The 55,287-nt window shown below is 68.1% G+C and carries 57 protein-coding genes and 2 pseudogenes (1 of these 59 only partly in view); 25 read left to right on the top strand and 34 right to left on the bottom strand.

Going from position 1 to position 55,287, the window contains the following annotated elements:
- Both WS89_RS34420 and WS89_RS34575 read left to right on the top strand, forming a co-directional pair.
- Positions 1-79: the 3' portion of a hypothetical protein gene (locus tag WS89_RS34420; RefSeq protein WP_257128146.1), read on the top strand. Its footprint begins 71 nt before the window's first position; the window shows 79 of its 150 coding nt (coding positions 72-150); the start codon falls outside the window, past its left edge; the stop codon is at positions 77-79.
- A 63-nt stretch (positions 80-142) separates the two neighbouring features.
- Positions 143-304 (top strand): annotated as a pseudogene (locus tag WS89_RS34575) (LysR family transcriptional regulator); the annotation flags it as partial.
- On the opposite strand, the gene shc reads toward WS89_RS34575, so the two are convergent.
- Positions 298-2,334, bottom strand: coding sequence for a squalene--hopene cyclase (gene shc / locus WS89_RS07090; protein WP_059790160.1), 2,037 nt, complete (start codon positions 2,332-2,334; stop codon positions 298-300). The pseudogene WS89_RS34575 and the gene shc sit on opposite strands and share 7 nt — an antisense overlap.
- 52 nt (positions 2,335-2,386) lie before the next feature.
- Between shc and WS89_RS07085 the strand changes: the two genes are divergently transcribed.
- Complete coding sequence (locus WS89_RS07085; protein ID WP_059790158.1) at positions 2,387-3,073, top strand: TetR/AcrR family transcriptional regulator; 687 nt, start codon at positions 2,387-2,389, stop codon at positions 3,071-3,073.
- A gap of 61 nt (positions 3,074-3,134) precedes the next feature.
- Here WS89_RS07085 and WS89_RS07080 read toward each other — a convergent pair whose 3' ends face one another.
- Positions 3,135-4,043 (bottom strand): LysR family transcriptional regulator, encoded by a 909-nt coding sequence (locus tag WS89_RS07080; protein WP_059790156.1) that lies wholly within the window; start codon positions 4,041-4,043, stop codon positions 3,135-3,137.
- A 130-nt stretch (positions 4,044-4,173) separates the two neighbouring features.
- On the opposite strand from WS89_RS07080, the gene WS89_RS07075 reads away from it, so the two are divergent.
- Entirely contained in the window at positions 4,174-4,584 is a 411-nt protein-coding gene (locus WS89_RS07075; protein WP_059790155.1) for a (R)-mandelonitrile lyase, read from the top strand.
- A 206-nt stretch (positions 4,585-4,790) separates the two neighbouring features.
- Positions 4,791-5,492 (top strand): carboxymuconolactone decarboxylase family protein, encoded by a 702-nt coding sequence (locus WS89_RS07070; RefSeq protein ID WP_373558380.1) that lies wholly within the window; start codon positions 4,791-4,793, stop codon positions 5,490-5,492.
- Between the two features lie 198 nt (positions 5,493-5,690).
- Here the strand turns inward: WS89_RS07070 and WS89_RS07065 are convergent, their stop codons facing one another.
- Together WS89_RS07065 and WS89_RS07060 are read right to left on the bottom strand one after the other, a co-directional pair.
- Entirely contained in the window at positions 5,691-6,746 is a 1,056-nt protein-coding gene (locus tag WS89_RS07065; protein ID WP_059790152.1) for an aldo/keto reductase, read from the bottom strand.
- A gap of 74 nt (positions 6,747-6,820) precedes the next feature.
- Positions 6,821-7,411 (bottom strand): flavodoxin family protein, encoded by a 591-nt coding sequence (locus WS89_RS07060; protein WP_059790150.1) that lies wholly within the window; start codon positions 7,409-7,411, stop codon positions 6,821-6,823.
- Between the two features lie 116 nt (positions 7,412-7,527).
- Here WS89_RS07060 and WS89_RS07055 point away from each other — a divergent pair, with 116 nt between their 5' ends.
- Positions 7,528-8,433 carry a LysR family transcriptional regulator gene (locus tag WS89_RS07055; protein WP_059781872.1) on the top strand — a complete coding sequence of 302 codons (906 nt, stop codon included), beginning with the start codon at positions 7,528-7,530 and terminating at the stop codon, positions 8,431-8,433.
- A 96-nt stretch (positions 8,434-8,529) separates the two neighbouring features.
- On the opposite strand, the gene WS89_RS07050 is transcribed toward WS89_RS07055, so the two are convergent.
- Positions 8,530-9,423, bottom strand: a complete 894-nt coding sequence (locus WS89_RS07050) for a LysR substrate-binding domain-containing protein (protein ID WP_059790148.1) — start codon at positions 9,421-9,423, stop codon at positions 8,530-8,532.
- Positions 9,424-9,593: 170 nt separating this feature from the next.
- Between WS89_RS07050 and WS89_RS07045 the strand changes: the two genes are divergently transcribed.
- The 5 genes from WS89_RS07045 (at position 9,594) to WS89_RS07025 (ending at position 13,578) form a co-directional block, all read left to right on the top strand.
- Positions 9,594-10,124 (top strand): hypothetical protein, encoded by a 531-nt coding sequence (locus WS89_RS07045; protein WP_059790146.1) that lies wholly within the window; start codon positions 9,594-9,596, stop codon positions 10,122-10,124.
- Positions 10,117-10,443, top strand: a complete 327-nt coding sequence (locus tag WS89_RS07040; protein ID WP_034208937.1) for a hypothetical protein — start codon at positions 10,117-10,119, stop codon at positions 10,441-10,443. The genes WS89_RS07045 and WS89_RS07040 overlap by 8 nt, the downstream gene beginning before the upstream one ends.
- An 18-nt stretch (positions 10,444-10,461) precedes the next feature.
- The gene (locus WS89_RS07035) at positions 10,462-11,307 is read left to right on the top strand and encodes an MBL fold metallo-hydrolase (RefSeq protein WP_059790291.1); all 846 of its coding nucleotides are present in this window, start codon (positions 10,462-10,464) and stop codon (positions 11,305-11,307) included.
- Positions 11,308-11,410: 103 nt separating this feature from the next.
- Positions 11,411-11,821 (top strand): VOC family protein, encoded by a 411-nt coding sequence (locus tag WS89_RS34570; RefSeq protein ID WP_059790144.1) that lies wholly within the window; start codon positions 11,411-11,413, stop codon positions 11,819-11,821.
- A 191-nt stretch (positions 11,822-12,012) separates the two neighbouring features.
- The gene (locus tag WS89_RS07025; RefSeq protein WP_059790141.1) at positions 12,013-13,578 is read left to right on the top strand and encodes a methyl-accepting chemotaxis protein; all 1,566 of its coding nucleotides are present in this window, start codon (positions 12,013-12,015) and stop codon (positions 13,576-13,578) included.
- Positions 13,579-13,587: 9 nt separating this feature from the next.
- Here WS89_RS07025 and WS89_RS07020 read toward each other — a convergent pair whose 3' ends face one another.
- Entirely contained in the window at positions 13,588-13,995 is a 408-nt protein-coding gene (locus WS89_RS07020; protein WP_059790139.1) for a DUF3224 domain-containing protein, read from the bottom strand.
- 244 nt (positions 13,996-14,239) lie between these two features.
- Here WS89_RS07020 and WS89_RS07015 point away from each other — a divergent pair, with 244 nt between their 5' ends.
- Together WS89_RS07015 and WS89_RS07010 are read left to right on the top strand one after the other, a co-directional pair.
- Complete coding sequence (locus WS89_RS07015) at positions 14,240-15,157, top strand: acetoacetate decarboxylase family protein (RefSeq protein WP_179949853.1); 918 nt, start codon at positions 14,240-14,242, stop codon at positions 15,155-15,157.
- 43 nt (positions 15,158-15,200) lie between these two features.
- A complete protein-coding gene (locus tag WS89_RS07010) occupies positions 15,201-16,463 on the top strand; it encodes a saccharopine dehydrogenase family protein (protein ID WP_059790288.1) in 1,263 nt (420 codons plus the stop codon).
- Between the two features lie 6 nt (positions 16,464-16,469).
- Here WS89_RS07010 and WS89_RS07005 read toward each other — a convergent pair whose 3' ends face one another.
- Complete coding sequence (locus WS89_RS07005) at positions 16,470-17,393, bottom strand: LysR substrate-binding domain-containing protein (protein WP_059790135.1); 924 nt, start codon at positions 17,391-17,393, stop codon at positions 16,470-16,472.
- 132 nt (positions 17,394-17,525) lie between these two features.
- Between WS89_RS07005 and WS89_RS07000 the strand changes: the two genes are divergently transcribed.
- Positions 17,526-18,158, top strand: coding sequence for an FMN-dependent NADH-azoreductase (locus WS89_RS07000; RefSeq protein WP_059790133.1), 633 nt, complete (start codon positions 17,526-17,528; stop codon positions 18,156-18,158).
- Positions 18,159-18,192: 34 nt separating this feature from the next.
- Here WS89_RS07000 and WS89_RS06995 read toward each other — a convergent pair whose 3' ends face one another.
- Positions 18,193-18,810 carry a LysE family translocator gene (locus tag WS89_RS06995; protein WP_059790131.1) on the bottom strand — a complete coding sequence of 206 codons (618 nt, stop codon included), beginning with the start codon at positions 18,808-18,810 and terminating at the stop codon, positions 18,193-18,195.
- Positions 18,811-18,877: 67 nt separating this feature from the next.
- Between WS89_RS06995 and WS89_RS06990 the strand changes: the two genes are divergently transcribed.
- Together WS89_RS06990 and WS89_RS06985 are read left to right on the top strand one after the other, a co-directional pair.
- Positions 18,878-19,804 carry a LysR family transcriptional regulator gene (locus tag WS89_RS06990; protein ID WP_059790130.1) on the top strand — a complete coding sequence of 309 codons (927 nt, stop codon included), beginning with the start codon at positions 18,878-18,880 and terminating at the stop codon, positions 19,802-19,804.
- 560 nt (positions 19,805-20,364) lie between these two features.
- Positions 20,365-20,697 carry a cupin domain-containing protein gene (locus tag WS89_RS06985; RefSeq protein ID WP_059790128.1) on the top strand — a complete coding sequence of 111 codons (333 nt, stop codon included), beginning with the start codon at positions 20,365-20,367 and terminating at the stop codon, positions 20,695-20,697.
- 172 nt (positions 20,698-20,869) lie between these two features.
- Here WS89_RS06985 and WS89_RS06980 read toward each other — a convergent pair whose 3' ends face one another.
- Positions 20,870-21,169, bottom strand: coding sequence for an H-NS histone family protein (locus tag WS89_RS06980; RefSeq protein ID WP_059498710.1), 300 nt, complete (start codon positions 21,167-21,169; stop codon positions 20,870-20,872).
- A gap of 227 nt (positions 21,170-21,396) precedes the next feature.
- Between WS89_RS06980 and WS89_RS06975 the strand changes: the two genes are divergently transcribed.
- On the top strand, positions 21,397-21,885 hold the full coding sequence (locus tag WS89_RS06975; RefSeq protein WP_059790125.1) for a RidA family protein: 489 nt from the start codon (positions 21,397-21,399) through the stop codon (positions 21,883-21,885).
- Positions 21,886-22,151: 266 nt separating this feature from the next.
- Here WS89_RS06975 and WS89_RS06970 read toward each other — a convergent pair whose 3' ends face one another.
- Complete coding sequence (locus WS89_RS06970) at positions 22,152-23,210, bottom strand: NAD-dependent epimerase/dehydratase family protein (protein WP_257128145.1); 1,059 nt, start codon at positions 23,208-23,210, stop codon at positions 22,152-22,154.
- Between the two features lie 248 nt (positions 23,211-23,458).
- Here WS89_RS06970 and WS89_RS34185 point away from each other — a divergent pair, with 248 nt between their 5' ends.
- The 3 genes from WS89_RS34185 to WS89_RS06955 all read left to right on the top strand — a co-directional run bounded on the left by WS89_RS34185 (position 23,459) and on the right by WS89_RS06955 (position 26,204).
- A complete protein-coding gene (locus WS89_RS34185; RefSeq protein WP_179949852.1) occupies positions 23,459-23,863 on the top strand; it encodes a hypothetical protein in 405 nt (134 codons plus the stop codon).
- Between the two features lie 723 nt (positions 23,864-24,586).
- On the top strand, positions 24,587-24,838 hold the full coding sequence (locus WS89_RS06960) for a hypothetical protein (RefSeq protein ID WP_059790122.1): 252 nt from the start codon (positions 24,587-24,589) through the stop codon (positions 24,836-24,838).
- Between the two features lie 280 nt (positions 24,839-25,118).
- A complete protein-coding gene (locus tag WS89_RS06955) occupies positions 25,119-26,204 on the top strand; it encodes a helix-turn-helix transcriptional regulator (RefSeq protein ID WP_257128144.1) in 1,086 nt (361 codons plus the stop codon).
- A gap of 35 nt (positions 26,205-26,239) precedes the next feature.
- Here the strand turns inward: WS89_RS06955 and WS89_RS31970 are convergent, their stop codons facing one another.
- On the bottom strand, positions 26,240-26,434 hold the full coding sequence (locus WS89_RS31970) for a hypothetical protein (protein ID WP_082741815.1): 195 nt from the start codon (positions 26,432-26,434) through the stop codon (positions 26,240-26,242).
- A 564-nt stretch (positions 26,435-26,998) separates the two neighbouring features.
- On the opposite strand from WS89_RS31970, the gene WS89_RS06950 reads away from it, so the two are divergent.
- From WS89_RS06950 to WS89_RS06940, 3 genes are read left to right on the top strand one after another with little or no spacing between them, the layout of a single operon-like run.
- A complete protein-coding gene (locus tag WS89_RS06950) occupies positions 26,999-27,985 on the top strand; it encodes a TRAP transporter substrate-binding protein (protein WP_059498704.1) in 987 nt (328 codons plus the stop codon).
- Positions 27,982-28,560, top strand: a complete 579-nt coding sequence (locus WS89_RS06945; RefSeq protein WP_059790118.1) for a TRAP transporter small permease — start codon at positions 27,982-27,984, stop codon at positions 28,558-28,560. The genes WS89_RS06950 and WS89_RS06945 overlap by 4 nt, the downstream gene beginning before the upstream one ends.
- Before the next feature lie 4 nt (positions 28,561-28,564).
- Complete coding sequence (locus WS89_RS06940) at positions 28,565-29,917, top strand: TRAP transporter large permease (protein ID WP_059498702.1); 1,353 nt, start codon at positions 28,565-28,567, stop codon at positions 29,915-29,917.
- Between the two features lie 97 nt (positions 29,918-30,014).
- On the opposite strand, the gene WS89_RS06935 is transcribed toward WS89_RS06940, so the two are convergent.
- The 23 genes from WS89_RS06935 to WS89_RS06825 are packed head-to-tail and all read right to left on the bottom strand — an operon-like array spanning position 30,015 to position 53,752.
- On the bottom strand, positions 30,015-30,260 hold the full coding sequence (locus WS89_RS06935) for a hypothetical protein (protein ID WP_059498701.1): 246 nt from the start codon (positions 30,258-30,260) through the stop codon (positions 30,015-30,017).
- A gap of 32 nt (positions 30,261-30,292) precedes the next feature.
- On the bottom strand, positions 30,293-31,711 hold the full coding sequence (locus WS89_RS06930) for an FAD-binding oxidoreductase (RefSeq protein ID WP_059790116.1): 1,419 nt from the start codon (positions 31,709-31,711) through the stop codon (positions 30,293-30,295).
- 2 nt (positions 31,712-31,713) lie between these two features.
- Positions 31,714-32,256, bottom strand: coding sequence for a hypothetical protein (locus tag WS89_RS06925; RefSeq protein ID WP_059498699.1), 543 nt, complete (start codon positions 32,254-32,256; stop codon positions 31,714-31,716).
- A 37-nt stretch (positions 32,257-32,293) separates the two neighbouring features.
- Positions 32,294-33,373 (bottom strand): ABC transporter permease, encoded by a 1,080-nt coding sequence (locus WS89_RS06920; protein WP_059781843.1) that lies wholly within the window; start codon positions 33,371-33,373, stop codon positions 32,294-32,296.
- Positions 33,366-34,379 (bottom strand): ATP-binding cassette domain-containing protein, encoded by a 1,014-nt coding sequence (locus WS89_RS06915; protein WP_059790284.1) that lies wholly within the window; start codon positions 34,377-34,379, stop codon positions 33,366-33,368. Before WS89_RS06915 ends, WS89_RS06920 begins: the two co-directional genes overlap by 8 nt.
- Before the next feature lie 11 nt (positions 34,380-34,390).
- Positions 34,391-35,464 (bottom strand): TauD/TfdA family dioxygenase, encoded by a 1,074-nt coding sequence (locus tag WS89_RS06910; RefSeq protein WP_059790114.1) that lies wholly within the window; start codon positions 35,462-35,464, stop codon positions 34,391-34,393.
- 3 nt (positions 35,465-35,467) lie between these two features.
- Positions 35,468-36,130, bottom strand: a complete 663-nt coding sequence (locus WS89_RS06905) for a class I SAM-dependent methyltransferase (RefSeq protein WP_027786439.1) — start codon at positions 36,128-36,130, stop codon at positions 35,468-35,470.
- 28 nt (positions 36,131-36,158) lie between these two features.
- A complete protein-coding gene (locus WS89_RS06900) occupies positions 36,159-37,397 on the bottom strand; it encodes a citrate/2-methylcitrate synthase (RefSeq protein ID WP_059790112.1) in 1,239 nt (412 codons plus the stop codon).
- Position 37,398: 1 nt separating this feature from the next.
- On the bottom strand, positions 37,399-39,246 hold the full coding sequence (locus WS89_RS06895) for an acyl-CoA dehydrogenase (protein ID WP_059790110.1): 1,848 nt from the start codon (positions 39,244-39,246) through the stop codon (positions 37,399-37,401).
- The gene (locus WS89_RS06890; protein WP_059790107.1) at positions 39,246-40,337 is read right to left on the bottom strand and encodes a hypothetical protein; all 1,092 of its coding nucleotides are present in this window, start codon (positions 40,335-40,337) and stop codon (positions 39,246-39,248) included. Before WS89_RS06890 ends, WS89_RS06895 begins: the two co-directional genes overlap by 1 nt.
- The gene (locus WS89_RS06885; protein ID WP_059790105.1) at positions 40,334-41,917 is read right to left on the bottom strand and encodes an acyl-CoA ligase (AMP-forming), exosortase A system-associated; all 1,584 of its coding nucleotides are present in this window, start codon (positions 41,915-41,917) and stop codon (positions 40,334-40,336) included. The genes WS89_RS06890 and WS89_RS06885 overlap by 4 nt, the downstream gene beginning before the upstream one ends.
- Before the next feature lie 20 nt (positions 41,918-41,937).
- Complete coding sequence (locus tag WS89_RS06880) at positions 41,938-43,113, bottom strand: PLP-dependent decarboxylase (RefSeq protein ID WP_059790102.1); 1,176 nt, start codon at positions 43,111-43,113, stop codon at positions 41,938-41,940.
- Positions 43,103-44,092, bottom strand: coding sequence for a 3-oxoacyl-ACP synthase (locus tag WS89_RS06875; protein ID WP_059790100.1), 990 nt, complete (start codon positions 44,090-44,092; stop codon positions 43,103-43,105). Before WS89_RS06875 ends, WS89_RS06880 begins: the two co-directional genes overlap by 11 nt.
- A gap of 1 nt (position 44,093) precedes the next feature.
- Positions 44,094-45,077 carry a ferritin-like domain-containing protein gene (locus tag WS89_RS06870; RefSeq protein ID WP_059790097.1) on the bottom strand — a complete coding sequence of 328 codons (984 nt, stop codon included), beginning with the start codon at positions 45,075-45,077 and terminating at the stop codon, positions 44,094-44,096.
- 1 nt (position 45,078) lies between these two features.
- Entirely contained in the window at positions 45,079-45,708 is a 630-nt protein-coding gene (locus WS89_RS06865; protein WP_059790095.1) for a hypothetical protein, read from the bottom strand.
- Position 45,709: 1 nt separating this feature from the next.
- Complete coding sequence (locus WS89_RS06860) at positions 45,710-46,585, bottom strand: hypothetical protein (protein WP_059790093.1); 876 nt, start codon at positions 46,583-46,585, stop codon at positions 45,710-45,712.
- Positions 46,586-46,592: 7 nt separating this feature from the next.
- The gene (locus WS89_RS06855) at positions 46,593-46,847 is read right to left on the bottom strand and encodes an acyl carrier protein (RefSeq protein WP_011350104.1); all 255 of its coding nucleotides are present in this window, start codon (positions 46,845-46,847) and stop codon (positions 46,593-46,595) included.
- A gap of 58 nt (positions 46,848-46,905) precedes the next feature.
- The gene (locus WS89_RS06850) at positions 46,906-48,009 is read right to left on the bottom strand and encodes a hypothetical protein (RefSeq protein WP_059498687.1); all 1,104 of its coding nucleotides are present in this window, start codon (positions 48,007-48,009) and stop codon (positions 46,906-46,908) included.
- A gap of 13 nt (positions 48,010-48,022) precedes the next feature.
- Positions 48,023-49,351, bottom strand: coding sequence for a hypothetical protein (locus WS89_RS06845; protein WP_059790091.1), 1,329 nt, complete (start codon positions 49,349-49,351; stop codon positions 48,023-48,025).
- Complete coding sequence (locus WS89_RS06840; RefSeq protein WP_059790089.1) at positions 49,341-50,084, bottom strand: outer membrane lipoprotein-sorting protein; 744 nt, start codon at positions 50,082-50,084, stop codon at positions 49,341-49,343. The genes WS89_RS06845 and WS89_RS06840 overlap by 11 nt, the downstream gene beginning before the upstream one ends.
- Entirely contained in the window at positions 50,081-51,298 is a 1,218-nt protein-coding gene (locus tag WS89_RS06835) for an ABC transporter permease (RefSeq protein WP_059790087.1), read from the bottom strand. The genes WS89_RS06840 and WS89_RS06835 overlap by 4 nt, the downstream gene beginning before the upstream one ends.
- Positions 51,270-51,980, bottom strand: a complete 711-nt coding sequence (locus WS89_RS06830; protein ID WP_059498683.1) for an ABC transporter ATP-binding protein — start codon at positions 51,978-51,980, stop codon at positions 51,270-51,272. Before WS89_RS06830 ends, WS89_RS06835 begins: the two co-directional genes overlap by 29 nt.
- Entirely contained in the window at positions 51,977-53,752 is a 1,776-nt protein-coding gene (locus tag WS89_RS06825) for a fatty acyl-AMP ligase (RefSeq protein WP_257128143.1), read from the bottom strand. The genes WS89_RS06830 and WS89_RS06825 overlap by 4 nt, the downstream gene beginning before the upstream one ends.
- A gap of 430 nt (positions 53,753-54,182) precedes the next feature.
- On the opposite strand from WS89_RS06825, the gene WS89_RS06820 reads away from it, so the two are divergent.
- Positions 54,183-55,130, top strand: a complete 948-nt coding sequence (locus WS89_RS06820) for a fatty acid desaturase family protein (protein ID WP_059790084.1) — start codon at positions 54,183-54,185, stop codon at positions 55,128-55,130.
- Positions 55,131-55,159: 29 nt separating this feature from the next.
- Positions 55,160-55,287: pseudogene (locus tag WS89_RS06815) on the top strand (ferritin-like domain-containing protein); the annotation flags it as partial.

Raw genomic sequence — 55,287 nt, 5'->3', positions numbered from 1 at the left:
CCGCGTGGTCGGCGGCTCGGGCCAGCGGCACGAGATCACGGCCCACGGCTGCACGCTGGTCGAAGAGGGTTTCGTCTGATCCGGCCGATCGTCTCGCCGGGCGCAAGACCGCACCACGTCGAAGTCGCCGAGCCCGTCCCGCATGCGGCTCGCGCAAAACGCGATGTGCTGCATCGTGCCGCGCGGGCAGCGGCGCGCGCACAAGTGCGTCGCGCGGCGGGCCGACCTGCGCGATGAATCATTTGTCTCGTTTCCGCCGGGTTTCGACGCGCGCAGCGCGATCGAGCACGTGGTCGTTCAAGCGATAGCTGTGCCGTCCGCTTCGACGGCAGCCGGCGCCGCCGCCGCGGCGCCCGCCAGCCGCCGGTAACGCGCGAGCGCCCACAGCGGGAAGTACGCGGTATAGCCGTGATACTTCAGGTAGAAGATGCGCGGAAAGCCCGGCGCATTGTGCGAACGGTGCCACCAGAAGCCGTCTTCCTGCTGCACCGACTGCAGATACGCGATGCCGCGTTTCACCGAATCGGATTCGCAGTCGCCGAACGCCATCTGCGCGAGCAGTGCCCACGCGGTGCAGTTCGACGTGCTCTCGCCGCCGTTCGTGCCGGCCAGCTTCGGGTCGATGTAGCTGTCGTTCGTCTCGCCCCAGCCGCCGTCCGCATGCTGCCGTGCGCGCAGCCAGTCGAGCGCGCGTGCGATATAGGGCTGCGACTTGTCCTCGCCGGCGAGCGCGAGGCCGGCCAGCACGCTCCACGTGCCGTACAGGTAGTTCGTGCCCCAGCGGCCCCACCAGCTGCCGTCGGGCTGCTGCGTGCGCTTCACGTAGTCGATGCAGCGCGCGAGCGACGCGCGGTCTTCCGCGCGCTTCGTCACGCCGAAGCACAGCAGCACGCGGCCCGATACGTCCTCGGTCGGCGGATCGAGCAGCGCGCCGTGATCGGCGAACGGGATCGCGTTCAGGTACATGCGGTCGCAGTCCGCATCGAACGCCGCGAAGCCGCCGTTGCGCGATTGCAGCCCGCGCATCCAGTCCAGTGCGCGCGCGACGCGCGATGCATACGGGTTCGTGCCGTCCGCGTGGCGGCGCGTACGGCCGCGCCGATCGAGCATCGCGGTGACGAGCGCGCTGTCGTCGATGTCCGGGTAATACGGGTTCGCGTACTGGAACGCCCATCCGCCCGGCTCGACGTCGGCCGGGACGTTCTCGACCCAGTCGCCGCGCAGGTCGTTCACTTGCCGTTCGGCCAGCCAGTCGTACGCGCGGGCGATGCGTGCATCGAGCTCGCGCAGCGCGCCGGCCGACTCGCCGGTTTCCGGCGCCGCGACACCACGCGCCTGCTCGAGCGCCATCGTGCTCCACGCGGTATCCCACACCGGCGACAGGCACGGCTGGCAATACACGCTGCCGTCCGGCCGCGTGACCAGCAGCTTCTCCAGCGCGTTTTCGCAATCGCGCCGCAGTGGATGGTCGTCCGGGTAGCCGAGCACCTGCATCATCTGGTAGCTGTACACGATCGGCGGGAAAATGCCGCCGAGCCCGTCCTCGCCGTTCATCCGTTCCGCACACCACGCTTGCGCATGCCGGATCGCGCGTTGCCGCAGGCGCTTCGGTATCAGCGGCTCGATATGGCGGACCGTGCGGTCGAGTGCGAGGAACAGCCGACGCATGCCGCGCGCGGGCGGGAAGTACCGGCGCTCTTCGTCCGGCGGCGTGACGAACAGCTCGCGGATCGAGACGTTACGCGGATTGCGCGCCCGCGCCTTCAGCGAGCACAGCACCAGCAGCGGCACCATCGTCGTGCGCGCCCAGTACGCGACCTTGTACATCGAGATCGGCACCCACTTCGGGAACAGCACGAATTCGACCGGCATGAACGGCGTCGCGCGCCACGGCACCTGACCGAACGTCGCGAGCAGGATGCGCGTGAACACGTTCGAGCGTGCCGCGCCGCCGAGCTTCAGGATCGCATCGCGCGCGCGGACCATGTGCGGCGCCTGTTCGCTGTCGCCGGCCGCCTTCAGCGCGAAATACGCCTTCACGCTGCACGACACGTCCGGCGCGCCGTCGACGTACAGGTCCCATGCGCCGTGCGTGTCGAGCCGCTGGTTCGCGCGCAGGTAGCGCGCCATCTTCTCCTGGCGCACGTCGTCGATCCGGTCCATGAAATGCATCATCAGGATGTATTCCGCGGTGATCGTCGCGTCGGATTCGAGTTCGAAACACCAACTGCCGTCGGGCTGCTGAAGGCGCACGAGTGCGTCGCGTCCACGGGCGATGGCAGTGTCGAGCGTGGACCAGGGGGAGGGGGCCGATTTGTTCATGCGGCGGATCATACCATCCAGACGGAATGTTTATATCGAGACGTGCGGTGCTACCATCCGCACCATGAAAAAACGCCTCGAACCCGCGCCGCGCGACGTGTCCGCGCCCGTCGAATCGGCTGAAACGCCCGCTGCACGGGCCTCTGAAGGATCAGCGGCGCCGCCGGCTACCGCCGCGACCGGCGTGCGGCGGAAAAAAGCGCCGGATCAGGTGCGCGCGCAATTGCTGGCGGCCGCGTCGGAGATCGCGACGCATCACGGCGTGGCCGCGTTGACGCTCGATGCAGTGGCCGAGCGCGCCGGCGTGACGAAAGGCGCGCTGCAATATCACTTCGCGAACAAGCAGGGGCTGCTGGACGCGCTGTTCGGGCAGGCGACCGAGCGGTTCGGCGCGCAACTGGCCGCGCGGCTCGCGGCGGATTCCGACGGCGACGGCGCGGCGGCGCGCGCGTATCTGCATGCGGTGCTCGATGCGGCCAATCCGGCCGCGAGTACCGACGTGCTGCGCGTGCTGGTCGCGTCGATGATCACAGAGACGGACACGCGCGCGCGATGGTCGGTGCCGATGCGCGAATGGACGCGGCCCGACCCGGTGCCGCTCGAGCGGGCCGCGATGCTGATGATTTGCCGGCTCGCGGCCGACGGGTTGTGGATTTCGGAGTTGCTCGACAGCGTCGACGTATCGGCCGACTTGCGCGCCGAGATCGTCCGGCAGCTCGATGCGATGAGCCGAGGCGTGTTTCCGAAGTGATGCGCGACGCAGGAGCGATGTCGTCACGGGCGGAGCGCTGTCGATATACCGGAGTCACGGCTCATGCCGATCGTGTGGCGCGTCGATACCCGGCCCTGAGCGCGTCGACCACGAGTTCCACGGCTCGCGACGATTTGTGCCGGCTCGGATAATAGACGTGGTGCCCGACGAACGTCGGAAACCAGTCCTCCAGCACCCAGCCGAGCCGTCCGGCTTCGACGTGATGCGCGATCAGATCCTTCGGCACATAGGCGAGCCCGAAGCCGGCAAGCGCCGCGTCGACCATCTGATAGACGTTGTTGAACGTCAACTGCCCTTCGACGCGGACCTGCAAGTGGCGGCGCCCCTTGCTCAATTCCCACGACAGCAGCGCGTTTCTGGTCGGCAGCCGAAGATTGATGCAGTTGTGCCGGGTCAGGTCCTGGGGCGTCTTCGCCGTGGGGCGGGACGCAAGGTAATCTGGAGAACCAATGATCGACATCGTCATGTCCGGCCCGATACGCTGCGCGATCATGTCCTTGGCGACCTGGTCGCCGAGCCGCACGCCGATGTCGTAGCGGCCGGCGACGAGGTCGGTCAGTCCATAGTCGTTCACCAGCTCGACCTTGAGCGCCGGATATCGACGTAGCAGCGGTTGCAGCTGCGGCCACACGTACTCGTTCGCCGCATAGTCGGTCGCGGTGATCCGGACGTTGCCGGCTGGCTGGTCCGTCATCGCGCGCAGCGATTCCAGTTCCGCCTCGATTTCCTGAAAGCGCGGGGCGATCGATGCCAGCAACCTCTCGCCGGCCTCGGTCGGCGACACGCTGCGCGTCGTGCGCGTCAGCAACGGAATGCCCATGCGGGCTTCCAGCGCGCGCACCGTTCGGCTCAACGCCGATTGAGACACGCCGAGCTGCGCGGCCGCACGGGTGAAATTGCGCTCGCGCGCGACGGCCATGAACGCCACCAGATCGTTGAAGTCTTCCATTGATTCATGCACCACGGCATAGGTCCATGCCGATTTTGCCATCTAGTCGCATGAATCGCGAGTCATTAAAGTGGGATGGCCGACCGCTGGAGCGATCCATGCGGCACCTTTTTCGATAGAGGAAGACATCATGGAACTGAAGCGCGCGGGCTCGCAGCCCTCGATCAAAGGCCCCGACGAATGGTTCACCGGCACGGTCCGCATCGACCCGCTGAACGCACCGTCGCCGCCGGCGCGCGTGTCGTGCGCCAGCGTGACGTTCGAGCCGGGCGCACGCACCGCGTGGCACACGCATCCGCTCGGCCAGACGCTGCTCGTGACCGCCGGCTGCGGCTGGACGCAATGCGACGGCGAGCCGCGCGTCGAGATCCGCGCGGGCGACGTGATCTGGTGTCCGCCCGGCCACAAGCACTGGCACGGCGCGACGTCGACCACCGCGATGACGCATATCGCGATTCAGGAAGCGCTCGATGGCAAGAACGTCGACTGGCTGGACAAGGTGACGGACGAGCAATACCTCGGCAGCGGTGAGCCGCAATGAACGCGCCCGCTGCCGCTGCGTTGGCCTCGATGCCGGCCAGCGCGGACATCGCGGTTGCGTACAGCGGCACGCGATCCTCGAACACGTCACCGATGCGCAGTACGGCGCACGGTGACGATCGCACGCGTCGCCCGTTGCGGCCCGTTACCGCGACGGGCCTGGCCCTGCTCGCCGCCGCGTGCACTCACATGCAAAGGACCGACACCATGCAGGAACCCTTGTCTTCCCCCGATTTGAGAGCGGTCGCCCCGGCCTTCGAGCGATACACGACGCACACCGTGTTCGATGGCCTGTGGAAGCGGCCGCACCTGTCGCCGCGCGATCGCAGCATCGTGACGCTGTCGGTGCTGATCGCCCGCGGCCAGACCGTCGAGATGCCGCTGCAGGTCCGCCTCGCGCTGGATCACGGCGTGAAGCCCACGGAAATATCGGAAACGATCGCGCACCTGGCCTTTTACGCGGGATGGGCCAACGCGAGCGCCGCGTCGATTGTCGTCAAGCACGTCTATGACGAACGCGGCATCGGCCCCGATCAGCTCGCACCGGCGGACGTCACGCCGCTGCCGCTGAACGAGGCGGCCGAAGCGCAGCGCGCACGGACGGTCGCGGAAAACTTCGGCGCCGTCGCGCCGGGCGTGGTCGAGTACACGACCGACGCGCTGTTTCGCGACTTGTGGCTCCGCCCGGGGCTCGCGCCGCGCGACCGCAGCCTGGTGACGGTGAGTGCGCTCGTCGCCAACGGCCAGGTGGCGCAGATCCCGTATCACCTGAACCGTGCGATGGACAACGGGCTCACGCTGGCCGAAGCATCCGAGACGTTGACTCAACTGGCGTTCTACGCGGGATGGCCGAACGTCTTTTCGGCGATGCCCGTGTTCAAGGACGTATTTTCGCGGCGCGAGGCGTGACGCGCGCGCAACCTGAAGAGAGAACATCATGACCGACAACATCGATGTCAGTCTATCGTCCGGACGTTGAGGCGCGTTCCGCAACGCTGTACAAGAAACCGGACTACCGGATGCAAGCGCGCATCGCAGGCACGGCCTGCTCGACACGGGCGGTTTCGGCACCGCCCGTGCCGAACCGCCGATGAAGTGCCGCCGGTCCTATTGCGCCGTGGTGCGTGTGAACAGCCCGGGAATCCTGCCCGCTTCCTGACGCGCGATCATCCAGCCGGGATAGCACGGCGGCAACGCGCTCACGGCATCGAGGCGCGCCAGTTCTTCGTCGGTCAGGACGACGTCGACCGCGCCGAGATTGTCGTCGAGCTGATCGATCCGCTTGGCGCCGATGATGACGCTGGTGACGGCCGGCCTGGCGAGCAACCACGCGAGCGCAATCCGCGCGACCGAGACGCCGTGCGCGCCGGCGATCGCGCGCATCTCCGCCACGCACGGCCAGGCCCGATCCGGATCGACCGGCGGAAAATCGAAATGACCGCGCCGCGAACCTGCTTCGGTCGACGCGCCGGGGCCGAACTTGCCCGACAGCAATCCGCCGGCGAGCGGCGACCAGACGAGCAGCCCCATTTGCTCGTCGACGGCAAGCGGAACCAGCTCGCGCTCCACGTCGCGCCCGGCGATCGAGTAGTAGGCCTGAAGCGTCTCGAAGCGCGTGGCGTGAAGCGCGGCACTCAGGCCGAGCGCCTTGCCGATCTTGCCCGCGCGCCAGTTCGACACGCCGACGTAACGGACCAGCCCCTGTCGCGTCAGATCGTCGAGCGCGCGCAGCGTCTCCTCGATCGGCGTGACGGGGTCGCTCGCGTGAATCTGGTACAGGTCGATATGGTTGACCTGGAGCCGTTCCAGGCTTCGCTGCACCGAATCCATGATGTGACCGCGCGACGCGCCCTGGTCGTTGGGGCCTGTGCCCATCACGCCGGCCGTCTTCGTCGCCAGCACGATCTCGTGGCGCGGGACGCCGAGGTCGCGCAGCGCCTGCCCGACCACGCGTTCGGACTGCCCGAACGAGTAAATATCGGCGGTGTCGATGAAGTTGATGCCGGCGTCGAGCGCACGGGCGATCAGACGGTTCGCGTCGTCCTGGCCGACCGCACCGATCGCCGCCCACATGCCGGCATCCGCGTTGCCGCCCATCGTCATCGTGCCGAGGCACAGCTCGGAGACGTACAGGCCGGTGCGGCCCAATTGCTTGTATTTCATTGTTGCGCCCTTCGGAATCGGCCGGACACAATACGAGGCGTCGGCCGGTGGCGCCCCGCACGAACGTCGGAATGTCAGTTGGAGCGTGATGTGCCGGCCCGCAACTGCCCGGCAATCGCCGCGACGCGTGCGCCATAGCGGCGGGCCGTTTCGAGGTCGCCCGGCGACATCTCTTCCGGCGACGCATCGGCCGGAGTTTGCGCCATCGGCGCGATGTAGGCGCCCATGCGGTTCAGGTCGTCGCGCGCCGACGTTTTCAGATTGGCCGGCTTGATGTCCATGCTGACCCAGATGCCGCCGTGCTGTCCGGCCAGCAGGAAGAAGTATTCGAGCGTATTGAGCTTGTCGCCGTTGAGGCTTGCGCTATTGGTGAAGCCGCCGAAGATCTTGTTCCGCCATCCGCTTTCGAACCAGACCTTCGACGACGCATCCGCGAACTTCTTGAACTGCCAGCTCGGGCCGCCCATGTAGGTTGGCGAGCCGAACAGGATCGCGTCGGCGTCGGCCAATGTGTGCCACGCGTCGTCGGCGAGGTTGCCGTCGGCGTCGATCGCGACGAGCGCGGCGCCGGCGCCGTCCGCGACAGCGGCGGCCATCCGTTGCGTATGGCCGTAGCCGGAGTGGTAGACGACGACCGTTTTTGCCGGCGGGGAGAGTTGATCCATGATGGTTTCCTTTCGTTCGGGTTGTCGTTCAGACGACGTGGGAAGCCACTCTACCGAGCCGCAATCGGGTTATAAACAACGACAGATTGAACGTTCCGTTACTTTCCGGATGAACAATGCAGAACCTTGATGCGCTTTTGATTTTTGCCCGTGTCGCCGAAATGGCGAGCTTCACGCGTGCCGCCGAAAGCCTCGGCATTCAGAAAGGACGGGTATCCACGGTCATCCGTGCGCTCGAACGGGACATGGGTGTCGCACTCCTGCATCGGACCACGAGGCGCGTGCAGCTCACCGAGGACGGCCGCGCGTTCTATGCGCGTGCGACCGACCTGCTCGCCGAAGTGCAGGAATTGCAGTCGATGTTCTCGGGGCGCGGCGCGTCGCTGCGCGGCAGGTTGCGCGTGGACATGCCCACGGAATTGGCGCGCAGCGTCGTGGTGCCGGCGCTGCCGCAACTGATGGCCGCGCATCCGGATCTGGAGCTGGAGCTGTCCAGCACCGACCGGCGTGTCGATCTCGTTCGGGAAGGGTTCGATTGCGTGATCCGGCTGGGCCCGATCGCCGACGAGACGCTGATTGCCCGGCCGCTTGGCAGGCTGCGCATGACGAATGCGGCGAGCCCTGCCTATCTCGCGCGGCATGGCGTGCCGCATACGCTCGCCGATCTGCACAGCCAGGGGCACAAGATGATCCACTACACGCTGACGCTCGGCGCGCGGCATCCCGGATGGGAATATCCGGATGGCGACGGCTATGCGTGGTTGCCGTTGCCCAGCGCGATGCAGGTCAACAGCGTGCAGACCTATCACGCGGCGGGGCTGGCGGGCATCGGGCTGATACAGGCCGGCTATTCGGCGCTCGCGCATCACCTCGAAAGCGGCGCGCTCGTGGAGGTGTTGCCGGACTTGCGTCCCGAGCCGCTTGCCGCGTCGCTCGTCGTCGCGCATCGGCGCAATCTGTCGCCGCGCGTGCGGGCTTTCATGGACTGGATCGGGGGCGTATTGAAGCCGTACCTGGATTAGCGGGGTGGTGGAGCGGTTCGACGTGCCGGCGGATGCGGTTCCTTTGCCGCGCTCCCTTTGCGTTACGCAAACTTGCCGAAATCCACCGCAACGGCATCAACGCGCCGCGTCCCGCGCGTCGTCCAGCAACCACTCCGCAAACGTCCGCACCGGCGCCGCGCTCAATTCGATCGGCTCGGGAAGCACGAGGCAAAAGTTTTTCGTCACCGCCTTGCCGTCCGGCCAGGGCGCAACCAGCCGCCCTTGCTCGAGCTCCGTCCCGATGTAAAGGCGCGGCACCAGTGCGACACCCAGACCGGCCAGCGCGGCCTCGATCAGCATCGAATGAAGATCGTATCGCGGGCCGATCGCCGGATTGGTCAGCACGATGCCGGTTTCCTGCGCATAGACCTGCCACGCATCCGGATTCTGTCGCCGATGAAGGCGCGGCAGCGCATCCAGCGACGGATTCGCGCCGGCGTGTTCGATGAGCGCCGGACTGCAGACGGGCACCAGCACCTCTTCCAGCAGCGGATGCAGATGCATGCCGGCCCACGCGGGATGGTCGAAATGAATGGCGGCGTCGAACCCGCTGCCGGCCAGCAGGAACGGTTCCATCCGTTCGGCGATGTGCACGGTGACGTTCGGATGGCGCGCCTGAAAGCGCTTCAACCGCGGGATCAGCCAGCGGGTCGCGAAGGTCGGGATCGCGGCGATGTCGATGCTCGCGCCTTCGACGGGCTGCCCCATCAGATACAGGCTGTCCCGTTCCAGCCGATCCAGAATCTCGCGCACCTGCACCGCGTATCGCGTGCCGTTGGGCGCAAGCCGCACGCGGTTGCCGACGCGCTCGAACAGCGTCACGCCGAGGAACGCCTCCAGCCGGCCGATCTGGCGGCTGACGGCGCCTTCGGTGCGCGCCAGCTCGTCGGCGGCGCGGGCGAAGCTGCCGTGTCGGGCCGCCGCCTCGAAGGCCAGGAGCGCGGAATTACTGGGGATCTTGCGTCGCATCGTGGGTTTCGCCGGTCGGGGTGCGTTCGACGGTCAGCTTGATCAAATGTCACTGAAGGCTGACTTTAAGTCGATATCTGTGTGAAAGACAGCAGATTAGCATTACGTCACTGCACTGAATATCCCGTATTCGAGGTGCAGGATGCTCACTCGTCACGAAGGACGATCCAATGATCTATACCGTCGAATGCAGCTTCGCCGACGCCGCCAGCGAAGCCGAATGGAACGATTTCTACAGCGACGACAAGCTGCCGGCCCTCATCTCGGTCGCGGGCTTTCACACGTCGCAGCGCTTCAGGGCGATAAGCGGCGGCTGCCCCGTTTATCTGGCCATTCACACGATCGACGGTCTCGACGTTCTGACCGGCGATGAATATCGACGGAAAGGCGGCGGCAATTTCGCGCGTTGGCAGCAGCACATCACCGACTGGCACCGCAATCTCTACGGCGATATCGATCATGCGCCGGCGGTCGACGCCGGCGAACTGCTCGTGCTGAGCGACAGCGGCCCCGGCCCGCTCATCGAACTGGGCCTGAAGCCGCTGGCCATGGAGGCCGTTGCACTGGAGCGGTTTCCGGCGCGCCGCTGGCTCGCGGTACTCCCCCGGAGCGATGCCCCGCTCGTCGACGACGTACCGGCCGGCCTTGACCTGTACGCACCGATGACGATGCAACTGACGAAGAAGCGCGGCGATGCCTAACGTGACTTTCCATATCGATGCGGAACGCATGCCGCCCGACGCGCGCCTCGCCGAACTTTCCGGCGACTGCATCGAACTCTGTACGCGTGTCCTTCAGGCAGAAGTCAGGAACGTCCACGTCATTTACGTGGCGGTTCGGCACGGCTGCGGGCATCCCGTTTTCGCGGAAATCCGGTATCGCGTGGAATCGTTCCGTCCGCCCGCGGTCATGGACGCGTTCATGGAAGCGCTGGATCGCGCCGTCGTTCGCCGCACGGGGCTGACGGCGCGCATCCGCTGTTTCGGTCATGCCGTGCCGAACCTTCACGCGCGAAACTAGCCGCACCGGAGAAGCATGATGTCCAACGTTACGTTTCCCTGTCAGCGTGTCGGGGATTTCACGATCACCGCGATCAGCGACGGCTACCTCACGGCCAGCCTCGATTTCCTGTCGAATATCGACGTGGCCGACGCTGCCGGCATGCAGCGCGCGGCCGGGCAGCAGGCGCCGTCCGCCGTACATATCAACTGCTACGTCGTGCGCGGCGCGGGCCGCACGATTCTCGTCGATGCAGGGGCCGGCGGCATCAGGCAATGGGGCGGCCGTCTGCAGGACAACTTACGGCTGGCCGGCATCGATCCTGCCGAGATCGACACGGTTCTGCTCACGCACGCCCATCCCGACCACATCGGCGGGCTGACGAATGCCGCCGGACACGTTGCGTTTCCGAATGCGGAGCTGCTCGCGCATCGGCGCGAGGTCGCGTTCTGGCGCGACGACGGCAATCTGAGCCGAGCCAGCGAGCGCGCCCGCGGCAATTTCCGGATCGCGCGTCAGGCATTCGACGCTTACGGCGACGCGCTTCGGACCTTCGACGAAGGCGAGGTGCTGCCCGGAATCGCTGCGATCCCGCTACCGGGGCATACCGACGGACATACCGGCTATGTGCTCGAATCCGGCGATCAGGGCCTGCTCGTGTGGGGCGATATCGTGCATTTCCCGCACATCCAGATCAAGCGGCCGGACGTCTCGATTGCGTTCGACCAGGATGCGTCGCAGGCGGCGGCGACGCGTGCACGGCTGCTCGACCGGGCCAGCTCGGAAGGGCTGCTGATCGCCGGCATGCATCTGGGGGAACCCGGGTTCGCGCGAATCGGGCGAACGAACGGCGAATACGGCCTGTTTTACGAGGCCGACACGTGAAGCGATGCACGGAAACGCTCGCGGTCGATACCGCGCGCCCGCTTTGCAGGTTGCCGTTCGAGGAGGACAATCCAGCCTGAAATCTCGTTGGAGGTCGCACATCATGGCTCCATTTCAACCCGATGGATGGCATACCGTCACGCCGCGGATCGTCGTGCCGGATCCGCGCAACCTGGTCGCCTTCATCCGCACGGTGTTCGACGCAGAAGGCGAATGCCGTGCCGGGTTGCCTGCCGAGATCCGGATCGGCGACTCCGTCGTGATGGTCAGCGGCGGAGACGGCCTGCGCGATCCGATGCCGGCGTTTCTGTACGTGTATGTCCAGGACACCGACGCCACCTATCGACGGGCGCTCGCGGCGCAAGCGATCCCGCTCGAAGCGCCCGCCGACATGCCGTACGGCGACCGGCGGGCGATGGTGAAGGACGCGTGGGGAAACGTCTGGCAGATCGCCACGCACCAGCGCGACCTGTCGGCCGACGAGATTCGCGCGAGGCTCGGCGACGGCGGCTAGTCGCGCTGCCTCGGTTTCCCCCCTCTGTCGCAATCGTCAAGATTCGCGTCGCATGCGGATAAAAGCCGCCCGTTCCCCGAGCCGTTAACCCGTTCGCAGCCCCGCGCCGGTACTGCGCCACGGCGCGCGTCGTTCGTGTTCCGGAATTCACCTCCGCCGCTGGCCGTGCCCGGCCGGCTCAAGGGAACGTCATGCGAAAACAACTCACTATCCGTGGTGGACTCGTCGCGACCATCGCCGGTTATACCGTGCTGCTCGTGCTGGTGGTCGGCGCCTGCATCGCGGCCCTCTACATCGGCAACGGCTCGCTCGAGGCGATGTACCGCGACGACACCGCGTCGCTGCTGCACCTGAAGACCAGCTCCGAGCGGATGCTGGTGCTGCGCGAACGCATGAGCGACGTCGCGCAGATCATCAGCGCCGGCCAGCCCGCGAAGGAGGAAGTCGCGCAACTTCACACGCTGCTCAAGCAGAGCAACGATGAACTGGATGCATACACGCGCCTGCATGCGCGCGACGCCGGCGAGCAGGCGCTGTTCGACACGCTGCAGGACCGCCGGCGCACACTGCTCGACCGGGTGTTCCTGAAGGCGCTGTCGCAGCTCGACGGCGACGACGCGTTCAACTTCCTCGACACGCAGCGCACCGCGCCGCCGGCGTCGTTCGCCGCCTACCAGGCGGCGATCGACGCGCTCGAGTCGTTCCAGGTCACGCGCCAGAAGGCCCGCTACGATGCGGCCGGCAGGCATTTCCACCGGATCGTGTGGGGGATGGGAGCGGTCGCGGTGCTGGCGCTCGTCGTCGGGTTCCTGGCCCAGCGCGTGCTCGCGAAGGCGATCATCGAGCCGATCAATCTCGCGGTCGAGCAGTTCGAAAAAATTTCGAAAGGCGACCTGACCGGCGCCGTCGTCGTCCCGGGCGAGAATGAAATGGCGTATCTGCTGAATGCGCTGAAGCGGATGCAGGACGGCCTCGTCGATACGGTGAGCCAGGTGCGCGCGAGCACCGAGACGATCGTCGGCGACGTGCGCACGATCGCGAGCGGCAACGTCGACCTGTCCGCGCGTACCGAGCAGCAGGCCGTGTCGCTGCAGCAGGCGGCCGCGAGCGTCGAGCAACTGACGGCGGCCGTGCGCCAGAACGCGGACAACGCGCGCGACGCGCGCACGTACGTCGAGGGCGCGGCCGGCATCGCGTCGCGCGGCGGCGAAGCGATGCAGCGCGTCGTCGAGACGATGTCGGAGATTTCGCACAGCTCCACGCGCATCTCCGGCATCGTCGGCGTGATCGAGAGCATTGCGTTTCAGACGAACATCCTCGCGTTGAACGCCGCCGTCGAAGCCGCGCGCGCGGGCGAGCAGGGGCGCGGGTTCGCGGTCGTCGCCACCGAGGTGCGCGGGCTCGCACAGCGCTGTGCAGCCGCGGCGAAGGAAATTCGCGACCTGATAGGCCATTCCGCGCGACGCGTCGAAGACGGCAGCGGCCTCGTCGCGGCGGCCGGCTCGGCGATGGCCGAGCTCGTCGCAGCGGTCGAGCGGGTGAACGCGATCATGGGCGAAACCAGCCAGGCATTCGACGAACAGTCGTCGGGCATCGAGCAGGTGAACGCCGCGGTGATCCAGATGGAGCAGACGATGCAGCGCAATGCCGCGCTGGTCGAGGAAGCGGCGGCCGCGGCGCTGTCGCTCGACGAACAGGGCTCGCGGTTGAGCGCGGCGGTCGCGCAGTTCCGTCTGCGCGACGCGGCGCTCGCGTGACGTGCGGGATTATTGCGGCGCGTCCGGCAACGCGTAGTCGAAGCGGTACGTATGCCGGCCGTCGTCGATGTCGATGCGCATCGCGCCGGACAGGCCGAGCAATTCGTCCGTTCCGGAATCGGGCACGACCGTGATCGACTGCGTCGGCTGCCCGCGCGTCATGGTGGAGCTGTGCTGCAGGACAAACCTGCCCTTGCGTCCGCCGAGCACGCCTTCGACGGTTTCCATCGCCACGTAGCCGGCCGAACCCTGAACGCTGCTGCGAAACGCGAGCATTTCTCCGTGGCTGACGGCTTCCAGATCGCCATGAAAATGTTTGTCCAGCGACATGCGGCCGAGTCCGCTGTTCTCCGCGACGTGACTCAAGAGTTCCGGATTCAGCTTCACTTCGAACGGACCGCTGGCCTGCAGTTTCATGACTGTTTTCCTCGTCGAATGGGCAGTCGACACTATAAGCGGACTCCGTCGACGGTGGGCCGATCGCGGTGCGTCGGTCGCCGTCCTTCGCGAGCCCGATTGACCGCGCCACAGCCGTCCGACAGATTCCTCTACTCGTCACCTTGACCTTGAAGTCGGCTTGAAGCTTAGAGTGCTTGCTGGCGGCAGCGGCAGGCTTCGGATCTCGCTTGCCACGGTCGATCATCGACGAGAGGCAATGGACATGGACAGGCGTTTTACACAGGTCGAATTCGGGCCGCACACGGTCGACGTGCCCGAGGGCGGGTATTACGACCGGTTCCGGATGAATCCGGACCTGGATGCGGTGGCGCGCGATCCCGCAGCGGGAAACATCGATTTTTTCCGGCGGTTTCCGAAGCGTCAGGTCGCTTCGCGGGTCGGCCCGACGTGGGCGCCGAACTTCTACTACCGTTCCAGCAGCATTCAACTGCTGTTCCTCGCGCCGCTCGAACGCCTGCGGACGACGCTGCCGATCCCGCTCGAACCGCTGCGGGCGTTCCCCGGATACGGGCTCGTCGCGCTGACGTTCTTTTCGTACGCGGTCTGCGACAACGATCCGTATGACGAAGTATCCGTCGCGGTGGTGATCCGCCGGCCCGGCGCGAAAGGCTCGCACGCGCTCGAGCTGATCGACTCGATGCGGCGCCGGAGTTTCTTCGCGCACGTGCTGGCACTGCCGGTCACGACGGAAATCGCGCGGGTGCGCGGCGTGCACGGCTATCAGTTGCCCAAATGGCTCGCCGAGATCGACGTGAACGTCGGTGCGACGGCCCGCGCGCGTATCGCCGGACCGGACGGCCGACTGGATCTGAGCCTCAGCGTGCCGCTGCCGGCGCTGACCCGTGTCCCGTCGCAATCGCACATGGCGACGACGACGATGGTCAATCGCATCGACGGCGAATGGCACGAGTCGTCGGTCCAGACCAACATGCTGTCGTTCGCGCAGCGCCTGTTGCCGCGCAACGTCGAGCTGGCGCGGCACGGTGGGCCGCTCAGCCAGTTGCTCGACGGGCTCGGCGCATCCACGATCATGCGTCTCGACGTGGTCGAGGATGCACAATTGGTCCTGAACCTGCCGACGCCTTCGAGGGCCTTCGATGAACCTGGAAAGCCACGCTAACGATACGGATACGTGCGACGTGCGCGCACGCAAGGAGTCGTCCATGCCCCAACCGACCTACGATCTCGTCGTATTTGGCGCTACCAGTTTCGTCGGGCAGATCCTGACCCGTTACCTGTCCGATTATCTGTCCGGCGCGGCCGCCGGTGCCGGCGACACGCTGCGCTGGGCGATCGCGGGCCGGTCCGACGCGAAGCTCAGGCAGGTCCGGGATACGCTCGGCGCGGCCGGGCAATCCGTGCCGATCATCGTCGCCGACGCGGCCGACGAAACGCAGCTTCGGGCGCTGTGCGCGCAAACGCGGGTGGTGGTGTCCACCGTCGGCCCTTACGCGCTGTACGGAGAGCCGCTGGTCCGAGTCTGCGCGCAAACCGGCACCGACTACTGCGACCTCACCGGCGAGACGCAGTGGATCCGGCGGATGATCGACAGGTACGAGCCCGCGGCCCGTCAATCGGGCGCGCGCATCGTGCATTGCTGTGGCTTCGATTCGGTGCCGTCCGACATGGGTGTTTTCTTCCTGCAGCAACAGGCGCGGCGGCAGTGGGGCGAACCGGCCGCGCACGTGAAGATGCGCGTCAAGACGTTGAAGGGCGGTGCGTCGGGGGGCACCGTGGCCAGCGTGATCAACGTCGTGCGCGAAGCGGCGGCCGATCCGGCGTTGCGTCGGGAACTGCTCGATCCTTATTCGTTGTGTCCGCAACGGCATGGTTTCACGGTGCGGCAGCATGCGGTTCGGTCCGCCGAATTCGATCGCGACTGCGATGCGTGGATCGCGCCGTTCGTGATGGCGGCGATCAACGAGCGCGTCGTTCACCGCTCCAATGCGCTGGCGGACAATGCGTACGGCAGCCGCTTCACCTATGACGAAGCCGTGATGACGGGCACTGGCCTGAAGGGGCGCATGATCGCGCTGACGATGGTGGTGGGCCTCGGCGCATTCATGGTCGGCGTCCTCGTCGGGCCGGTGCGCGGCCTGATGGAGCGCTTCCTGCTGCCGAAGCCGGGCGAGGGGCCGAGCATCGACGCCCAGCAGGCCGGCCGCTACGATTTGCGCTTCTTCGGCCGCGCCGACGACGGGCGTACCTTGCGTATGAAAGTCACCGGCGATCGCGATCCCGGCTACGGCTCCACCGGCAAGATGCTCGGCCAAGCCGCGATCGGTCTCGCGCTCGATTGCCACCGCGACGGCGTCAAGACCGGGCGCGGCGGCGGCTTCTGGACGCCCGCGACGATGTTCGACGAACGCTATATCGAGCGTCTGGTTCGCCATGCCGGGTTGCGTTTCGAGGTGATTCGACCGTAGTTCGCGTCAGCGATTCGAGCGGGGCGGGGGCGTCGTGGACGCCCGGCGGCGACGCTCGCGGCTACCCTTGCCCGCGCCCGTGCGGGCAGCCGTCTCGTCCAGAATCGTCGCGGCGAATTCGGCGGCCGCCGGCATCCGCGCATCGTGCATCATCACGAATTCCATCTCCGGCAGCGCCGGCAAACCTTCGGGCAAGCCCAATTCGCGGAGCGTGTCGTCGATCGCACTGCGCGGCACGGGCGCGATCGCGATGCCGGCCCGTGCGAAGGTCCGGATGCCGGTCACGCTCGGGCTTTCGCACGCGATCCGGTAGCGCATGCCGGCCAGCGCGAGCGCCTTGATGGCGGCGCCGCGGTACGGGCACGGATCGGGGAAGCACGCGAGCGGCACGTCGCCTTCCGGAAGCGGCTCGTGGCGCGCGAACGCCCAGGCGAGCGGCTCTCGCCACAACGTCGTGCCGTGGCCCGAGTGCGAGCACCGGCTGCCGATCACGAGATCGAATTCGCCGTTGGCGTGCCGTCGAAACAGGCTGTCGCCGATGTCGACGACCAGATCCAGCCGCAGGCCGCGCCGCGCGGCGCCGTGGCGACGCATCAGGTCCGCAAGCCAGCCGCCTGCGAAGTCTTCCGACACGCCGATCCGCAGCTTGACGTCGACGGCGTCACCCGTTCCCAGCCTGGCCCGTGCTTCCTCGCTCAGGTTGAGCATCGCCCGCGCGTAGCCGAGCAGCGTCTCGCCATGCGCGGTCAGCGTCACGCTGCGCGTATTGCGCACGAGCAGCGCCTGCCCGACCTGTTCCTCGAGGCGAACGATCTGCGCGCTGACCGCGGACTGGCTGAGGTTCAGCCGCCGCCCGGCGCGGGTGAAGCTGCGCACGTCGGCAACCGCAACGAAGGTATGAAGCAGCGCCGTGTCGAGAGGAGGATTCATTCATCACCAATCCGGGTTAATTTGATCAATTAATATCGTTTCCCGATTATAGGCCGGCCGGATAGGCTGTGAAGCGCGGTGGGCGAGCGCGCATCGGGCGCGCCGTCGTCACCCTTGGCAAGGACCGGTGCCATGACACGCGTGCTCTATATCGAAGGCTCACCCAACAAGGCTTATTCGGCGTCCATCGAGGTGTGCGATGCGTTTCTCGACGCGTACCGGCATGCCCATCCCGATCACGAGATTCGGAAGCTCGATATCTGGGATCTGCCGATGCCCGAATTCGACGGCGCCGCGCTGGCCGCGAAATATGCCGGGTTGGGCGGCACGGCGTTGACGCCGGAGCAGGCGGCAGCGTGGCAGCAGATCGAACGGCTCGCGGCGCCGTTCCACGAAGCGGACAAATTCCTGTTCGGCGTGCCGCTGTGGAATTTCAGTATTCCGTACAAGCTCAAGCACCTGATCGACGTGATCTCGCAGAAGGATGTGTTGTTCACGTTCGACGCAGCGGGGTTTGCCGGCAAGCTGGCCGGCAAAAAGGCGGCGGTGGTCTATGCACGCGGGCTCGCCTACCAGTCGCCGGGGTCGTTTACGCCGGCCGCCGAGTTCGATCTGCAGCGCCCTTACATGGAAACGTGGCTCAAGTTCGTGGGCGTGACGGACGTCACCGGAATCGTCGTCGAGCGCACGTTGTTCGGTGCGGACGGGAAGGTCGATCGGAGCCGGGCGATCGACGAGGCACGGGCGATCGCGCGGACGTTCTGACGTCGACGGCCCCGCGCAGCCGGCGCGGGTTGACTCAGCGCCCGCCCTGGGCGATGGCGAGCGCGACGCCGAAGCCCACCAGCACGCATCCGAACGTGCGATCGATCCAGTGCCGCAGCGACAGCAGGCGATCGCGGACAGCCGTGGCCGAGAAACAGAGCGCCACGAGGCTGAACCAGCCGGCATGGGCGGCCGCGATGAACGCGCCGTAGCCGATCTGCACGATCAACGGCGTGTCGGGCCGGACTGCCTGCATGAACAGGCTGACGATGAACACCGTGGTTTTGGGATTCAGCACATTCGTCAGAAAGCCCGTGCGCAGCGCGGCGAGATCGGACAGCGGCGCCACGGCGGTGTCGGCTTGCACGCCGCCGGCTTTCGTCATGAGCATCCTTGCGCCGAGGTAGACCAGGTAGATCGCGCCGATCAGCTTGACGGTATTGAAGAGCCACGCCGACTGACGAATCAGCAGCCCGACGCCCAGCAGCGTGTAGCTCACGTGAACGATCACGCCGAGCCCGATCCCGCATGCGGTGAGTACGCCGGAACGACGCGACAGCATCAGGCTGTTGCGCGTGACCATCGCGAAGTCCGGCCCCGGGCTGATGACGGCCAGCAGCGTGATGGTGACTACGACTATCAATTCGGTCATGGCGTTGCTCCTGCGACGGATATGTTGATGGCACAATCGTATCCATCGTGCTTCATCGGGAAAAACGATGATTTCTGACCAGAATGGTGAGTCTGAATCACAATCGATCCGTACCGGCCTGCCGTCGCTGATGGCGCTGCGGTGTTTCGAGGCGGCGGCGCGTCACGAGCATTTCAGCCGCGCGGCCGACGAGCTGTGCCTGACCCATGGCGCGGTCAGTCGCGCGGTGCGTCTGCTCGAGGACGATCTGGGCGTGGCGCTGTTCGAGCGGCGCAGCCGTCGCGTGTTCCTGACCGAGGCGGGCCGCACCCTCGCGCAGGCCGTCCATGACGGCCTGGGCCTGATGCGTCACGCCGCCCACGCCTTGCGTACCGACGCTGCCCGGGCGCGGCGTTCGGTCCTGTCGTGCGAGCCGACGCTCCTGATGCGCTGGCTGATGCCGCGCTGGCCGGATTTCCAGGCGCAGCATGCGGGCGTCGATATCCATCTGGCCGCTGCCGGCGGGCCGTTCTCGTTCGACAGCGGCATCGACATGGCGATTCGTCGCAACGATTTTGCGTGGCCGGCGGCGTATCACGCCGAGCATCTGTTCGCCGAACGCGTGGGGCCGGTTTGCCGGCCGGACAAGGTCGGTGCGTGGTTTGCGTCGCGTCGCGGTGCTGCCCGCGCGCTGAAGCCCGACGCTGTGCGACTGCATACACGCACCCGGCCGGACGCATGGAATGCCTGGGCGGCGGCGGCGAATCAACCGGCCGCGAATGGGCGCGGGCAGCGGTTCGACCATTTCTATTTCAGTCTGCAGGCGGCCGTCGCGGGGCTGGGAGTCGCGATCGGACCGTGGCACCTGGTGCGCGACGACATCGAAAGCGGTGTGCTGGTTGCGCCGATGGGGTTCGTCGAGGATGGATCGGATTACTACCTGTTGACGCCGACGCCGGCGATGGACGGGAGTGCGCACGCGGCGTTGCTGGGATGGTTGAGGGCGATGGTTTGACGACGGCTGTCGGGCGCGCTTTCGAATGACCGGCGAAGCGCGTGCCCGGATGCGCGGCACACCATGCGATCCTGCGCGCCGCGAGAGCCGGTACTTCGTCGGCGCTCGCATCGATATCGACGCCCCCGGCAATATCGCCGCTCGTCGGGCAAACGCCACCTCGAATCGAAATAAAGCATGAATGGACTTCCCGATGCTTGCTCGTGTCGGCCAGCGAACGGAAAATGCATCGATCGGGGCGCGCGCTGCAAGCAGGATACCGAATTGCCGGCCGAATGTTCGCGGCCGATTGCCCTGGCTCGACGCTGCGGGGGCCGGCAGGAGGTCGATCGGCTTTACCGGAAATGACGGGTGATGGTGCGTGTGTCGCTAAAAGAATGCCGGTGCGTGTTTTATCTTTGCAACGAATGAGCGCCGATGAAATCCTCGTCATTCTTCATCTTTTTGACACGGCTTTTAACGGCACATGGGCAAGCCGGGGCGCGTCAGGCTGCAGCGAATATTTCCCGTTGCCTTTAAATCCGCATCCTTTACCCGAAGATCGACGACGAGGCGAAGCCATGCAACTTCAAACCGGTAATTTATTCGCCGTCGACGGGCGGCGCGGCGGCGACGAGCGAATCGACATGCTCGTCACGGGCCCGCGCGTGAACGTCGAGCGGATCGTATCGATGGGGCATGCGAGCCCGGACGGGTTCTGGTATGACGATCCGCGGGCCGAATGGGTCGTGCTGCTGTCCGGCGCGGCCGTGCTCGAATTCGAAGAGGATGCGACGCGGCTCGATATGCGCGCCGGAGATTACGTGCTGATCGAGCCGCATTGCCGTCATCGTGTCGCATGGACGCATGACGAAGTGCAAACCGTCTGGCTTGCGATCTATTACGAACGCTGAAGAAAGGATGGGCGTGCGGCACGATCGGTGGATTGACCTGTGCGCGACACGCCGATCGGGCAAAACCTCGTCGACCGGAGCGGCTTTGGAATGCCGCCGGTATCGATGCGCCAATCAATGCCCAAATTGCCGGACAGCGTGTCGAATCACGCGCCGGCCCATGCGGGGAATCTTATTCCTGGATCAGGAATCGATTGCGATTCTTCGCATCCTTGATCCATGCGGGTGCGCGACCGCGGCCCGACCAAGTCGCTCCGGTCTTCGGATCGCGATACTTTGCCTGCACGGGAGCGCCCGACTGTCTGGCCGGCCGACCGCGGCGCGTACCGAAAATGTCTTTTTCGGTAATGCCGTATTCCGCAACTTTGGTGCGGATGTCGTCGACGACCGCCTGGAATTCAGCGGCGCGCGCTGCTTCGGCTTTCTCGGCCAAAGCGTCCATTTGAGCTTTCAGTTCCTTGTAAGTTGCCATATATCACTCTTCAGGTTGTGTCCATACATGATAGCGGTTTCAACCGGAAATGACGAAGAAAATTGCGCCGACTACGAATTGTATTGCGGATATGGCAATGCACGACTGCTTCGAACACCTGAGAAGTCGTTTGATTGGATCGTTTGCGTCCGATCTTCTCATGCGGGACAAGCTTCGGAGACTCAATTATTCTTTATCTTTTTTCAGAAGGATTGGGGAATTCACTGATGAACAGGGATGACAAACTCAAACAGGTTGCGGCCGAATTCGGATTCGATCCGGACGAAACGATCAGGATCGGCGGAAAGTACACGCCCGTCCTGGTCGATGGAACGACGGCCTACATCGCCGGCCAGATTCCGCGAATCGGGGAAGTCGTGCATTTCGTCGGCATCGTGGGCGAATCCGTTTCGCTGGACGACGGTCGTCGCGCGGCCGGCATTTCCGCACTGCGCGCGCTGGCGCTGATCCGCAAGCAGTGCGGCACGCTCGATGCGATCGCGACGGTGCCGCGCATGACCGTGTACGTGCGAAGCGCGCCCGGCTTCACGATGCAAAGCGAGGTGGCCGATGGCGCGTCGGACGTGTTGTATGCAGTGCTCGGCGACGCCGGCGTCCATACGCGCACGTCGGTCGGCGTGCTGCAATTGCCGAAGGGCGCGTCGGTCGAAGCCGATTTCATTTTCGGGCTGAATCGCAGCGGCGCCGCTGGTTGACCCGGCATGGCCGCGCCGACGGAACGGGCCGCCTTGCGTCGATCGGCGCGCCGTGCGCGAGGGGCGGCTTCGGGCGTCATCGCGGTCCGTTCATCGAATGCGCGGAAGAACGAATGCGGACTCCGATAGCCGGGCAGGGCGGCGATCTGACCGGAGGGTAGGTCCGAGCGATCGAGGTCATGCCGCGCGAGCTTCGCGCGAACTTACCGCCGGCAGGGTTTTGAAGTTTGCACCATCGTCGCCGAGCCGCCGCTGCGCGAAGCGGTTCATCGCCGCAATTGCCCGGTTTCGACGAGCTGCTGAAAGAAGTCGTTCATCGACTCGGCGAGCGGGCGATAGCGGATGCCCAGTTCATTGCGGCTGCGACTGTTGTCCGCGCGCCAGGGCAGCCCGACGTTGCGCGCGATCACGCGGCGCGTCACGCTCTTGTTCGCGAGCGGGCCGACCAGCCACACCAGCCACTTCGGCAGGATGCGTCGCGGAATCGGATAGTCGGCGCCATACCGTTCCAGCAGCGTGGCGGCCATCGCCGGCAGGCTCGTGTCGTGCGCCGAGACGATATAGCGGCCATTGGCGCTCGGCAAGAACGCCGCATGCAGATGCGCGTCGGCCACGTCGCGGACATCCACCGCGCCCATGCCGAGATCCGGCGCGCCGGCCTTCATCGTGCCGTCGCCCATCTGCCGGACGATCTCGAAGCTCTCCGACGTCGCGTACGGATTGATGCCGGGCCCGATCACGAGCGACGGATTGATGGTGACGAGATCCCAGCGTTGCTGCCGGCGGGCGATTTGCCACGCTTCGCGCTCGGCGACCGTCTTCGAATACGAATAGGGTTGATGGGTGAGCGACGAACTGGTGTTCCAGATTGCTTCGGTGAACATACCGTCGGGCGTCGCAGCGAGATCGGCGTTGTCGCCGTAGATCGCCGCGCAACTGCTGGTCAGCACGACGCGCCGCACCGACGGCGTGCGGTTGGCCGTCTCGAGTACGTTGCGCGTGCCGAGCAACGCCGGATCGACCAGCTCCTTCTGCGGATCGCGAACGGTGACCGTGAATGGCGACGCGGTGTGGAACACGATCGCGCAACCCGTCATCGCCTCCTCGTAGGACCCGGGTTCGAGCAGGTCGGCGCGGAAATAGCGGATCGTGCCGGGCTTGCCGGCCGCGATGCGCTGGAGATGTTTCAGCTTGTCCGGGCTGTCGGGGTCGCGGACGGCCGCATGGACCGTCAGGCCCGCCTCGAGCAACCGCTGCACGAGCCAGCCCGCGACGTATCCGGTTGCGCCCGTCACCATGACGGGGAGGTCGGTATCGATATTCACGGACGGGATTCCGTTGCGGAAGGGATGCACTATGATGCCGCTTTTTGCGCGTCATTTCACTCGCCACGCGCGTCGATCGACATGCAAGGGGCGACAGGCGGCGCGATACCGGTGGCCTGCAGCGATGCTCGGGATCGCTGACGGTTCCGGATTCGGCGAACGGGCCGCGCGGCGGTATGCCGGCGGCCATCGACGCGTCGCGTCGTGTCCGATTACGCTCGTCACCGATCTCATGTCGGGGGCGATCGATGAACGACGACGCGACAGAGCGGGTGATCGAATTCGCCAGGCACGTAATCGGCTACATGCAATCCGCTTTTCCCGGCTGGCGCGAAGTTTACGTTTGCTTCAGCGCACCGGGCGACGGGCGGTACGGTGTGCGTGCGTCATATGCGACGGCGGCCGGCGTCGAGCTGGTGTCGACCATGGAGCACCGCGATTTCATCGGCGGGATCATGCGCATCGGGCCGCGACTGCGCGACGCGCTCGCAAACGACGGCAGGACATTCCGCGCCGCGCTGTTTCGCGCCAATGCCCGGTTTTCCTATCGAATGGATTACGACTGGAACGACGCCGCACGCTGGAACATCACGAAGCTCGGCGGCGCATCCGGGCTCCCGGACGGGCTGGAGGCGCTGGAGCCGCTGGACTGACGGGGGCGGCGGGTTGCGCGCGCACCGGCGACGGATGCAAAACCGCGTTAACACTTTGACGAACGGCCGACGATACGGACGCGATCGAAGGGTGAACTGATCCGGATCTCGGGCCGTATCGCGCATGAACTCGAACACAACGGCGGCGGCAACTGGGATGCCGATTTCAGGAAGATGGCCGATGCGTTCGCGGCGATCGTGCGCACCGGCACGTCGCTGCCGGCGGCCGATTTGTCAGACGTGTAAGCCGTCGTGCAGGACGTCAAGCGCCAATCCGGCGACCCGGCGCAACTGTGCCGGCTCGCGGTGGCGTGGGTGCGCCTGAACCCCGATCCGCTCGAACTCGCGCCGCCGCCCTATCGTCGGTAGCGCACGGCAGCGTCGCCTTGCGGAGCCGACCGGCCACCCACGCCGGCCGTTCCGGCTCACCGGCATTTCCGTCAGTCATTACCCGACCGATATCGGCCGGCATCCCCACTTTTGGGGATGCCGCGGCCGGGCGGTACGCCTACGATGGACACCGGGGTACCGGCACCGGATATCGCCGGAACACTCGAACAGGTCTGTCGTTGCTTCGTCGATTGCTGTGTGCGTTCGCACAGTCGACTGACACGGTCGTCACGTACGCTGGCGTGCAACGTGTGCGGTGCATCGTCGGAGCCGCGCGGTGGCGCGTTGATGACCGAAGGCCTGATGCCGTATTTCGGGGGAGTTTCAATCACTATGCTCGCACGAGACTATGTGGAACGAGAGCTCTCGCACATCCAGCGCATGGTGGCGCTGCTGGACAGCGAGACGGACCTCGACGACGTGTCGATGTCGGGGGCGGGGCGCGTCAGGCATCCGAGATACTGGCGCGGGCGTATCGAGGAACTGATGTCGACGCCCGACGTGCCGCGTCACGTCAGAAAGCTGAGCGAAGCGGTGCTCGCGAAGATCGACGAGATGGAAGTGCGGTTCGCGACGATGAAGTAAGTGCATCGTCGAGTCGGGCAGCGAAAAACGTTTCGTCGCGCCGTCGGCTGCGTGCTTTCATCCGGATGTCATCGCGTCGATCGACGCTGCGCAGGCGCCCTTCTGCGTCGACGCGGATTGCGTCGCCATGTCCGAAACGGCCATTACGTCAGACGAGAAACGGTAGAAAACGTGGTATTTCGATCAAACCCGCATCGACGATTTGAACAATGAGGCCGATTGACTAAGATGCCCGAACGGCGTTCGACAAAAACGCATGGCGCGGGGTGGCCAGATGCAGATGAACGGGTGGGTTCCGTCGGCATGGATCGATGACGTCTACGCTGCGGCGCTGGGCGACCAACGATGGGAAGCGGTGCTGGACGGGCTGCGTCTGTCGGTCGGCGTGCGCATGGCCATACTGCTGTCGTTCGACGATGCGGCAAGGCTGCCGGCGATCGAGCAGGTGGCCGGCGACGATCCGTCATGGGTCGCCGCGTGCCTGCACCGCTACAACGCCGAGTTCCACCTGTACGACCCGGTCGTGCCGGTTGCCGCGGACTGGCCCGCAGGGCGCTGGTTCGAGGACGTGAAGCACCTGTCGGTGCGGCAGCGCACACATGGCGTGTTCTATCGGGAATTCATGCAGCCGTTCGGGCTCGGCGGCATCTCGGGCCTGTACATCCATCACGGCGACGGTGCGGGCGTTTTCCTCAGCGTACAGAGCGGCCTCGAATCTCAAGGGCTGTCCGACGAGCAGCGTCGCACCATCGAAATCATGGGCGCGCACATCAGCCGCGCGCTGCGCATCCACGCGCGCATCGGCGAGCTCGAAGCGCGTGTGGCCGCCGCGGAATCGGCGCTCGATGCGGTGCCGGTGCCGGTGTTCCTGCTCGGCGCCCAGCGCGAACTGCGCTATACGAACCGCGCGGCCGATCAACTGATCGCCGCCGAACCGGCGCTGCGGATCGTGAGCGGCCGGTTCGCGCCGGAAGGCTGCGTCGACGACGCGCAATGGCGGCATGCATTCGCACGCGGCGGGCTGTTGCTGCGTCGTGCGACGGGCGAGCCGCTGCCGCTTGCGCTGATTCCCGTTCCCGAGCAGTCGCGCCTCGCGCGCGAGCGGCCCGGCGTTGCGGCACTGATGACGGCCGCCGACCTGCGTTCGCCGGCAGCGCGCGCGCAGCGCTTGCGGGTGTTCTACGGGCTGTCGTCGGCGGAAGCCGAGCTCGCGGTGCTGCTGTGCTGCGACGGGCGCTCGCCGCAGGAGTGTGCGGCGCTGCGCGGCGTGTCGATCGGCACGGTCCGCGCGCAGATCAAGTCGATCTACACGAAAACGGACGTGGCGCGCGCAGCCCAGCTCACGTCGCTGGTCATGCAGACCTGAGCGATCGATATGCGCAGATGCGGCGGCGTTGTTACCTATCCGCCGCCGATTCCTTGCAGTATCTTGCCGGTCCCGCCGCAGACGGTGCAGGGTTGACCTTCCACCCTGCCGGTGCCGCGGCAGACGCGGCACGTGTCTTCGCCGATGCCCGGCGCATTGGCCGGGCCTTCGTCGCCGGCATTCGGCGGGGTAGCCGGCTCGGGGGTCGCCGATGGCTTCGTGGTCGACATCGCTGGCTCCTTTCGCGTCGCATGCGATGACGGCGAGCATCGCGCGTGCTTGGCAGGCGGAGCGCGCGACGACGGGTTTCCCGCGCGTTCGCGAAAGCGAATTGGCGTACACCTGAACCGCGGCCGCCGGCGGGTCGTCGGCCGTGCGCCACGGGCCCGAATCGCGTCATGCGGAATGCGGGCCGGCGCATGCTCGTGGCATCGCAACGGCGTGGCGATGGTGTGATCAGTCATCCTATAACGATAGCAAGCGAAGCGAAAGAAGACCGTCGGATGTCGGGAAGCCATGCCTTCGACGTCCGATTCGCATGCCGACCCGTTTCCGGAAAACGTTTCGCGGAAAAGCGTAAAACTGGAGAAGGCGATTCCCTGTTTCCTGCCGAAAACCTTGGATGGCAGCGGTTATAGGGGTATGCACCAAGTGAGTTAAACGGTTAACCGACGTACATTCGCTGAACACGTCATACGACGTATGACTCTGCGGTTCGAGGAAGCGTATCGGCGAAGCCCGCGCGGGCCGGCGGATCGCGGCACAACAACGATCGACCATCAAGGAGACTCACCATGAAACACCGATTCCCCGGCTCCCGTGCCGCCCTGGCCGTCGCACTGATGGCCGGCTTCGCGATGTCCGCGCAGGCGCGCGTGTTCCGCTCGGCGGACGTGCACGGCGACAACTTCCCGACCAACATGGCCGTGAAGTTCATGGGCGACGAGCTGTCGAAGCAGACGGGCGGCAAGGATTCGATCAAGGTGTTCGGCAACAGCGCGCTCGGCTCCGAGAAGGACACGGTCGACCAGGTGCGGATCGGCGCGATCGACATGGCGCGCGTGAACGGCGCGTCGTTCAACGAGATCGTGCCGGAATCGCTGATCCCGTCGTTCCCGTTCCTGTTCCGCGACATCGACCATTTCCGCAAGGCGATGTACGGCCCGGCCGGCCAGAAGATCCTCGATGCGTTCACCGCGAAGGGGATGATCGCGCTGACGTTCTACGAGAGCGGCGCGCGCTCGATCTACGCGAAGCGCCCGGTGCGCTCGCCGGCGGACATGAAGGGGCTGAAGGTGCGCGTGCAGCCGTCCGACCTGATGGTCGACGAGATCAAGGCGATGGGCGGCACGCCCACGCCGATGCCGTTCGCCGAGGTGTACACGGGCTTGAAGACGGGGCTCGTCGACGCGGCGGAAAACAACCTGCCGTCGTACGAGGAAACCAAGCATTACGAAGTCGCGCCCGATTACTCGGAGACGCAGCACGCGATGACGCCGGAAGTGCTGGTGTTCTCGAAGAAGGTCTGGGACACGCTGTCGCCGCAGGAGCAGGCGGCGATCAGGAAGGCGGCGGCCGATTCGGTGCCGTACTACCAGAAGCTGTGGACCGCGCGCGAAGCCTCGGCGCAGCAGATGGTGACGAAGGGCGGCGCGAAGATCCTGCCGGCCGCGCAGATCGACCGCGCGGCGTTCGTGAAGGCGATGCAGCCGCTGTGGACCAAGTATGAAAAGACGCCGCAGATGAAGCAGATCGTCGACGAGATCGAGGCCACCAAGTGACGCGTCGCACTTCCCTGAACGGCGCGGCGGCCGCGGGCTCGCCGGCCGCCGCCCCCGACGGCGCAGCGCCGGCGCCGGCGCGGCCGCACGCCGCGCCGCTGTTGCGCTGCGTGAACGACCTGCTGTTTCGCGTGCTGGCCGTGATCGCATCGGCGTGCCTCGCGGTGCTCACGGTGCTGGTGTTCTACGCGGTCGTGATGCGCTACGCGTTCGACAACGCACCGGATTTCGTCGAGCCGATCGCGCTGCTGCTCGTGATCGTGATCGCGATGTTCGGCGCGGCGATGAAGGTGCGCGACGGCGGCCATATCGGCCTCGATTCGCTGGTGCGCCGGCTGTCGCCGAAGGCGCGCACGGTCGTCGTCGCGATCCAGCACCTGAGCCTGATCGCGTTCGCGATCATGATCATGATCGGCTGCGGCAGCATGGCCGCCGAGACGATGGGCGACCGCATTCCGATCATCGGGCTGCCCGAAGGCGTGCGCTATCTGATCGCGATGCCCGCGGCGGTTGCGATCGTCCTCTTCTCGCTCGAGCACCTGCTCGCGCTTCGTCGTTCTTCGTCGGGACAATAACGCCATGGAACTCGCGATCCTGTCCGTCAGTTTTCTGATATTTCTCGTCCTCGGCGTGCCCGTGTCGTTCGCGCTCGGCATTTCGTGCGTGCTGACCTACATGGTCGAAGGCCTGCCGATCGCGACCGCGATGCAGGCGATGATCTCGGGGATGAACGCGTTCTCGTTCCTCGCGGTGCCGTTCTTCATCTTCTCCGGCGAACTGATGCTGCATGGCGGCATCGCGGACCGGATCCTGCGCTTCGCGCAGGCGAGCGTCGGCCACTTCCGCGGCGGCCTCGGGATGGCGAACGTCGTCGCGTGCACGCTGTTCGGCGGCGTGTCGGGCTCGCCGACCGCCGATACGTCGGCGATGGGCGGCGTGGTGATCCCGCTGATGAAGCGCGAAGGCTACAGCGCCGCGTACGCGGTCAACGTGACCACGCATGCGTCGCTCGCCGGCGCGCTGATGCCGACGTCGACCAACATGATCATCTATGCGTTCGCCGCGCAGGGCATCACCGGGATGCTGCACGGCCAGCCGGTGAGCGGCGTGTCGATCGGCGACCTGCTGTTCTCGGGGCTCCTGCCGGTGTTGTGGGTGATGGGCTTCGTGCTCGCCGCCGCGTACTGGCAGGCCGTGCGTCACGGCTATCCGCGCCGCGCGGACGGCTCGTCCGCGCTGCCGCGGTTTCCCGGCTGGTATGCGGTGCTGCGCAGCTTCGTCGGCGCGGTGCCCGGGCTGATGGTGATCGCGATCATCCTCGTGTGCGTCGCGAAGGGCATCGCCACCGCGACCGAAGCGGCCGCGATCGCCGTGGTCTACTCGCTCGTGCTGACCGCGGTGGTCTACCGGACGCTCACCGCCGAGAAGCTGCGCCGCGCGCTGTCGCATGCGGCGCGCACGACGGGCGTCGTGCTGCTGCTGATCGCGGTGTCCAACATGCTGCGCTTCCAGATGTCGTACCTGGAGATTCCGGATGCGATCGAAGGGTTGCTGAAGCAGTCGACCGCGGCGCCGTGGCTGATGCTGCTGTACATCAACATCATCCAGGTGTTTCTCGGCACGTTCGTCGACATGGCCGCGCACATCCTGATCACGACGCCGCTGTTCCTGCCGATCGCGATGGCGTGCGGCGTCGGGCCGGTGCAGTTCGGGATCATGCTGCTGCTGAACTGCTCGCTCGGTCTCGTGCACCCGCCGATCGGGTCGGTGCAGTTCGTCGGCTGCGCGATCGGCAACGTGTCGATCGGCGAGACCACGAAGATGGCGTGGCCATACTATCTGGCGATCTTCAGCGCGATCAACATCGTCACGTACCTGCCGTTCTTCTCGACGTGGCTGCCGAGCCTGATCAGCGGGCACGCGGTGTTCTGACGGCGTGCTTCGCCCGTCGCGGCGCCGGACGACCGAGGTGATCCGGCGCCGCGCTCGCATGCGCGGCGTGCTTGCCGGGCCGTCGCGACGCGGCTGCTCAATCCTGCCGTCCATCCGGCTCGACGTCGCCGTCGGCCGACCGTTCGTCGCGCCAGTCCGCCAGCGCGCGCCACAGCGCCGGGCGCGCATGGTCGCGCGGCGGCAACCGGATCACGTAAGCGACGCCGCGCACGTTCACCACGACGCCCGAGTCGGGCAACGGGCCCGGGATGCCGGAGAACGAATGCTCGTCGGTGTCCGGTTCGGCCATGGTGTGCGGGCCGGGCGAGTGTCGAAACATCATGCGAAATCTCCGTGGCGCCGCGCAGCGGCGCGTCAGTAGCGGACCCGGCCGATCAGGCCCAGCGGATCGACGGCGTGCTGGACGGCGGCGGCGACCTGCCGTTGCGCGGCCGGCACGTGCTTGCGGTAGTACGCGATATTGACGGGCCCGACGCCGTGCTCCGCGCTGAAGCAGCCGCCCGCGCGCGCGACGCGGTCGTACAGCGCGCCGCGCAGCGCCATCTGCTGCAGCGGCCCGTAGCGTTGCGCGTCGGCATGCGGAATCGACACGACGAGATGGCAGCCGCCGTCGCCGAAATGGCCGAACGCGTGGCAGCGCAGCGACGGATGCGCGGCGGCGAGCCATTGCTCGGCATCGGCGACGAATCCGGCCAGCGCGCCGCGCGGGAACGACACGTCGAACGACAGCGGCATGCCGTCCTGCGCGACCGCGGCCGGCAGCGCGTCGCGAATCCGCCAGAACCGTTCGGCCGGCGCGCACGCCGCGTCGAGCACCTCGCGTCGTTGCGCGAGCGCGTCGAGCGTCGCGACTGCGCGTTCCTCGAGCAGCGCATCGAGCCCCGGCATGCCGGTCGCGATCTCGACGAGCGCGTAGCATGCGGCGGCGTCGGCCTCGAACGGCACCCGCAATGCCGGAAACGCGGCGGCGACGCGACCGATCGCCGCCGCCGACATGAATTCGAACGCCGACAGCATCTCGCCGAATGCACGCTCGAATGCGAGCAGGCCGGCGAGCGCCGCGTCGTACGACGCGAACGCGACGAACGCCGCGCACGACGACCGTTCGAGCGGCGCGAGCGCGAACGACACGGCCGTCACGAGCCCGTTCGCGCCATTCGCGCCGATGAAGCACTGTGCGACGTCGAAGCCGGCGTTGCGCTTGCGCAGTGGCGCGAGCGCGTCGATCACGGTGCCGGCTTCGTCCGCGAGCACGACTTCGACGCCGAGCACGTGACGGCGCACGTCGCCGTACTTGATCAGGCGGCTGCCGCCCGCGTTCGCGCCGACGAGGCCGCCGGCCGCCGGATCGCTGCCGAGATCGACCGGCACGCAGAGCCCGGCTTCGCCTGCCACCCGATTGAGGTCGGACAGCCGCACGCCGGCCTCGACCGTGATGCTGCGATTGGCCGGATCGAACGCGCGCACGGCGCGCATCCGCTCGAACGACACCACGCATTGCGTGCCGCTGCGATCGGGCACGGCGGCGCCGACGAGCCCGGTGCGCGCGCCCTGGGCGACGAGCGCGATCCGGTGCGCGACGGCGACGCGCACGAGCGCACGCGTGTCGGCGGTCGACGCCGGCCGCGCGACGCCGAGCGGCACGCCGCCGTAGCGCGCGACGTCGGTCGCATACGGCTCGCACGCCGCGCCGTCGAGCCAGCCGTCGCCGAGCGCCGCGGCGAGCGCGTGCCGTTGCGCGGCGTGTGCCGCATGGGCGGGCAGCGCGTTCATCGTCAGCCTGCCCGCGCGAGCTGCTTGCGCAGCCGGCCGCGCACGACGACCAGTGCGATCAGCGGCACGACGCCGCCCCACAGCGGGCTGTGGCGCATCGCGATCGACACCGCGAGCGCGACGACGGTGACGGCGAGCAGCACGAGCGACAGCGAACGCGCACGCGCGTGGTCGACGAACGCACCGTCGACGAAGCCGCCGTCCGACCAGGCGGTATGGACGATGCCGACCACCAGCACGCAGACGAGCATCGCGGCCGGCCCGAGTTCCTCGCCCCACAGACGGCTACCTGTCGGCGAGACGAGCGCGAGCACCGCGCCGATCACGAGGAACAGGTCGACGCCGATCGCGATGCTGTTGCGCTCCGCGCGGCGGATCAGCCACGCGCCGTGCACGAGCGCGAGCACGCCGCCGATCAGGAACGCGTGGGTCCAGCGCAGGCCCGGCTGCTCCGGCCCGAGCCGGCCGTAGAACAGGAACACGATCGCCGGCAGGAAGTTGCTCGCATGCAGCAGGTAGTCGGTTATGGGATGGTTCGATTTCATCGGTGTCTCTCCTTCTTCGAAACGGCGTGGCGACGCGTCAGGCGTCGTGCCAGCGGAACAGTCGCGCGGCGGCGAACAGGAACAGCGCGGTGCACGCGGTCATGCCGAGCAGTTGCGGCGCGAGCTGCGCGTACGGTGCGCCGTCGACCAGCGCGCCGCGCAGCGCGACGGCGAACTGGTTGGTCGGCAGGAACGCGAGCCCGGCCTTCAGCCACGCGGGCGCGTCGTGCATCGGGATCGTCAGGTCGCTGAAGAACAGCAGTGGGTAGTAGGTGACGTTGCACGCGAGTTCGGCCGCCGCGAGCGACCGGGTGCGGCTGGCCAGCAGCACGCCGATGCTCAGCACCATCGCCGCGCCGAGCAGCACGATCGGCAACGCGCGCAGCCCGTCCGGCGTCGCGATCGGCAGCGCGATGCCGAACGCGACGCGTGCGACCGTCAGCAGCACGAGCGCCGACAGCGCCATCATCGCCATGCGCGCGACGATCAGCGCGGCGAGGAACACGCCGCGGGAGACCGGGAAGCACACGTACAGCTTGAACGTATTGCGCTCGCGCAGCGCGGCGATCGCGGTGGTCGTCGAGTTCAGGCCGATCGCCATGAACGCCATCACCAGGATGCCGGTCGCGAAGAACGCGCCGTAGTCGAACGGCCGGCGCGCCGGCGCGGCATTCTCGAAGCGCGCCTGCGCGGCCGGCAGCCCGAGCCGCTGCGCGGCGCAGCGCGCGAGCGCGATCTCGACGACGCGCGACGCGGCCTTGACCGCGAGCGGGCCGTTGAAGTCGTAGCGGATCGTCGCCGGCGTGCGTTCGTCGGCGCCGAGCACGACGGTCACGCGATCGGCCGGCGCGCCGCGGCCGCCGAAGGTCGCCTTCACCGTGTCGCTGTGCGACAGGCTGTCGACGATCTGCGCTTCGCATGCGCGGCTGTACGGCGTCGCGCCGCCGGGCGCGTCGAACGCGATGTCGGCCGTGCCGAGCGAGCCCGAGCCGCCGAACGCGAACAGCATCACGCTCAGCAGGAACACCGGAAACACGAGCGTCCAGAACAGCGACGAGCGGCTGCGCAGATAGCCGAGCAGCTCGTTGCGCACGAGGATCAGGAACACCTTAGTCATGGGTCTGGCCCTCGGTGCACAGGCGCAGCAGGTCGCCCAGCGTGCTCGGCGCGAGCGCGAGATGCTGGATGCCGCGTTCGCCGACGATCCGGTGCACGTTCGGATGCAGCGTCGCATCGCCGAACGCCTCGACCACGTGCGCGGCCGACACGCGCACGCCGGTCACGCCGGGCAGCGCCGCGAGCCGCTCGTGCAGCGCGCGCGCGTCGGCTTCGTCGCGGCAATGCAGGACCGCGCGCGCATCGCCGACGAGCTCGGCGCGCAGCGTGTCGCGGTCGCCCTGGTAGCGCACGCCGCCGTCGCGCACCCAGACGAGATCGTCGACCACGCTCAGTTCTTCCTCGGAATGACAGATCATCGCGACGCTCGCGCCCCGCGCGCGATGGCGCAGCAGGTCGATCACGACGCCCGCATAGCGGCGGTCGAGGCCCGTGAACGGCTCGTCGAGCACGGCCAGCTCGGGCCGGTGCGCGAGCGCGACGTACAGGTCCACGCGCTGGCGCTGCCCCTTCGACAGCGCGCGGCACGGCTTGTCGAGCAGTTCGGCGATGCCGAGCGCATCGGCGATCGCCGCATCGGTGTGCGCGTACATCGCGCGGTGCAGCGCGACGATCTCCGAGACGCGCAGATGATCGGGATACTCGACCTTCTGCAATTGCGCGCCGATCCGCTGCAGCGACCGCGAATCGCGCATGAAGCGTTCGGCCGGCACGTCGAGCACGCGCACGTCGCTGCCGCCGCGCCGGAAGCCGAGCAGCGTTTCGAGCAGCGTGGTCTTGCCCGAGCCGTTCGGCCCGACGATCGCGGTGATCGCGCCGAGCCGGAACCGCACGTGGCGCGCGGAGAAACGGAAATCGCCGGCCGTGACGTCGATCGCGCGCGCGCCGAGCGCTGCGTCCGGCGCATGCGCATCGGGCAGCGGCGGCAGGCCCGCGCGCTGCGGCCGGTCGAACGCGGCGGGCGGGCCGAACATCGCGCGCACGGACGCAAGAAGCGAAACGCTCATCGTGGGCATCCTCAGTCGAACAGCATGACCTGCGTGTCGCGCGCACCCCGGTACGGGTTGCGGCCGTGCGCGACCAGCATGTTGTCGACGACGAGCACGTCGCCGGCCTGCCACGGGAACGCCCGCTCCTCGTCGTCGAGCGCGTCGTAGATCGCCACCAGATCGTCGAACGGCATCGGCGCGCCGTCGCCGTAGCGGATCTCGTACGGGAACGCGGCGCGCGCGCCGTACATGCGCTGCAGGTAGCGATAGCTGAGCTCGCCCATCGAACGCGGATTCGGGTGCTGCGCGCTCGCCTGGTTGAACCACACCGTCTCGCCGGTGCGCGGATGCGTGCGCAGCGCGCTGCCGACGTGCGACACGGTCACGCTGCCGTCGTCGAGCCAGCGGCAGCCGACGCCGCGTTCCGCGCACAGCCGCTCGACCTCGTCGCGATCCGTCGTGCCGAATGCGTCGTCCCACGGCCGATGGTAGGCGGCGAACGGCAGGTTCGGGTTCGCGGCGAGGCCGTCGGCGCGGTCGCCCGGCGCCGCGAAATTGCGCAGGTACATCACGCCGCGTTCGGCGAACCGCTCGCGCAGCGCGGCCGGCACGCGCGCGGTCACGCGGCGCATGTCGCAGATCGGCGTCTCGCCGCCCGCGTCGGCCGGCTGCCGGCAGTAGAACGCGACGAGGCGCGGGAACGCGGGCATGTAGGCCATCTCCTGATGCAGCCCGATCCTGAACGGCGGCGGCATGCGGGTCGACTCGTAGACCTGGCCGTCGATCTGCCGGCGCGGGGCGGCGCCGGCCGTATAGCCGTTCGCGTGCGCCGGATAGAGCGCGCCGAGGCGGCCGAACGCGGCGGTGTCGGGTACCGCGAAGCCGCGCCACAGCAGCGCGCCGCATGCGTCGAGCAGCGTGTCGATCGTGTCGAGCCGCGAGCGGTACCACGCGACGAACATTTCCGGCGACGTCGCGAGTTCGGCACTGCGCGGCGTCACGCACAGCGGCAGCGTCGCACCGGGCGCGACCGCCGCGCAGTGCACGTCGTCGGCGCCGAGCCGTGCGGCGGCATGGGCGGCGAGGAAGGCGAGATCGGTCATCGCTCAGGCCAGTGCCGGTTTCTTCAGCAGGATTTCGAAGCCGAGCGCGCCGAGCCCCGCGCTGGGGCTGTAGATCGACGCAACCGCCGCGAGGCCGGCCGCGGCAACGAGCGCGTGCGCTTCGTCGAGCGTGATCTTTTCCTCGACGTGGGTCGGCGGATAGTCGGCGGCCGCGCGCATCTCGGTGAAGCGGTCGAGCAGGTGCTGCGGCGCGTCGCGGCGCATGTCGTGCACGAGCGCGATGCCGCCCGGCTCCAGCACGCGGTACATCTCGGTCAGGCTGAGCGCCTTGTCGGGCAGGTGATGCAGCGTCGCGCGGCCGACCGCCATCGTCAGCGTGCCGTCGTCGAACGGCAGCGCGAGCGCGTCGCCGACGCGCATCTCGATCGTGTCGTCGAGCCCGAGTTCGCGGATGCGTGGGCGGCCTTCGTCGAGCATCGCCGGATCGAGGTCGATGCCGACGTAGCGCCAGCCGCGCATCGCCGGATCGGTCGCCAGGCGCACCGGCACGACGCCGGTGGCCGTGCCGATGTCGGCGATCGTGCCGGGCGTCATCCCGCGCGCCAGCTGGCGGATGCGACTGATGAACAGCAGGTCCCAGGGTTCGAGCGTTTCGGTGGCGAAGCGATCGTAGTCGTTCGCCGGGCGCAGGTTCTTGAGCAGCATGACGTTCCTTGTGCGAAAGGGTGAGGGTTCACAGCCAGCCGACCGGCACGGCGGCCAGGAGCCGTCGCGCGGTCGCGCTGTTGACGCCGAACGCGGGGCGGCGGCGCCGTTCGACCGCATGCGCGGCCATCGCCGCGATGCGCGCGCCGAGCCCGACGCCGACGCCCCACGACGGCGCGGCGACGCCGAGTTCGAGCAGCGTCGCGGCGGTCAGAAAATCGATGTTCGGCCGCAGCGCACGGCGCGCGTCGGCCTGCGCGCAGCACGCGTCGAACAGCGTCACGTAGCCGCCGTCGAAGCCGCATGCCGCGAACCGGCCGCGCAGGTGCGGCGGACGCGGATCGGCGACGAACAGCGGATGGCCGAAGCCGTACAGCGTGCGTTTCGCGTCGAGCGCCGCATCGATCGCCGCGCGCCCGGCCGCGTCGAGCGCGGCCGGCGGCGCGCCGGCGCCGCCCGGCACCGAGCGTGCGAGCGCCGCGAGCCACTGCATCGCTTCGAGCGCCGCGCCGACGTGCGACGGCCCGCTGGCGAGGAAGCCGGACGCGATCGCCTGCGCCAGCGTGACGCCGGTGCCGATCGCGACGCGCGGCGCGAGCACGGTCGGCGTGATGTAGCCGAAGCCGGCGTGCCAGGCGACGAGCAGCATGTCCATGGCCGCTTGCGCGGGCGCATCGCCGCGCGTCGCGCCGGTCAGCACGAGCATGCGCTGCGCTTGCGTCGCGGCCGCGTCGAGCGACGCGCGGCCGGCCGTGCCGGCGGCGAACGGCCGGCCCTCGATCGCCGCGTGCAGCAGGAACGGCGCGGCGGCCGCGCACAGCAGCATCGTGTCGAGATCGGCATCGTCCGGCGCCGGGCCGCGCACGCGCGCCGTCACGTCGTCGAGGCCGCGCAGCAGGCCGGACGCGGCCGCGAACACCGGCGCGACGCCTGCCGCGCCGAGGTCGGCGGCGACCGACTGGCCGACCGAGCCCGGCGCCAGCGCGTTGGCGAACGCCGCGAGCCGCGCACCGAGCGCCGCCTCGTGCGTGCGATGCGCGGCGCTGCCGGGCGCGACGTCGAACCACAGATGCGCGAGCGCGCCTTCGAACGTCGTCGCCCCGATCAGCGCGTTCAGGTCGAGGTCGCGCACGCGCAGCGCTTCGGGGTCGAGCGTCGCGCCGTCGATGTCGGTGCCGCGATGGCGCGTCGCCGGGCGGCCCAGCAGGTTGCGCGGCGCATCGCCGGCTGCGGGGACGGAGGTGCCGGAATCGAGTGTCGTGTCCATGTCATTCCGCCGCGGCGAGTTCGTCGCTGCTGACGCTGATCGCCGCGTGCGCCATCGCGGCGATCACGGCCGCGTGCTGGTCGACGACGGGCAGCACGTTCGCGAAGTAGTAGCGCGCGCTTTTCAGCTTGCCGCGATAGAACGCGAGCTCGGCCGGCGCGTCGGCCGTTCCGGGCGCATCGAGCCGGCGCGCGGCGATCGTCGCCGATTCGAGCAGCACCCACGCCGACGTGACCACGCCGAACATCTCCAGGAAGCGCGTGTAGAACTGGCTGCTGCGATGCGTGTGGCCGTCCTGCACGTCGCGCGCGATGTCGTCGAGCGCGGCGGCGATCCGGTCGGCGCCCGCGCGCAGCGCATCGAACAGCGGCCGCAGCTCCGCATGCGTGCCCGGTTGATGCTGATGGGCGAGGAACGCGTCGAGTTCGTCGCGGTAGTACTGGATCAGCCGCGAATGACGGCCGAAGCCGAGCTTGTCGCGCACGAGGTCCTGCGCCTGGATGTAGTTCGTGCCTTCCCAGATCGACAGGATCTTCACGTCGCGCGCGTTCTGCTCGACGGGGCTCGCGTCGGTGTAGCCGAGCCCGCCGTGCACCTGGATCGCCGTCTCGCAGATGCGCCACGCCTGGTCGGAAATGAATGCCTTGCAGATCGGCGTCAGCAGCAGTTGCAGCTTGCGATGGCGTTCGATCTCGGCCGGGTCGGCGTCGGGCGTCGCTTCGAGCATCGCCGCGCGCGTCGCGGTCGCCGCGAGCTTGCCGAGCAGCCCCCGGCAGCCGTCGACGCGGCTTTTCATGTCGACCAGCATGCGCTGCACGTCCGCGTGCTCGACGATCGCGACGCGCGCGGCATTCGTGTTCGATGCGCGCTCGATCGGCCGGCCCTGCAGCCGACGGCCCGCATACTCGACCGCATGCAGGTACGCGCTCGACGCGACGCCGACGCCGAACATCCCGGTGCTCATCCGCGCCTGGTTCATCAGCGGCATCAGCTGCAGCAACCCGACGTTGCGCCGGCCGCCGAGCAGCCAGCCCTTGGTCGTGCCGTTCGCGCCGAACACGAGGTGCGTGTTCGCGCAACCCTTCAGCCCCATCTTGCGCGGCAGGCCGATGCAGTCGACGTGGTTCGGTTGCAGCTCGCCGGTTGCCTCGTCGGGCCAGAAGCGCGGCACGACGAGGCACGACAGCGAGAACGAATCCGGCGACGCCGTGTCGATGCGGCCGAGCACGAAGTACAGCGTGTTCTCCGTCAGCTCGTGCATGCCGGCCGAGATATAGACCTTCTCGCCGTCGATCGCGTAGATGTCGCGTTCGAGCGGCGTCGCACGCAGCGCGACCGCGGTGAGGTCGGTGCCGGCCTGCGGCTCGGTCGCGCAGAAGCACGCATCCCAGCGGTACGCTTCGAGCGGCGCGACGAGCGCTTTCTGGTGCGGCGTGCCGTGCATCTGCAGCAGCTTGATCGCGGGGCGCGTGAAGCCGCCGTAGGTCATGAACGACGGATTCGCGCCCATGAACATCTCGTAGATCATCTGCGTGACGATCGGCGGCAGCCCGTGCGCGGTGCCGAACAGCGTGTTCGACCACTCGTCGCGAAAGCGCGCCCACAGCGCGTGGAAATGCGAAGGAATCCGTACCTGGCCGTCGTCGAGCAGCGTGCAGCCCTCGACGTCGGCCTGCTGGTAGCTGCGGCCGAGGTCGAGCGCGAAATCGCGTGCGCGTTCGAGCAGCGCATCCACTGACGCGCGGTCGTGCGCGCTGTACGGCCCATGTTCGAGAAAGTGCCGGTCGGCCTCGAACAGTTCCCACAGAAAGAAGCGCAGTTCGCGCAGGCTGACCTTGTATGCGCTCATCATGCGTCTCCTTCGATATCGAGCGCGGCGTCGAGGCCGCCGGCCAGATCGACGACGGCCGCGGCCGCCGCGCCGTGCAGCGCCGCATCCCACACGAGCACCGTGCGGCGTTCGCCTTCGTCCAGCGCGCCCGCGAGCCGGATCAGCGCGGCGGCCGATTCGGCGGACGACAGATGGCCCGATCCGTCGTGCTGGATGCGCGCGGCGACCGGAATCGACGCGGCGTCGGCCACGCGCGCCGCGAAGCCGGGATCGAAGCCGGGCGGCACGCACCAGTCGATCTGGCTCGCGCGCAGGTTGGCCTGCTCGAGCGCGCGGCGGATCGCGCGGGCGGCGACCGGCGCGAGCGTGTCGCGCAGCGTGACCGGCGCATCGGCCCACGGATCGTCGATCGACGGCCCGAATTCGAGCGCGACGGCCCGCACGCCGCCCCAGGCGGCCGGCTCCGGCGCCGGGCCCGCGCGCGAGACGAGCAGTGCCGCGGCCGCGTCGCCGTAGCCGACCAGGTCGCCGAACTGGCGGAAGAACGGATAGAGCCACTTGTCGCTGAGGATCACGAGCGCCTGGTCGCCTTCGTCGAGCAGCCCGTCGAGCAGCATCAGCGCGGAATACCAGCCGAGCGTGCCGTTCTGGCCGAGCGCGAACGGCGTCACGCGCTGCAGCCCGAGTTCGTACTGCATGCGGCCGACGACCGAGTCGCCGATGCCTTCGTTGAGTGCGCAGCTCGCGACGATCACGTGCGTCGTGCGCGCAAGCGCGCCGGAGCCGAGCTGATCGCGCAGGTCGAGCGCGGCATCGGCGGCCAGGTCGGCGAGGCTGCGCCCGGGCGGCGCGACGCGCAGCACGGGCCGGCCGCCCGGCGCGAGGCGCGTGCCTTCGTCGGGCGTCAGCGCGCCCGTGCCGCGCGGCCGCGCAAAGCGCGCCTGCGGCAGCAGCAGATGCCGGTAGCCGGGATGGCGCTCCTGCGCCTGGATCGCGCTGAACACGACGGCGGGCGGCAGCACCACGACGCCGCCGGACAACGCGAGCGTGCCGGGCGCGGCGACGCGGGGCGCGCCGATACAGGTTTCATCGAGCGTCGACAGGGTCATGCGGCGGTCTCCTCGAGGTTCGGGCGCGCGAATGCGTCGCGATACTGCGCTTTCAGCGCCGGCCGGTCGATCTTGCCGTTCGGGTTGCGCGGCAACGCCGGCAGCGGCTCGACGACGAGCGGGTTCATGTAGGTGGGCAACGCGTCGCGGCACGCCCGCGCGATGTCGGCGCGGCAGGCGGCGGCGTCGAGCGTCGACACGACGCACGCGGCGATCGCCTCGCCGAGCGCCGGGTGCGGCACGCCGAACACGGCGGCCTCGCGGATGTGCGGCAACGCGAACAGCACGTCCTCGACCTCGGTCGGGCTTACGCGATAGCCGGACGTCTTGATCATGTCGTCGCCGCGCGCGACGAAATACAGGTAGCCGTCCGCGTCGCGCCGCACGATGTCGCCGGACCACACGGCGACGTCCGGGCGCGGGATTTCGCCGTGCCGGCGCGGCAGCGGGCGAAACCGCTGCGCGGTCAGCTCGGGCCGGTTCCAGTAGCCGAGCGTGACGAACGCGCCGCGATGCACGAGTTCGCCGGGTTCGTCGGCCGCGCATTCGCTGCCGTCCGCGCGCAGCACGAGGATTTCCGCGTTCGGCACGGCCTTGCCGATCGAGGTCGGGCGCAGCGCCGCGTCGGCCGGTGCGAGGTACGTCGAGCGGAATGCCTCGGTGAGCCCGTACATCAGGTAGGGCGACGCATGCGTGAACAGCGCCTGCAGACGGTGCAGCAGCGGCGTCGCGAGATGGCCGCCGGTATTCGCGAAGCGGCGGATCCGCGTGCGCGCGGCGTCGCTCCAGCCGGCGGACGCGAGTTGCATCCACAGCGGCGGCACGCCGGTGATCGACGTGACGCCGAACGCGTCGCAATGGCGCGGCACTTCGGCCGGCTGCAGGAAGTCGAGCGGCGTATAGCACGCGCCGGACGCCAGCGCGGTCGTGAGCTGGCTCAGGCCCGCATCGAAGCTGAGCGGCAGCACGCCGAGCACGACGTCGTCTTCGGCGAGCCCCTGGTACGCGGCGACGCTGAACGCGCCCGACACCAGGTTGCGGTGCGACACGACGACGCCTTTCGGCTTGCCGGTCGAGCCGGACGTGTAGAGCAGCGCGGCCGGATCGTCGTCGACCGGGCGGCCGGCGGCGGCCGTTGCCGATGCCGGCGTGTCGGTGCCGGGCGAGTCGATCGCATCGGCCAGTGCCTCCATCAGCATCACGCGTTCGCCGACGAGCGCGGCGAGCGCCGGCAGGCGCTTGAGCCGCTGCGCGCCGGTCACGAACAGCGCGGCGCCGCTGTCGGCGACGATATGTTCGATCTGCGCTTCCTTCAACTGCGGATTGACCGGCACGAAGATCGCGCCGAGTGCGTTGGCCGCGAGCATCGCGACCACGGTTTCGATGCGCTTCGGCGCGTAGATCGCGATGCGTTCGCCGGGGTGCACGCCGCGCGCCGCCAGCACGGCGGCGGCGCGCCGGACCGCGCGGGCGAGCTGGTCGTAAGTCAGTGTGCCGCCGCCGTCGGCATACGCCGGACGCTGCGGCCAGCGCTGCGCGCCGTGTTCGAGCAGGTCGGCGATGCTGATCAATGCGTTCATGATCGGCTCCTCTGGAAGGTCTAGGCCGGCCGCACGTACACGTGCGCGGCTTCGTGGGACAGGAAATGCGCCATCGAGTACGTGCGGTGATACGCGCCGCACCGTGCGAACACGGCGATGTCGCCGACCTGGGGCGGCGCGCCCGTGTCGTCGCGGCCGATCACGTCCGCGCGGCTGCAGGTGCTGCCGACGTAAAGCGTCGGCACGCCGCGAGGCGCAGGCGCGGGTGCGCGGCGCACGAGCGACGGCACGGCCAGGCGGCGCATCACCGATTCGGTCTGCGCGAGCAGGAACGCATGCGACAGGCCGCCGTCGCAGACGGCGATCGTGCGGTCCTGCCACGCCTTCACCGCGACGACGCGCGTCGCGAACACGCCCGCATCGGCGAAGATCGCGCGGCCGGATTCGTGAGCGAGCGAATACCGGCCGGCCAGCGGCGCGAGCGCGGCGGCATAGCGTTCGAACGCGGCATCGCCCGGGTGATCGTCGGCAAAGCCGCCGCCGAGACTCAGCGCGCCGAGCGGCGCACCGTTGGCCGGCGCGAGATCGCGGGCCAGCGCCGCGAGCAATTCGGGCAGCACGAGCGTGTCGGGCTGCGTCGCGTCCTGGCGGATGAACGAATGCGGGCCGGAGAACACGTGCAGCCCGGCCACGGGCAAGCCGGCGGCCGCGAGCGTGCGCACCGCGTCGTGCGCCTCGTTCGGCATCATCCCGAAGTGGTCGTGCCACAGTGCCTTCGCGTGGACGCCTGCCAGCGCGCCGGCGTTCACGCGCAGCAGCACCGCGCCGGGCGTGCTGCCGCCGGCCGCCGCTTCGCGCGCGAGCGGCACGAAACGCGCGACCGCGTCCGGGTTGTCGAGCACGAAATGGCAGCGCGACGCGAGCCCCGCGCGCATGAACATCTCGTCCATCGACGGATTGTTCAGGTAGCGCGGCGTCTTGATCCGGCCGATCACCGCGTCGAGTTCGCCGCGGCTCGCGAGTTCGACGCCGTCCTCGTACGCATGCGCGCAACGCGCGAGCATGTCCTGGTTCGGGTTCGCCTTCAGCGACACGATCAGCCGCGTGCCGAGCCGCGCCTTCAGCGACCGGTAGCGGGCGATCGCGACGTCCGGCTCGTACACGTAGCACGGCGTGCGCAGGTCGGCGATCCATGCGTAGTCGCCGGCGGGCGGAAGCGGGCGCTCAGGCGTCATGGCGACCTACCGGATGAAGCGTGGCGGCTGCATACGCGCCGCAGTTCGACTGCATCACGCCGAGCACGCGCCGGCCGCGCGCGAGTGCATCGAGCCCCACGTCGGCCAGGTTGATCGGAAAATCCGAACAGCACGCGTGGCCGCGCGCATGGATGTTTTCCGCATACAGCCGCTCGGCCGGCACGCGCATCGCGCGGCACAGCGCGTTCCAGCCGGGCAGATCGGCGTTGTGCGGCAGCACGAGATCGTATGCGTCGAGCGCATGCGGCTCGAGCGCGACGGCCGCGTCGATCGCGCGGCGCGTGTACGGCCACTCCATCATGATCAGGTCGGCCTCGTTCGCGGCGACGGTGTCCGACCCGCGATGCCATTTCGCGTGCGTCTCGATCGCGATGCCGCCGAGCCGGTTCTTCGTGCTGTTGCGTGCGATCAGCATCGCGGCCGCGCCGTCGCACTGCACGCCCGTCATCTGCCGCATCCGGTAGTCCTCGCCGTACACGCGGTCGGACGACACGACGAGCGCCGCATCGAGCTGCGGATGCCGGCGCATCAGCGCGCGCACGGTTTCGATGCCGGCCGCGACCGACACGCAGTTCAGTTGCGCGACGGAGCCGATCCACAGCGGCTCGATGCCGAACTGCGCGGCCACTTCATGCGGCAGGCTGCGCGGCGCCGGCGGCACGCTGAACTGCTGCGTGTGCACGTGCACGATCGCGCCGACGTCGGACGGATGCACGCGCGCGGTGTCGAGCAGCCGGCCGACGGCCGTGATCGCGAGTTCGGTCTCGCTCGTGTCGAGCGCCATATGGAAATAGCGGCTGCCCGACTGCGCGATCGCGGCCGCCCGCTGCGCCGGATAGTCGCGCTCGGCGGCCCAGGCCTCGATATCGACGGGCGGGCCCGGCAGCTCGTAGGCCACCGCGTCGACGCCGATCCAGAAGCCGGCGTCGCGGGATGCGTGGGGGGAGGGCATCGTCATGTCAGTTGAGCGGCATCGCCGCGTAGTCGAGGACGTCGAGCTTTTCGAAGGTCGCCTGCACGGTCGGCGTGAGCAGGCCCATCTCGCGGATCGTCGGCACGAGGCGCCGGAAGATCGAGCGGCGGATCGAGCTCGACACCGGAGATTCGCGCACCATCGCGCTGCATTCGCGCTTCGACAGCCCCATCGGTTCCCAGATGTCGTCCGCGCACAGGTGCTCGTACAGCACGGCCGCGCCTTCGCAGATGAATTCCTCGCGCTCGCGCAGCTCGTGCGCACTCATCTCCGCGTACACGCGGCACAGCGTGATCCGGCCGACCGCGAAGTGACGCGCCTCGTCGCGCTGGATCCGCAAGAACAGGTCCTTGACGAACGGATCGGTGCTGTACGCGACGACGCTCTGGAAGATCGACAGCGCGATGCCCTCGACCAGCACCTGCATCCCGAGGTTCGTCATGTCGAGCGCGCTGCTCGTGATCGTGTCGTGCAGCAGCCCCTTCAGCGAGCGGCTCATCGGGTAGCTGACGTCGAGCTTCTCGTTGACGAGCTTCGCGTACGCCTCGACGTGGCGCGCTTCGTCCATCATCTGCGCGGCCGCGCACAGCCGCGCGCTCATGCCGCTCTCGGCCGACGCGAGCTTCGACGCGCAGATCAGCGCGGCCTGCTCGCCGTGCAGGATCTGCGACAGCAGCCAGCCCTGCGCGTGATGGCGCACCTCGCGCTTGTCGGCGTCGGCGAGCTTGCCCCACAGCTCGGTGCCGTAGATCAGGAGCGTCGGGTCGGGCATGCCGAGGGGATTCGCCGGGTCGAGGTCGTGGCGCCAGTCGACGTCGGTCGCGACATCCCACTGCGCGGCCTTCGCCTTCTCGTACAGCCGGTTCAGCGCCTCTTCGCGCAGCGCGTAGTCGTTCGACATCAGCGCGTCGACGGGCATCGACCAGCGGATATCGGCCGTGTCCTGCATCACGGTAAGCGTGTCATTCATATCAGGGTCTCCCCGGCCGCGCGGCGGCGCCGGAATGTTGGGCGGAATCGATGAACGGAGCGGCGGCGCGCGACGCACCCGGGTGCGGGTCGAGCCGGATCGCATAGGCCGGCCACGCGCCGCGCAGTTGCGCGTCGAACGCATCGGCGAGACGCGCGGGCCAGATCGCGCAGCACACGCGGTTGTCGCCGGCGAATTCCGCATCGCGCAGGATGCGGTCGCCGATCCAGACGACCGGCGCGCCGCGTGCGGCGTCGCGCAACGCTTCGTCGTACAGGTGCACGCCGAGCAGCACGTGCGGCGCGAGCAGTTCGGCAGGCAGCGCGCCGAAATACGGCGCACAGACTTCGATGAACAGGCGCGCGTCCGGGTGCACGGCGCAGCGTATCCGCGCCGTGATTTCCGCGAGGAATGCGAAATACTGAACGTGGTCGAGCAGCACGCGGCGTTCGCCGGCGGCCACGTCGTACGTATTGCCGGCGTCATACGCATCGCCGGCCGCTTCCGCGAGCGCGGCGCGCGCATAGTCGGTCGGCGTGTCGAGCGGCATCCGGTATGCGCTGGCCGCGACCGCAACCGGCTGCCGTGCGTCGCGCGCAATCCGGTACGTGAAGTGAACGGGCCGCACCATGTCACGCCTCGCCGTCGAGAGAGAACGTCGCGTCCGGCGCGAACGCGACGTCGGCGATCGCGTAATAGCCGTTCAGCGCGAGCGAGCAGACGGCCGCGCGGCGCGGCGTGTCGCCGTCGCGGTGCGCGAGCAGCACCGACAGCCACGGGTCGCTGCCGAACGCATGACCGAACAGGCCGTGGCCGTCCGGCAGCAGCGGCGTCTTGCCGACCGACGCGAGCAGTGCGCGGCGCGACGTGGCCGGAAAGAACGGCAGCGCCGCATGCAGCCCGGGGCGCACCGCGCAGAACGTGCGGATGTCGCGACCGAGCCGCACGACCGCGCTGGCCGGCGGCGCGGCGTCCGCGACGACCGACTGCGCCGGTTCGCGACCGACGTCGACGAGCAGCGTGCAGACGCCGAAGCCCGAGCGTCCCCAGGCGGGATTGCCGTGCCAGTACGTATAGCCGTGCACGTCGATGTCGACGATCTGCAGCAGCAGCGTGCGCGGCCCGGTCTCGGCCGCGGTCGCGAGCGTGCGGCGCAGCACGTAGCCCCAGCCCGCGCACTCGTACGAGCACGTCATCCAGTCGGGCGTGTAGTCGTTCGTACCGGCGAGCGCCTGCGCGAACACGCGATGCTGCGGCGAGTCGTTCATCAGCAGCATCGACAGGATCGTCGAGCTGACCACGTAGTCGTCCGCGGCGATCGCGCCGCACAGTCGCTCGCGTTCGGCACACGCCAGTGCGCCGATCGCGCGGGCCGTGTCGTCGAGCGGCACGGCCGCGCCGTCGCGCGACGGCGCGACGCGTCGGTACGCGAGCGCCTGCACGGTCAGCGCGGTCGCCGGGGCCGGCCGGACGACGGCCGCCACCGCGGGGGCAAGGGGCGCGAGCATCGCCGTATCAGGCCGCGTGCTGCTGGCGGCGCAGTTGCGCGTCGAGCTGCTGCAGCGTCGTGTATTGCGTGATGTTCAGCGCTTCCGGATCGATCGAACCGTAAAGCTGTTCGCAGAACACGATCAGCTCGACGATGTTCAGCGAATCGATGCCGAGTTCGCCGATGCCGGCGTCCGTGTCGACGGTTTCGACGTTGAGGATCTTCGCGACTTCGCGGGACAGGATGTCGAGCGCGTCGGCCGGAACGTTCTGGGTCGTCATGAGGGGAGCTCCTGAAGTTGAGTTGGATTGATCGGGATCGATCGGCCTGTCGCGTGGGTCAACTGCCGGCTTCGCAGCGCAGGCTCTTGCGAAGCTCGTGATAACAACGGTACGAACTGCCTTCCATCTTCGAAAACGCCAGCAGATCGCGCTGGTCGTCGAACAGCGGCACCTTGCCGTCGCGGACGAGCGCGCTCAGGAACTCGTTCGACAGCAGCTTGATCGCGAGCACGCGCTGCACCTTGCCGAAGCTGTAGTGCGCGTCGTCGGTCTGGTTGCGCGCGGCGTCCGCGATGAAGCGGTGCACCGCGCGTGCGTCGGCGTCGAGCTCGACGCGGCCGGTCCGTTCGAGCCAGCCGACGTGCGCCATCAGCGCGCGGACGAAGTACGGCCGCACGACGGTCAGGTATTTGTTGAACACGGTCGGGCCGCCGATCCGCAGGCGATCCTCGGCGGCGATGCGTACCTGGCCGGCGACGTTCGCGAGCTGCAGGTTGCCCGCGAGGAACGGCGCGCCGCAGGTCGCGCGTGTCAGCTTTCGGTACTCGTCGGGCCACACGAGATAGGCGGCCGGGAACATCACACCCGGCAGGCGTGCCGCCACGACGGCCATGCAGTCGCGGTGCGCCTCGATGCCCCACACCTTGTCGACCGTGAGCGCGAGCCCGTTGTCGTCGCTGCGTACGACGGTGCGCCAGGCGGCGAGCGTCGGGCCGCCGCCGTCGCTCATCAGGAACGCGAAGTTGTGGCCGGCGTCGATGCACTCGCATGCGCGGCGGTTCTGGTCGTCCGAGAAGAACAGCCCGAACATGATGCGGATGAACGCGCGCATGAACGGCTTGAACAGGTGATGAAACCCTTCGCGACCGATCTGTTCGAGCAGCGCTTCGGTGAGCGGCGCCTCGTCGTGCCGAAGCGGCGTCGACGCGGACGCGTCGGGCAGCACGTCCGGTGTGGACGCACGCAGCGCGATCACCATCTCGCTGTCGAGCAGCCGCACGGCGGCGGCTTCGACCAGCCGGGCCGCCGCACGCGGCGGGGCGCCGATCGTGTCGAGGTTGTCGAGGTGGCGCAGCACCGGATACGCGGCCTGGTCGGCCACGCGCAGCAGCGGCGGAGAGGGCGGCGTGGCGGTCGAAGCGGGAACGGAAAGCGTGGACATGGCAGGGTTCCTGTCAGAAACGCACGCGCACGGCGGCGTCGATACGGGTGCCGAGACCGACCATCCGGTACTCGGACTGGCTGTCGGAGAATGCGCGCGTGACGGCGACATCGACGCTCACGCGCTTGTTCACGTCGGCGACGACCTGCGCGATCGCGAGCAGGCCCTTGTCCTGCGGCGAATAGACGCCGCGCAGCGAATACTCGACGCGGCCGATTTTCTTGCCGAGCCGCGCGAACAGGTAGTCGCGCAGGCTGCCGTCGACGCTCACGAAGTTGGCCGTGCCGCCGAGGCCGGCCAGCGCGGCGCCGGGCGCGACGGGCAGCAGCGCGTTGTTCGCCTGCACCGCGCCGACCATCCGGCGCCACTGGCTGGCGTCGTAACGCGCCTCGTCGTGCGACCACTCGACGATCAGCGACAGGTTGCCGGGCAGCGCGCTCTGCATGCCGACCGCGCTGCGCCACATGATCTGGCGATCGTTGCGGCGATCGATGGCGTCGTACGCGGCCGCCGAATCGAGCGGCGTGCCGTCCGCGACGAAGGCCGGCAGCGGTCGCGTCGTGCCGCGTTCGAGCCAGGCGCCCGCATAGACGGTGTTCGAGCGCGCGACGTCGAACGACAGCGTCGCGCCGGCGCCGCCGTGGCCCGCGTGACGGCCGGCGAGCAAGGCGGCCGAGCCGCCCGACCAGTTGTATGCGCCGCGCACGAGCTGCGTCGCGCCTTCGACGTCGCGGTTGTCGACGTCGTTGCGCAGCGTGCGGTTCTCGCCGGCGATGAACTGCAGCGTGGTTTGCTCGCCGGCCCATTTCGCTTCGACGAGCGGCGTGCCTTCGACGTCGCCGTAGCGGTCGTAGATATCGGCCGTCGCGGCCCGTTTCTGGAAGAAGCCGAGCGGGAAGAACGCCTGCGACGTGTCGAGCGCGTCGATCCGCTTGCCGGCCGTGAGCGTGATGCCGTTGTCGAACGCGTAGCGCACGCCGGCTTCGTTGAAGCGGCTCGCTTGCGCGCCGAGCGAATGATTACTGGCGACGACGCGCGCGTTCGCGAACAGGTTTTCGCCGTCGATGCGTGCGAGCAGGCCGGCTTCCTGCAGATTGCGCGGCGAGTCGCCGATCAGGCGGCCGAGCAGCGCACGGCCGTCCATGCTGTCGACGGAGCGCGCGTAGCCGATACCGTTGAGCGTGCCGAGCTGGTCCATCAGCGATTCTCCATGCGCGAGCGTGCAGCCGAGCGCGAGCGGGATGGCGAGCGCGATACCCGGCCAGTTGCGGCTGGCCCGGCCGGACGATGAACGGAGGCGGTCACGATGGGCGTCGGCATCGGCGTCGTACTCATTGACCATCGGCGAGCGTGTCGGGGTTGAACCAGCCCGACGGAATCTTGCGCGGCTGGCCGTCGAGGATGTCGACGACGCTCGCGCGCTGCTTCTCGACCTCGTTGCGATACGTGATCTTGCGGATCACCTTGCGGCCGTTCGCGTCGACCGGCGCGGAAAAATCCGCACTGCGAAACAGCAGGCCGCTCGCGAGGAAGAACTGCGCGCGCACCGGCACGTCGGTATCGGGCGTGACCCACAGCTTGATCGTCGGGTAGACGTTGTCGGGGTCGGTCGCGGTCAGGTCGAGCTCGGTGGCCGGCTTGCCGTCGATCGGCGTCGTGCCTGGAGCCTCCGTCGCGCGGTAGCTGTCCGCCCAGTGCGTGCGCGTGATGTCGCTGATCACGACTTCGCCTTGCAGTCGCTGCATCCCGTTGATGCGCACCGCGCTGCGCGTGTTCGGCACATAGAACCAGTGCCCGCGCGTGGTCGCGAGGTATTTCTGGCCGTCGTTCTCGCCGCTGCGCGTGAGCGCGAGCGTGTCGCCGTTGCCGCGCGTGTAGACGAGATAGCGGGTCGCGTCGCCGGATTGTCCGCCGACTTCGTTGGTGATCCGGATGTTCGTCTGCGTGTCGGCGGCCGTGCTGCGGTAAGCGTCGGCGCGGGCGAGCATGGTCTGGGCCGTCGGCACGTCGGCTGCGTGGACGGCGAGCGGCGCGCAGGCGACGAGCGCGGCGAACGTTACGCGAATGCGGTTCATGGGGCGAGTCCTTCGAGGATGTTGCGTTTCGCGAGCCCGAGCGTCGCGAGCAGTGCCGCGGCCACGCCGAGCACGACGAACACGGCTTCGACGGCGGCCACGGCTGCGGGCGACACGGTGAATTCGAGCAGGATCGGTTTCACGCGACCGGGCGGCGCGGGCAGGTGGATCTGCGCGTGATTGAGCGCGACCATCGTCAGCAGCGCAAGCGCGATGCCGGCGGCCGCGCCGAGCAGGCCGAGCAGCGCGGTTTCCTGGATCAGCACGCCGCGCACCGTGGCGGCCGGCACGCCGAGCGCGCGCAGCGTCGAGATCTCGCGGCGCCGCTCGACGATGCTCATCAGGATCCAGTTGCTCATCGACAGCAGGATCGTCACGCAGAGGATCGCACCGAATACCGAGAACTGGTTCTTGTACAGCGCGACGACCTGGTGATAGAGCGACACGAGCTGGTCCCAGGTCCGCACGTCGAGCGTCGGCAGCGCGGCGCGCAGCGTCGCGGCGGCGGCTGGCGTGTGCGCGGTATTCGACAGGAACACCGCGATGCGCGACGCGCGGTCGGTGCGCAGCAGCGCCTGCGCGGCCGTGAACGTCACGTCGACGATCCGTTCGTCGACGTCCTTGTTGCCGGTGCTCATCACGCCGACGATCTGCGCGTCGGTCGCGTTGATGCCGCCGTGCGCGGTCGACGCCATCAGTTGCACGACCGAGCCGACGTGCACGCCGAGCTTGCGCGCGAGCTCGGCGCCGACGACGACTTCGGTGCCCGCATGCGTCGGCGACAGATAGCGGCCCGACAGCACCGTGTGATAGTCGAAGAAGCCGGGCGGCTCGCGGTTCGGCTCGATCCCTTCGCCGACGAAGCCGTAGCTCAGATCGCCGTTCGATACGAGCCCGTCGAAGTCGATGCCGCGCGCGGTCGTCGCGACGCCGGGCAGCGCGGCGATCGCGCGCGTCGCGGCAGCCTGCTCGTCGGCGGTCAGCCCGTACTGCAGCGGCCGTTCGCCGATCAGGTCGAGATAGCCGTGATGCAACACCTGCACATGGCCGACGCCGCTGTCGATCGACCCTTCGCGCACAGCGTCGAACGTCGCGATCACGTAGCCGAGCGCGAGGCTCGACGCAAACGCGGCGACGCCGATCATCGCCATCGTCAGCACGGTGCGGCGCCGGTTGCGCCAGAGGTTACGCCACGCAAACGTCGACCAGTTCACGATTCACTCCCGGTACGCCGTCGCGCATCTCGATGCGGCGCGGCAGGTGCGCGCACAGACGATCGTCGTGCGACGCAATCAGAAAGGCGGTGCCCAGCGTGCGGTTGGTGTCGAGGATCAGCTCGGCGACCGCCCGCGCGTTGGCGCTGTCGAGGCTCGCGGTCGGCTCGTCCGCGATCACGATCGCCGGCTCCTTGGCGAGCGCGCGGGCCAGCGCGACGCGCTGCTGCTCGCCGCCCGACAGTTCGCCGGGGCGGTGTCGTTCGCGCGCGGCAAGCCCCACCGCGTCGAGCATCGCGCGGGCGCGTTCGCGCCGCGTGCGCGGCGTGCCCCACGCGAAGCAGCCGAGCTCGACGTTCTCGAGCGCCGACATCACCGGAATCAGGTTGAATTGCTGGAACACGAAGCCGATGCGTTCGCGGCGAATCCGTTCGAGCGTGTCCGGCGCGTCGTCGATCCGGCGGCCTTCGAGCCAGCGTTCCCCGCTGCTCGGCACGTCGAGAAAGCCGGCGAGGTTGAGCAGCGTGCTTTTGCCGCTGCCCGACGGGCCGACGAGCGCGACGACGTCGCGCCGGCCGATGGAGATCGTCGCGCCGCGTACGGCGACGACGCGGCCCGCGCCCTCGTACACGCGGGTGACGTCGCGCAGTTCGAGCACGGGGCCAGGCGACGCGGCCGTCATGCGAATGCTCCCTGGCCCGTTTCGACGGCGGCCGACGCGGGAATCACGGGCAACGCGCCGTTCGCATAGAGATCGCGACACTTCAGGCGCTGCAGCTTGCCGCTCGTCGTGCGCGGCAGCGAGCCGGGCTCGACGAAACACAGATCCTGCGCGGCGAACCCGATGCGCGACGCGAGCAGCTGCTGGCACTCGGACCGCGTTTGCGGCGTGGCGTCGACGGGCCGCGCCTCGATCGCGACGACCAGCCGTTCGGTGCCGGTTTCCGGATCGGGCAGACCGAACGCGATGCACGTGCTCTTGCGCAGCGCGCCGTGCGACGCCAGCGCTTCCTCGATCTCGTGCGGAAAATAGTTGCTGCCGCGAATGATGATCACTTCCTTCTTGCGGCCGAGGATATGCAGTTGGCCGTCCGCGACGTAGCCGATGTCGCCGGTGCGGAACCAGCCGTCGGCCGTCAGCGGCGCGGCGATCGTGCCGTCGTCGGGGTTCAGGTAGCCGAGCATCACCGACGTGCCGCGGATCGCGACTTCGCCGACTGCACGGTTCGGCAGCGCGTGGTCGCCGTCGTCGAGGATGCGGAACGCCATTCCGTCGATCGGCGTGCCCATCGCGAGCACCGTTTCGGTCTCTGCTTCGGTATCCGTCTCGTGGCCGTCGTTCGCGGCGGCCGGCTGCGCGTCGCGGCGCTCGATCAGCGCGCGCCGGTCGAGCGTGTCGGCGATCACGTACGGTGCGCCGTCGACCGCGCCTTCGTGCCATGCACGGTGCATCGATACCGCGAGCGTCGATTCGGCCATCCCGTAGCACGGTTGCAGCGCCGACGCCGCCAGGCCATACGGCGCGAACGTCGCGGCGAAATCGCGCAGCGTCGCATCGTCGACGCGTTCGCCGCCGATGAAGATATTGCGGCACGCGGACAGATCGACGCCGTCCATCGCGGCGGCGTTGAAGCGGCGCACGCAATAGCGCAGCGCGAAGGTCGGCACCGACGTCGTCGTCGCGCGCACCGACGCGATGCGCTTGAGCCAGCCGAGCGGATTCCGGATGAAGCTGTTCGGCTGCATCATCAGCAGCGGTGCGCGGTAGTGGAGGTTCGACAGCAGCGTGAGCAGCCCCATGTCGTGATAGAGCGGCAGCCACGATGCGGTGCCGTCGCCGGCCGCGATATCGAAGCGCACCGACCCGCCGATGCCGAGCACGTTCGCGATCACGTTCTCGTGGCTGAGCACCGCGGCCTTCGGATGCGACGTCGAACCTGACGTGAGCTGGACATGATGCGGATCGCGGCCGCTCTTCGCGCTGATCAGCGCTCGCGTGCCGGCATCCGCGGCGCTCGACAGCATCGCGAGATCGACGACGCGCGTGGACGCCGCGGGAAACGCCGCATCGTGCCAGGCCGCGGCCTGCGCATCCGCGGCAACGACGATGCGCGGCCGGTACAACTCGCACGCGACGTCCGCCACCTGCCGTCCGGCCGTTGCACGCCGCGCGGGAACGGGCACGGTGCAGGGCAGCGCGCCCGTCATCACGCAGGCCATCATCGCGACCGCATGCTCGACCGACGCGGGCAGCGCGAGCATCACCAGATCGTTCTCGCGCACACCGAGCTCGCGCAGCGCACCGGCCTGGCGAAACACCTCTTCCGCGAAGCGCCGGTACGTGATGCCGGCTTCGTGGCCCGCGTCGTCGACGAACGTCATGCGATGCATGGCGCCCGCGACGTCCTCGAGCGATTCGATCAGGCGATGAATGGTGGATGCGTACTTCGTCACGAGGGTTCTCCCCTTGAGGAACACGGCCGCTCGCGCCACGGTGCCGGCGGCGCCGTTCGTCGAGTGAGGTGGATTCTTGCCGGATCGATCCGCTGCGACAAACGGAATCTATGCAGGCTATGCATGAGCGGAGCGCATCCACGAAGGCCGGCGCAGGTTCCTTATTCGCGTGATTAGCGTGCTCGGGGCGCAAGGTGACTGGTCGGTCTCATTCGACCGGTCGTCTAGTTCACGATGTGGTTCGCTCATGCGCAGGCGTCATGCAATGCGTTCGGAAAATTCGCTTGTCCGAAACATCGACTCACAGAAGAATTGCATCCCGGCAGCGCGCCAGCGTCGCCGCGTCATCGTGCCGGGCAGGGTCCGGCTCAAGGAGAGCGTCTTGTCCGTCACCTCATCGCTTGTTGCCCGCTCGAAACCGGTTGCAGACATGAAGAGCCGCCCGAGCGGCGTGGTCTTCTCGCTGAAGCTGGCGGTGTACGTCGCGCTCGTCGCGCACGGGATGATGTTCGCGCTGTCGACGCTCGTGATCGTGAAGATCGTCGGCATCCTGCTGATCGGCGCGATGTATGCGCACGGCGTCGAGCTGCAACACCAGGCGCTGCATTACCAGGGGTTCCGCAGCAAGCGCCTGAACATGGTGTTCGGCGTGCTGCTCGGCATGCCGATGCTCGTGTCGTTCCACGCGTACCAGGACAGCCACCTGCGCCATCACCGGTTGCTCGGCACACCGGAGAACAAGGAGTTCTTCGACTACGGCGACCAGTACGGCGCGAGCCCCGTCGTCAATGTGGGGCTGTGGGCGTGGCGGCTGTCGATGGCCGCGCACTATATCCAGTTCGCGAAGAACGTCGCGAAGCTCGTCGTGCCGGGCGCGCGCTTCGGCGACAACGCACTCGTGTCGCGTGCGATCCGCCGCGACTATCTGCTGATGGCCGCGGCGATCGCGCTGCTCGCCGCGCTGTCGTTCGCGCTGCACACCTGGTTCGCCGTCTGGGTGTGGGTCGTGCCGCTCGTGTGCGTCGCGGCGCCCGTGCATGCGCTGGTCGAGATGCCCGAGCACTACCGCTGCGACCTGACGAGCACCGACCCGTTCCGCAACACGCGAACGATCGAGAGCAACGCGTTCATGACATGGTTCACGAACGGCAACAACTATCACGTCGAGCATCACATGATGCCGAGCCTGCCGATCGAGCGGTTGCACGACCTGCATGGCGCGATCGCGCCGCGCATCCGCTATTACCACCGCACCTATCGACAGTTCTACTACGCATTGCTGCGCGGCCGGCTGTCGCCGCGCTCGGTGGACGACGATCGGGACGACCGCGAGCCCGATGCCGAAGCGGTCGCGCCGGCGTCCACGCAATCGGCGTGACCGCCGATGCCGAATGCGTTGCGACGACGATGACGACGATGCTCTATCCGGAACTTTTCAGATCGCTCGAAGCTGTCCGCTGGGACATGGAGAAGGACATTCCGTGGGACAGGTTCGACGCTTCGCTGCTCACCGACGAGCAGGCGAAGACGATCAA

This window comes from Burkholderia sp. MSMB1072 (assembly GCF_001524725.1).
GTDB lineage: Bacteria > Pseudomonadota > Gammaproteobacteria > Burkholderiales > Burkholderiaceae > Burkholderia.
This window is presented reverse-complemented; position numbering and strand designations above follow the sequence as displayed.

Coding starts and splice junctions, on each gene's coding strand:
- shc (WP_059790160.1), bottom strand. CDS start 2,334: ATGATCCGCCGCATGAACAAATCGGCCCCCTCCCCCTGGTCCACGCTC.
- WS89_RS07085 (WP_059790158.1), top strand. CDS start 2,387: ATGAAAAAACGCCTCGAACCCGCGCCGCGCGACGTGTCCGCGCCCGTC.
- WS89_RS07080 (WP_059790156.1), bottom strand. CDS start 4,043: ATGGAAGACTTCAACGATCTGGTGGCGTTCATGGCCGTCGCGCGCGAG.
- WS89_RS07075 (WP_059790155.1), top strand. CDS start 4,174: ATGGAACTGAAGCGCGCGGGCTCGCAGCCCTCGATCAAAGGCCCCGAC.
- WS89_RS07070 (WP_373558380.1), top strand. CDS start 4,791: ATGCAGGAACCCTTGTCTTCCCCCGATTTGAGAGCGGTCGCCCCGGCC.
- WS89_RS07065 (WP_059790152.1), bottom strand. CDS start 6,746: ATGAAATACAAGCAATTGGGCCGCACCGGCCTGTACGTCTCCGAGCTG.
- WS89_RS07060 (WP_059790150.1), bottom strand. CDS start 7,411: ATGGATCAACTCTCCCCGCCGGCAAAAACGGTCGTCGTCTACCACTCC.
- WS89_RS07055 (WP_059781872.1), top strand. CDS start 7,528: ATGCAGAACCTTGATGCGCTTTTGATTTTTGCCCGTGTCGCCGAAATG.
- WS89_RS07050 (WP_059790148.1), bottom strand. CDS start 9,423: ATGCGACGCAAGATCCCCAGTAATTCCGCGCTCCTGGCCTTCGAGGCG.
- WS89_RS07045 (WP_059790146.1), top strand. CDS start 9,594: ATGATCTATACCGTCGAATGCAGCTTCGCCGACGCCGCCAGCGAAGCC.
- WS89_RS07040 (WP_034208937.1), top strand. CDS start 10,117: ATGCCTAACGTGACTTTCCATATCGATGCGGAACGCATGCCGCCCGAC.
- WS89_RS07035 (WP_059790291.1), top strand. CDS start 10,462: ATGTCCAACGTTACGTTTCCCTGTCAGCGTGTCGGGGATTTCACGATC.
- WS89_RS34570 (WP_059790144.1), top strand. CDS start 11,411: ATGGCTCCATTTCAACCCGATGGATGGCATACCGTCACGCCGCGGATC.
- WS89_RS07025 (WP_059790141.1), top strand. CDS start 12,013: ATGCGAAAACAACTCACTATCCGTGGTGGACTCGTCGCGACCATCGCC.
- WS89_RS07020 (WP_059790139.1), bottom strand. CDS start 13,995: ATGAAACTGCAGGCCAGCGGTCCGTTCGAAGTGAAGCTGAATCCGGAA.
- WS89_RS07015 (WP_179949853.1), top strand. CDS start 14,240: ATGGACAGGCGTTTTACACAGGTCGAATTCGGGCCGCACACGGTCGAC.
- WS89_RS07010 (WP_059790288.1), top strand. CDS start 15,201: ATGCCCCAACCGACCTACGATCTCGTCGTATTTGGCGCTACCAGTTTC.
- WS89_RS07005 (WP_059790135.1), bottom strand. CDS start 17,393: ATGAATCCTCCTCTCGACACGGCGCTGCTTCATACCTTCGTTGCGGTT.
- WS89_RS07000 (WP_059790133.1), top strand. CDS start 17,526: ATGACACGCGTGCTCTATATCGAAGGCTCACCCAACAAGGCTTATTCG.
- WS89_RS06995 (WP_059790131.1), bottom strand. CDS start 18,810: ATGACCGAATTGATAGTCGTAGTCACCATCACGCTGCTGGCCGTCATC.
- WS89_RS06990 (WP_059790130.1), top strand. CDS start 18,878: ATGATTTCTGACCAGAATGGTGAGTCTGAATCACAATCGATCCGTACC.
- WS89_RS06985 (WP_059790128.1), top strand. CDS start 20,365: ATGCAACTTCAAACCGGTAATTTATTCGCCGTCGACGGGCGGCGCGGC.
- WS89_RS06980 (WP_059498710.1), bottom strand. CDS start 21,169: ATGGCAACTTACAAGGAACTGAAAGCTCAAATGGACGCTTTGGCCGAG.
- WS89_RS06975 (WP_059790125.1), top strand. CDS start 21,397: ATGAACAGGGATGACAAACTCAAACAGGTTGCGGCCGAATTCGGATTC.
- WS89_RS34185 (WP_179949852.1), top strand. CDS start 23,459: ATGAACGACGACGCGACAGAGCGGGTGATCGAATTCGCCAGGCACGTA.
- WS89_RS06960 (WP_059790122.1), top strand. CDS start 24,587: ATGCTCGCACGAGACTATGTGGAACGAGAGCTCTCGCACATCCAGCGC.
- WS89_RS06955 (WP_257128144.1), top strand. CDS start 25,119: ATGAACGGGTGGGTTCCGTCGGCATGGATCGATGACGTCTACGCTGCG.
- WS89_RS31970 (WP_082741815.1), bottom strand. CDS start 26,434: ATGTCGACCACGAAGCCATCGGCGACCCCCGAGCCGGCTACCCCGCCG.
- WS89_RS06950 (WP_059498704.1), top strand. CDS start 26,999: ATGAAACACCGATTCCCCGGCTCCCGTGCCGCCCTGGCCGTCGCACTG.
- WS89_RS06940 (WP_059498702.1), top strand. CDS start 28,565: ATGGAACTCGCGATCCTGTCCGTCAGTTTTCTGATATTTCTCGTCCTC.
- WS89_RS06935 (WP_059498701.1), bottom strand. CDS start 30,260: ATGATGTTTCGACACTCGCCCGGCCCGCACACCATGGCCGAACCGGAC.
- WS89_RS06930 (WP_059790116.1), bottom strand. CDS start 31,711: ATGAACGCGCTGCCCGCCCATGCGGCACACGCCGCGCAACGGCACGCG.
- WS89_RS06925 (WP_059498699.1), bottom strand. CDS start 32,256: ATGAAATCGAACCATCCCATAACCGACTACCTGCTGCATGCGAGCAAC.
- WS89_RS06920 (WP_059781843.1), bottom strand. CDS start 33,373: ATGACTAAGGTGTTCCTGATCCTCGTGCGCAACGAGCTGCTCGGCTAT.
- WS89_RS06915 (WP_059790284.1), bottom strand. CDS start 34,379: ATGAGCGTTTCGCTTCTTGCGTCCGTGCGCGCGATGTTCGGCCCGCCC.
- WS89_RS06910 (WP_059790114.1), bottom strand. CDS start 35,464: ATGACCGATCTCGCCTTCCTCGCCGCCCATGCCGCCGCACGGCTCGGC.
- WS89_RS06905 (WP_027786439.1), bottom strand. CDS start 36,130: ATGCTGCTCAAGAACCTGCGCCCGGCGAACGACTACGATCGCTTCGCC.
- WS89_RS06900 (WP_059790112.1), bottom strand. CDS start 37,397: ATGGACACGACACTCGATTCCGGCACCTCCGTCCCCGCAGCCGGCGAT.
- WS89_RS06895 (WP_059790110.1), bottom strand. CDS start 39,246: ATGAGCGCATACAAGGTCAGCCTGCGCGAACTGCGCTTCTTTCTGTGG.
- WS89_RS06890 (WP_059790107.1), bottom strand. CDS start 40,337: ATGACCCTGTCGACGCTCGATGAAACCTGTATCGGCGCGCCCCGCGTC.
- WS89_RS06885 (WP_059790105.1), bottom strand. CDS start 41,917: ATGAACGCATTGATCAGCATCGCCGACCTGCTCGAACACGGCGCGCAG.
- WS89_RS06880 (WP_059790102.1), bottom strand. CDS start 43,113: ATGACGCCTGAGCGCCCGCTTCCGCCCGCCGGCGACTACGCATGGATC.
- WS89_RS06875 (WP_059790100.1), bottom strand. CDS start 44,092: ATGACGATGCCCTCCCCCCACGCATCCCGCGACGCCGGCTTCTGGATC.
- WS89_RS06870 (WP_059790097.1), bottom strand. CDS start 45,077: ATGAATGACACGCTTACCGTGATGCAGGACACGGCCGATATCCGCTGG.
- WS89_RS06865 (WP_059790095.1), bottom strand. CDS start 45,708: ATGGTGCGGCCCGTTCACTTCACGTACCGGATTGCGCGCGACGCACGG.
- WS89_RS06860 (WP_059790093.1), bottom strand. CDS start 46,585: ATGCTCGCGCCCCTTGCCCCCGCGGTGGCGGCCGTCGTCCGGCCGGCC.
- WS89_RS06855 (WP_011350104.1), bottom strand. CDS start 46,847: ATGACGACCCAGAACGTTCCGGCCGACGCGCTCGACATCCTGTCCCGC.
- WS89_RS06850 (WP_059498687.1), bottom strand. CDS start 48,009: ATGTCCACGCTTTCCGTTCCCGCTTCGACCGCCACGCCGCCCTCTCCG.
- WS89_RS06845 (WP_059790091.1), bottom strand. CDS start 49,351: ATGGTCAATGAGTACGACGCCGATGCCGACGCCCATCGTGACCGCCTC.
- WS89_RS06840 (WP_059790089.1), bottom strand. CDS start 50,084: ATGAACCGCATTCGCGTAACGTTCGCCGCGCTCGTCGCCTGCGCGCCG.
- WS89_RS06830 (WP_059498683.1), bottom strand. CDS start 51,980: ATGACGGCCGCGTCGCCTGGCCCCGTGCTCGAACTGCGCGACGTCACC.
- WS89_RS06820 (WP_059790084.1), top strand. CDS start 54,183: ATGAAGAGCCGCCCGAGCGGCGTGGTCTTCTCGCTGAAGCTGGCGGTG.